General features: G+C 71.2%; 46 protein-coding genes (2 of these 46 cut by a window edge). 20 read left to right on the forward strand and 26 right to left on the reverse strand.

What is annotated here, in order from left to right:
• The 9 genes from cysD to ABXJ52_RS29315 all read right to left on the reverse strand — a co-directional run.
• A protein-coding gene (gene cysD / locus ABXJ52_RS29275; RefSeq protein WP_367045908.1) for a sulfate adenylyltransferase subunit CysD crosses the window boundary here: on the reverse strand, nt 1–178 show its 5' end (the start). 761 nt of this gene lie to the left of the window's left edge; only the first 178 of its 939 coding nucleotides appear in the window; the start codon lies at nt 176–178; the stop codon falls past the left edge of the window.
• A gap of 91 nt (nt 179–269) precedes the next feature.
• Nucleotides 270–851, reverse strand: coding sequence for an adenylyl-sulfate kinase (gene cysC, locus ABXJ52_RS29280; RefSeq protein WP_367045910.1), 582 nt, complete (start codon nt 849–851; stop codon nt 270–272).
• Nucleotides 851–1,564 carry a phosphoadenylyl-sulfate reductase gene (locus tag ABXJ52_RS29285; protein ID WP_367045912.1) on the reverse strand — a complete coding sequence of 238 codons (714 nt, stop codon included), beginning with the start codon at nt 1,562–1,564 and terminating at the stop codon, nt 851–853. Before ABXJ52_RS29285 ends, cysC begins: the two co-directional genes overlap by 1 nt.
• The gene (locus ABXJ52_RS29290) at nt 1,561–1,740 is read right to left on the reverse strand and encodes a hypothetical protein (protein WP_160507861.1); all 180 of its coding nucleotides are present in this window, start codon (nt 1,738–1,740) and stop codon (nt 1,561–1,563) included. The genes ABXJ52_RS29285 and ABXJ52_RS29290 overlap by 4 nt, the downstream gene beginning before the upstream one ends.
• Nucleotides 1,737–3,434 (reverse strand): nitrite/sulfite reductase, encoded by a 1,698-nt coding sequence (locus ABXJ52_RS29295; protein WP_367045914.1) that lies wholly within the window; start codon nt 3,432–3,434, stop codon nt 1,737–1,739. Before ABXJ52_RS29295 ends, ABXJ52_RS29290 begins: the two co-directional genes overlap by 4 nt.
• Before the next feature lie 118 nt (nt 3,435–3,552).
• Nucleotides 3,553–3,636, reverse strand: a complete 84-nt coding sequence (locus tag ABXJ52_RS29300; protein WP_323178717.1) for a putative leader peptide — start codon at nt 3,634–3,636, stop codon at nt 3,553–3,555.
• Between the two features lie 128 nt (nt 3,637–3,764).
• A complete protein-coding gene (locus ABXJ52_RS29305) occupies nt 3,765–4,328 on the reverse strand; it encodes a GNAT family N-acetyltransferase (protein WP_367045916.1) in 564 nt (187 codons plus the stop codon).
• A 52-nt stretch (nt 4,329–4,380) separates the two neighbouring features.
• Nucleotides 4,381–5,673, reverse strand: coding sequence for a GAF domain-containing protein (locus ABXJ52_RS29310; RefSeq protein WP_367045918.1), 1,293 nt, complete (start codon nt 5,671–5,673; stop codon nt 4,381–4,383).
• A 243-nt stretch (nt 5,674–5,916) separates the two neighbouring features.
• Entirely contained in the window at nt 5,917–7,575 is a 1,659-nt protein-coding gene (locus tag ABXJ52_RS29315; RefSeq protein WP_367045920.1) for an acyl-CoA dehydrogenase family protein, read from the reverse strand.
• Between the two features lie 17 nt (nt 7,576–7,592).
• On the opposite strand from ABXJ52_RS29315, the gene ABXJ52_RS29320 reads away from it, so the two are divergent.
• Complete coding sequence (locus ABXJ52_RS29320) at nt 7,593–8,732, forward strand: YihY/virulence factor BrkB family protein (RefSeq protein WP_367045922.1); 1,140 nt, start codon at nt 7,593–7,595, stop codon at nt 8,730–8,732.
• A gap of 183 nt (nt 8,733–8,915) precedes the next feature.
• Here the strand turns inward: ABXJ52_RS29320 and ABXJ52_RS29325 are convergent, their stop codons facing one another.
• A complete protein-coding gene (locus ABXJ52_RS29325) occupies nt 8,916–9,812 on the reverse strand; it encodes an NAD(P)H-binding protein (RefSeq protein ID WP_367045924.1) in 897 nt (298 codons plus the stop codon).
• Nucleotides 9,813–9,892: 80 nt separating this feature from the next.
• Here ABXJ52_RS29325 and ABXJ52_RS29330 point away from each other — a divergent pair, with 80 nt between their 5' ends.
• Nucleotides 9,893–10,828: an AraC family transcriptional regulator gene (locus tag ABXJ52_RS29330; protein ID WP_367045926.1), complete on the forward strand. Its 936-nt coding sequence runs from the start codon at nt 9,893–9,895 to the stop codon at nt 10,826–10,828.
• A gap of 26 nt (nt 10,829–10,854) precedes the next feature.
• The gene (locus ABXJ52_RS29335) at nt 10,855–11,661 is read left to right on the forward strand and encodes a DUF6597 domain-containing transcriptional factor (RefSeq protein ID WP_367045928.1); all 807 of its coding nucleotides are present in this window, start codon (nt 10,855–10,857) and stop codon (nt 11,659–11,661) included.
• Here ABXJ52_RS29335 and ABXJ52_RS29340 read toward each other — a convergent pair.
• Nucleotides 11,555–11,962 (reverse strand): VOC family protein, encoded by a 408-nt coding sequence (locus ABXJ52_RS29340; RefSeq protein ID WP_367049352.1) that lies wholly within the window; start codon nt 11,960–11,962, stop codon nt 11,555–11,557. The genes ABXJ52_RS29335 and ABXJ52_RS29340 overlap by 107 nt on opposite strands.
• A 111-nt stretch (nt 11,963–12,073) precedes the next feature.
• Between ABXJ52_RS29340 and ABXJ52_RS29345 the strand changes: the two genes are divergently transcribed.
• Nucleotides 12,074–12,502: an NUDIX hydrolase gene (locus tag ABXJ52_RS29345; protein WP_367045930.1), complete on the forward strand. Its 429-nt coding sequence runs from the start codon at nt 12,074–12,076 to the stop codon at nt 12,500–12,502.
• Between the two features lie 15 nt (nt 12,503–12,517).
• Here the strand turns inward: ABXJ52_RS29345 and ABXJ52_RS29350 are convergent, their stop codons facing one another.
• From ABXJ52_RS29350 to ABXJ52_RS29360, 3 genes are all read right to left on the reverse strand, one after another.
• Complete coding sequence (locus ABXJ52_RS29350; RefSeq protein ID WP_367045932.1) at nt 12,518–13,306, reverse strand: hypothetical protein; 789 nt, start codon at nt 13,304–13,306, stop codon at nt 12,518–12,520.
• A 39-nt stretch (nt 13,307–13,345) separates the two neighbouring features.
• Nucleotides 13,346–14,728, reverse strand: a complete 1,383-nt coding sequence (locus ABXJ52_RS29355) for a hypothetical protein (RefSeq protein WP_367045934.1) — start codon at nt 14,726–14,728, stop codon at nt 13,346–13,348.
• 79 nt (nt 14,729–14,807) lie between these two features.
• Nucleotides 14,808–17,735 carry a glycoside hydrolase family 2 TIM barrel-domain containing protein gene (locus ABXJ52_RS29360; RefSeq protein ID WP_367045936.1) on the reverse strand — a complete coding sequence of 976 codons (2,928 nt, stop codon included), beginning with the start codon at nt 17,733–17,735 and terminating at the stop codon, nt 14,808–14,810.
• Nucleotides 17,736–18,008: 273 nt separating this feature from the next.
• Here ABXJ52_RS29360 and ABXJ52_RS29365 point away from each other — a divergent pair, with 273 nt between their 5' ends.
• Together ABXJ52_RS29365 and ABXJ52_RS29370 are read left to right on the forward strand one after the other, a co-directional pair.
• Nucleotides 18,009–18,674 carry a pyridoxamine 5'-phosphate oxidase family protein gene (locus ABXJ52_RS29365; RefSeq protein WP_367049354.1) on the forward strand — a complete coding sequence of 222 codons (666 nt, stop codon included), beginning with the start codon at nt 18,009–18,011 and terminating at the stop codon, nt 18,672–18,674.
• A gap of 170 nt (nt 18,675–18,844) precedes the next feature.
• The gene (locus ABXJ52_RS29370; RefSeq protein ID WP_367045940.1) at nt 18,845–21,388 is read left to right on the forward strand and encodes a polysaccharide lyase family 8 super-sandwich domain-containing protein; all 2,544 of its coding nucleotides are present in this window, start codon (nt 18,845–18,847) and stop codon (nt 21,386–21,388) included.
• An 80-nt stretch (nt 21,389–21,468) separates the two neighbouring features.
• Here the strand turns inward: ABXJ52_RS29370 and ABXJ52_RS29375 are convergent, their stop codons facing one another.
• From ABXJ52_RS29375 to ABXJ52_RS29385, 3 genes are all read right to left on the reverse strand, one after another.
• Complete coding sequence (locus tag ABXJ52_RS29375) at nt 21,469–21,672, reverse strand: ferredoxin (RefSeq protein ID WP_367049356.1); 204 nt, start codon at nt 21,670–21,672, stop codon at nt 21,469–21,471.
• A gap of 26 nt (nt 21,673–21,698) precedes the next feature.
• Nucleotides 21,699–22,901: a cytochrome P450 gene (locus tag ABXJ52_RS29380; RefSeq protein WP_367045943.1), complete on the reverse strand. Its 1,203-nt coding sequence runs from the start codon at nt 22,899–22,901 to the stop codon at nt 21,699–21,701.
• 146 nt (nt 22,902–23,047) lie between these two features.
• Nucleotides 23,048–24,073 (reverse strand): AraC family transcriptional regulator, encoded by a 1,026-nt coding sequence (locus ABXJ52_RS29385; protein ID WP_367045945.1) that lies wholly within the window; start codon nt 24,071–24,073, stop codon nt 23,048–23,050.
• A 69-nt stretch (nt 24,074–24,142) separates the two neighbouring features.
• On the opposite strand from ABXJ52_RS29385, the gene ABXJ52_RS29390 reads away from it, so the two are divergent.
• Nucleotides 24,143–25,768, forward strand: coding sequence for an NAD(P)/FAD-dependent oxidoreductase (locus ABXJ52_RS29390; RefSeq protein ID WP_367045948.1), 1,626 nt, complete (start codon nt 24,143–24,145; stop codon nt 25,766–25,768).
• A gap of 224 nt (nt 25,769–25,992) precedes the next feature.
• Nucleotides 25,993–27,120 (forward strand): ribosome small subunit-dependent GTPase A, encoded by a 1,128-nt coding sequence (gene rsgA / locus ABXJ52_RS29395; RefSeq protein WP_367045951.1) that lies wholly within the window; start codon nt 25,993–25,995, stop codon nt 27,118–27,120.
• 37 nt (nt 27,121–27,157) lie between these two features.
• On the opposite strand, the gene ABXJ52_RS29400 is transcribed toward rsgA, so the two are convergent.
• A complete protein-coding gene (locus ABXJ52_RS29400; protein WP_367040134.1) occupies nt 27,158–28,360 on the reverse strand; it encodes an IS110 family transposase in 1,203 nt (400 codons plus the stop codon).
• Nucleotides 28,361–28,950: 590 nt separating this feature from the next.
• On the opposite strand from ABXJ52_RS29400, the gene ABXJ52_RS29405 reads away from it, so the two are divergent.
• Complete coding sequence (locus ABXJ52_RS29405) at nt 28,951–30,309, forward strand: AlkA N-terminal domain-containing protein (RefSeq protein ID WP_367049359.1); 1,359 nt, start codon at nt 28,951–28,953, stop codon at nt 30,307–30,309.
• Nucleotides 30,310–30,465: 156 nt separating this feature from the next.
• On the opposite strand, the gene ABXJ52_RS29410 is transcribed toward ABXJ52_RS29405, so the two are convergent.
• The 3 genes from ABXJ52_RS29410 to ABXJ52_RS29420 all read right to left on the reverse strand — a co-directional run bounded on the left by ABXJ52_RS29410 (nt 30,466) and on the right by ABXJ52_RS29420 (nt 32,457).
• Nucleotides 30,466–30,834, reverse strand: coding sequence for a PPOX class F420-dependent oxidoreductase (locus ABXJ52_RS29410; protein ID WP_367045955.1), 369 nt, complete (start codon nt 30,832–30,834; stop codon nt 30,466–30,468).
• 76 nt (nt 30,835–30,910) lie between these two features.
• Entirely contained in the window at nt 30,911–31,393 is a 483-nt protein-coding gene (locus tag ABXJ52_RS29415) for a DUF456 domain-containing protein (protein ID WP_367045958.1), read from the reverse strand.
• 80 nt (nt 31,394–31,473) lie between these two features.
• A complete protein-coding gene (locus ABXJ52_RS29420) occupies nt 31,474–32,457 on the reverse strand; it encodes a helix-turn-helix transcriptional regulator (RefSeq protein ID WP_367045959.1) in 984 nt (327 codons plus the stop codon).
• A gap of 235 nt (nt 32,458–32,692) precedes the next feature.
• Between ABXJ52_RS29420 and ABXJ52_RS29425 the strand changes: the two genes are divergently transcribed.
• The 3 genes from ABXJ52_RS29425 to ABXJ52_RS29435 all read left to right on the forward strand — a co-directional run bounded on the left by ABXJ52_RS29425 (nt 32,693) and on the right by ABXJ52_RS29435 (nt 40,067).
• Nucleotides 32,693–36,445 carry a S8 family serine peptidase gene (locus ABXJ52_RS29425; RefSeq protein WP_367045961.1) on the forward strand — a complete coding sequence of 1,251 codons (3,753 nt, stop codon included), beginning with the start codon at nt 32,693–32,695 and terminating at the stop codon, nt 36,443–36,445.
• Nucleotides 36,446–36,574: 129 nt separating this feature from the next.
• Complete coding sequence (locus tag ABXJ52_RS29430; RefSeq protein ID WP_367045964.1) at nt 36,575–38,239, forward strand: protein phosphatase 2C domain-containing protein; 1,665 nt, start codon at nt 36,575–36,577, stop codon at nt 38,237–38,239.
• A gap of 85 nt (nt 38,240–38,324) precedes the next feature.
• The gene (locus ABXJ52_RS29435; RefSeq protein WP_367045966.1) at nt 38,325–40,067 is read left to right on the forward strand and encodes a pyruvate dehydrogenase; all 1,743 of its coding nucleotides are present in this window, start codon (nt 38,325–38,327) and stop codon (nt 40,065–40,067) included.
• Between the two features lie 16 nt (nt 40,068–40,083).
• Here the strand turns inward: ABXJ52_RS29435 and ABXJ52_RS29440 are convergent, their stop codons facing one another.
• Nucleotides 40,084–43,140, reverse strand: coding sequence for a glycoside hydrolase family 38 C-terminal domain-containing protein (locus tag ABXJ52_RS29440; protein ID WP_367045969.1), 3,057 nt, complete (start codon nt 43,138–43,140; stop codon nt 40,084–40,086).
• A gap of 218 nt (nt 43,141–43,358) precedes the next feature.
• Between ABXJ52_RS29440 and ABXJ52_RS29445 the strand changes: the two genes are divergently transcribed.
• Nucleotides 43,359–43,841 carry an ATP-binding protein gene (locus ABXJ52_RS29445; RefSeq protein WP_367045971.1) on the forward strand — a complete coding sequence of 161 codons (483 nt, stop codon included), beginning with the start codon at nt 43,359–43,361 and terminating at the stop codon, nt 43,839–43,841.
• 39 nt (nt 43,842–43,880) lie between these two features.
• Here ABXJ52_RS29445 and ABXJ52_RS29450 read toward each other — a convergent pair whose 3' ends face one another.
• Both ABXJ52_RS29450 and ABXJ52_RS29455 read right to left on the reverse strand, forming a co-directional pair.
• Nucleotides 43,881–44,957: a DUF2637 domain-containing protein gene (locus tag ABXJ52_RS29450; RefSeq protein WP_367045973.1), complete on the reverse strand. Its 1,077-nt coding sequence runs from the start codon at nt 44,955–44,957 to the stop codon at nt 43,881–43,883.
• Between the two features lie 239 nt (nt 44,958–45,196).
• Nucleotides 45,197–46,048: a (2Fe-2S)-binding protein gene (locus tag ABXJ52_RS29455; protein WP_367045975.1), complete on the reverse strand. Its 852-nt coding sequence runs from the start codon at nt 46,046–46,048 to the stop codon at nt 45,197–45,199.
• Between the two features lie 135 nt (nt 46,049–46,183).
• Here ABXJ52_RS29455 and ABXJ52_RS29460 point away from each other — a divergent pair, with 135 nt between their 5' ends.
• Nucleotides 46,184–46,993 carry a GntR family transcriptional regulator gene (locus ABXJ52_RS29460; RefSeq protein ID WP_367045977.1) on the forward strand — a complete coding sequence of 270 codons (810 nt, stop codon included), beginning with the start codon at nt 46,184–46,186 and terminating at the stop codon, nt 46,991–46,993.
• A 259-nt stretch (nt 46,994–47,252) separates the two neighbouring features.
• Here ABXJ52_RS29460 and ABXJ52_RS29465 read toward each other — a convergent pair whose 3' ends face one another.
• Nucleotides 47,253–48,014, reverse strand: coding sequence for a hypothetical protein (locus tag ABXJ52_RS29465; RefSeq protein ID WP_367045979.1), 762 nt, complete (start codon nt 48,012–48,014; stop codon nt 47,253–47,255).
• Nucleotides 48,015–48,168: 154 nt separating this feature from the next.
• Complete coding sequence (locus ABXJ52_RS29470) at nt 48,169–49,878, reverse strand: PucR family transcriptional regulator ligand-binding domain-containing protein (RefSeq protein ID WP_367045980.1); 1,710 nt, start codon at nt 49,876–49,878, stop codon at nt 48,169–48,171.
• Between the two features lie 343 nt (nt 49,879–50,221).
• On the opposite strand from ABXJ52_RS29470, the gene ABXJ52_RS29475 reads away from it, so the two are divergent.
• The 6 genes from ABXJ52_RS29475 to ABXJ52_RS29500 form a co-directional block, all read left to right on the forward strand.
• The gene (locus ABXJ52_RS29475; protein WP_367045982.1) at nt 50,222–51,112 is read left to right on the forward strand and encodes an FAD binding domain-containing protein; all 891 of its coding nucleotides are present in this window, start codon (nt 50,222–50,224) and stop codon (nt 51,110–51,112) included.
• Nucleotides 51,112–51,705, forward strand: coding sequence for a (2Fe-2S)-binding protein (locus ABXJ52_RS29480; RefSeq protein ID WP_367045984.1), 594 nt, complete (start codon nt 51,112–51,114; stop codon nt 51,703–51,705). Before ABXJ52_RS29475 ends, ABXJ52_RS29480 begins: the two co-directional genes overlap by 1 nt.
• Before the next feature lie 2 nt (nt 51,706–51,707).
• A complete protein-coding gene (locus ABXJ52_RS29485) occupies nt 51,708–54,098 on the forward strand; it encodes a molybdopterin cofactor-binding domain-containing protein (RefSeq protein ID WP_367045986.1) in 2,391 nt (796 codons plus the stop codon).
• A 292-nt stretch (nt 54,099–54,390) separates the two neighbouring features.
• Nucleotides 54,391–55,869 (forward strand): NCS2 family permease, encoded by a 1,479-nt coding sequence (locus tag ABXJ52_RS29490; RefSeq protein ID WP_367045987.1) that lies wholly within the window; start codon nt 54,391–54,393, stop codon nt 55,867–55,869.
• 36 nt (nt 55,870–55,905) lie between these two features.
• Complete coding sequence (locus tag ABXJ52_RS29495) at nt 55,906–57,063, forward strand: XdhC/CoxI family protein (RefSeq protein WP_367045989.1); 1,158 nt, start codon at nt 55,906–55,908, stop codon at nt 57,061–57,063.
• A gap of 133 nt (nt 57,064–57,196) precedes the next feature.
• On the forward strand, nt 57,197–57,671 hold the start of the coding sequence (locus tag ABXJ52_RS29500; protein WP_367045991.1) for an FAD-dependent monooxygenase. It continues 782 nt past the right edge of the window; only the first 475 of its 1,257 coding nucleotides appear in the window; the start codon lies at nt 57,197–57,199; its stop codon lies beyond the right edge, outside the window.

The following is a 57,671-nucleotide window of genomic DNA, read 5'->3' on the forward strand; positions in this document are numbered from 1 at the left end:
GCGCCAGGTGCAGCATGACGATCGAGTCCTTGCCGCCGGAGAAGAGGATCACCGGCCGCTCGAACTCGCCCGCCACCTCGCGGAAGATGTGCACCGCCTCGGACTCAAGGGCGTCCAGGTGCGACAGCGCGTAGGGGCTGTCCGTCTCCTCGGTCACGGTGGCCACGGTGGTCGTCATGCTGCACCCCTTTCGTTCGCTTCTCCGCCTGCGCGGCGCAGAGGTGCGGGATTCGCGGTCGTCTGCGGCTGGGCGGCCACGCATGCGTCGCTCACAGGACACCCCTTTCGATGAGCAGCGCGCGCACGGCCGCCGCGGACTCCTGCACGGTCTGGTCCTGGGACTCGATGCGCAGATCGGGTGACTCGGGTGCCTCGTAGGGGTCGTCGACCCCGGTGAGCCCGGAGATCTCACCGGCCGCCTGCTTGGCGTACAGACCCTTCACGTCACGTACGGAGCAGACCTCCACCGGCGTGGCCACATGGACCTCCAGGTAGGGCGTGCCGCCCGTCTGGTGGCGCTTGCGTACCGCGTCGCGGCTGTCCGCGAACGGCGCGATCACCGGCACCAGGACCTTCACGCCGTTACGGGCGAGCAGTTCGGCGACGAAGCCGATGCGCTGCACATTGGTGTGCCGGTCCTCGCGGCTGAAGCCGAGGCCCGACGAGAGGAACTCGCGGATCTCGTCGCCGTCGAGTACCTCGACCCGGTGGCCCTCCTCGCCGAGCCTGTCCGCGAGTTCGTACGCGATGGTGGTCTTGCCCGCGCTGGGCAGGCCGGTGAGCCAGATGGTGGCTCCGGTGGTCACGTGCTTCTCCGATTCGTTCTGCGGCTCTGTCCGCGGCTCTGGCATCAGTGGATCCCGCACTCGGTCTTGGCGTTGCCCGACCAGCGTCCCGCGCGGGCGTCCTCGCCCTCCAGGAGGCGGCGGGTGCAGGGCGCGCAGCCCACGGAGCCGTAGCCGTCCATGAGGAGGGGGTTGGTGAGGACGCCGTGCTCGGTGACGTAGGCGTCCACGTCGTCCTGCGTCCAGCGGGCGATCGGCGAGATCTTGACCTTGCGGCGCTTCTCGTCCCAGCCGACGACCGGGGTGTTCGCCCGGGTGGGGGACTCGTCGCGGCGCAGGCCCGTGGCCCACGCGGCGTACGAAGTCAGGCCCTCCTCAAGGGGCTTGACCTTCCGCATGGCGCAACACAGGTCGGGGTCACGGTCGTGCAGCTTCGCGCCGAACTCGGCGTCCTGCTCGGCCACCGTCCGCTTCGGCGTGAGCGTGATGACGTTGACGTCCATCACGGCGGCCACGGCGTCACGGGTGCCGATGGTCTCGGGGAAGTGGTAGCCGGTGTCGAGGAACACGACGTCCACACCGGGGCGGGCGCGCGAGGCGAGGTGGGCGACCACCGCGTCCTCCATGGAGGAGGTCACGCAGAAGCGGTCGCCGAAGGTCTGCGAAGCCCACTGGAGGATCTCCAGGGCGGAGGCGTCCTCCAGGTCGCGCCCGGCCTGCTCGGCGAGCGCCTTCAACTCCTCGTCGGTGCGCTGCCCCTGTTGCTGAACGGTCGTCATATCTCTTCCCCTCCACCGCTGTTGCGCTGAACTCCCTGGGCGAGCAGCCCGAGGAACTTCAACTGGAAGGCTCGATTGCACGCGGCGCATTCCCATGCGCCGTGACCGGTTTCGTTGGGACGCAGGTCCTCGTCGCCGCAGTAGGGGCAGTAGAAGGGCGCGGCGCGCTCGCTCATGACAGCGCCTCCTCGCTGGCACGGGCCACCCAGGTGGCGAAGCGCTCGTCGTCCGCGCGCTCCTCCTCGAAGCGCCTGATGACCCGCTCGACGTAGTCGGGCAGCTCGTCCGAAGTGACCTTCAGACCTCGGACCTTGCGGCCGAACCCGGCCTCCAGGCCGAGTGCGCCGCCCAGGTGCACCTGGAAGCCCTCGACCTGGTTGCCCTCGCTGTCCAGGACGAGCTGTCCCTTGAGGCCGATGTCGGCGACCTGGATGCGGGCGCAGGCGTTCGGGCAGCCGTTGATGTTGATGGTGATCGGCTGGTCGAACTCCGGGATGCGGCGCTCCAGTTCGTCGATGAGCGAGGCGCCGCGCGCCTTGGTCTCGACGATCGCCAGCTTGCAGAACTCGATGCCGGTGCAGGCCATGGTGCCGCGCCGGAAGGGGGAGGGAGTGACCCGCAGGTCAAGGGCTTCGAGGCCGGCGACGAGGGACTCGACCTGGGCCTCCTCGACATCGAGCACGATCATCTTCTGTTCGGCGGTGGTGCGCAGTCGGGCAGAGCCGTGGGCGGCGGCGACATCGGCGATCTTCGTGAGCGTCGCGCCGTCCACGCGGCCCACGCGGGGTGCGAAGCCGACGTAGAAGCGGCCGTCCTTCTGCTTGTGCACGCCGAGGTGGTCGCGCCAGGTGCCCGCGGGCTGCTCGGGCGGGGGCCCGTCGAGGAGTTCGCGCTCGAGGTACTCGTCCTGAAGGATCTGCCGGAACTTCTCGGGCCCCCAGTCGGCGACGAGGAACTTCAACCGGGCGCGGTTGCGCAGCCGCCGGTAGCCGTAGTCGCGGAAGATGCCGATGACGCCGGTCCACACCTCCGGCACCTCGTCGAGCGGCACCCAGGTGCCGAGCCGCACGCCCAGCTTGGGGTTGGTGGAGAGCCCGCCGCCGACCCAGAGGTCGAAGCCGGGCCCGTGCTCGGGGTGGTCGACGCCGACGAAGGCGACGTCATTGATCTCGTGCGCGACGTCGAGCTGCGGCGAGCCCGAGATGGCGGTCTTGAACTTGCGCGGCAGGTTCGAGAACTCGGGGTTGCCGATGAAGCGGCGCTGGATCTCGTCGATGGCGGGGGAGCCGTCGATGATCTCGTTCTCGGCGACGCCGGCGACGGGCGAGCCGAGGATGACGCGGGGCGTGTCACCGCAGGCCTCGGTGGTGGAGAGCCCCACGGCCTCGAGCCGCTCCCAGATCGCGGGGACGTCCTCGATGCGGATCCAGTGGTACTGCACGTTCTGCCGGTCGGTGAGGTCGGCGGTGCCGCGCGCGAACTCCTGCGAGATCTCGCCGATGACGCGCAGCTGCTCGGTGGTCAGCCGCCCGCCGTCGATCCGCACCCGCAGCATGAAGTACTCGTCGTCCAGCTCCTCCGGCTCCAGTACGGCGGTCTTGCCGCCGTCGATGCCCTGCCGACGCTGGGTGTAGAGCCCCCACCAGCGCATACGGCCACGGAGGTCGTTCGGGTCGATGGAGTCGAAGCCGCGCTTCGAATAGATCGTCTCAATGCGTGTCCGCACATTGAGACCGTCGTCGTCCTTCTTGAACTGTTCGTTGCCGTTGAGCGGCGTGAAGTGGCCTACGGCCCACTGGCCCTCACCACGGTGACGGCTCGCCTTGCGCCTGGGCGCGGCAGTCGTGGGCTTTTCGGGGGTGGCAGCCATGGCTATTACGTCCTTCAAGGGCGGGCTGAGGGCGGCTCTGACCTGCACACTTCGCGCAGGAGGCGCGGCGGTGCGCAGAAAGGCGGTCAGGAGGAGAGAGGCGGCGGCGCTGGTGCTGTCAGCTCGCCGGACACATGGCGCTGGACATGCGGCAGAGATCGACGTGACGCCGACTCACCAAGGCAATTCCAGTGCGATCCATGACGGAAGCGTGTCATGGGACTTTCGGCCCAGTCCACCATTATCCAAAATGTGGACCGATGGGTCTCGTCATGCGAGACAGTGTGGTCTCGGTCACTTCGTGCGGAACCCCCGAGGGGGTCGGAGGGGCTACGCGCCGGGCCAGGGGCCGGGGGTGGGAACGTCCGGCTCCTGCTCGACCTTCGTGTCGAACAGCTTGAAGCCGCGTCGCAGATAGTTGTCCATGGCGTGCTCGCCGTCCTTGGAGCAGGTGTGCAGCCACACCCGCTTGGTCGGGGTGAGCTCGGGCCACCGCTCGGCGAGGTCCCAGGCCCGCCGCACCGCGTACGAGAGCAGGTGTCCGCCGATCCGCCGGCCCCGGAAGGCGGGGATGAGGCCGAAGTACACGATCTCCACGACACCCTCGTCCCGCGCTGCCAGTTCCACGTACCCGGCGGGCGTCCCCCTCTCGTACGCCACCCAGGTCTCCACGCCCGGCTGCCCGAGTTCTTGCTGCCACTGGGCGTAGGAGAGGGAGAGGCGGTCCGTCCAGCGGATGTCGCCGCCGACGGAGGCATAGAGGAAACGGCTGAACTCGGGCGATGGGATCTCGGCCCGGACGATCCGCACGTCGTCGCCTTCGGGGGCGGCGGCGGGCAGCAGATCCGTGGGAGCGGTCTGCTCCAGGGACCAGGTGGTGACAGTGAGGCTCATGCAGGTCAGAGAATCACGGCGCCGGGGCGGCGGCCAAGGCGGGCACCGGCACTCAAGGCTCCGGCGCCCTCCGCGCCGCGCGCACCGCGGGCGCCGTCGAGTGCGGCAGCAGATTCGCCGGGTGTTCCGGCAGGATCACCATCACGTCCACATCCTCGGGGAAGCGGTAGGGGCGGTGGGCCAGGAGTCCGCCCAGGTAGCGCCGGACCCGGGAGAGCTCGGCGCGGACCGTCACCGTGCGCGCCGGATCACCGAACATGTCATCGGCCAGGCCCGAAGCGCTGCGGCCCTTGCGGTGGGTGCTCAGGAGGAACAGCAACTCCGCGTGGCGCGGGCTGAGTTCGTGCGTCCAGCCGCCGGTGCCGTCGCCCTCGACGGTGACCGACCAGCGGCGCGGCCCGCTCACGTCCAGGATCACGCGGGTCGCGGTCAGCGGCCGCGGGTCGTCCTCGACGCGCAGCAGCCAGCCGCCGGGCAGCGGCTCCACCGCGCAGGTGCCGAGCGAGGGCAGCCACATGTGGCCCGCGGCCATGGCCTTGGGCAGCGCGAGCCGGTCCGTGGGCGGCATTCCCGTGACCGCCGCCGTCCACCCGTGGGTGTCCACAGCAAGGGCGCGCCCCGCGAGGCGCGCGAGGACCGGCGCCGCCACCGAGCGGAGCCGGTCGAGCGCCGTCACATGTGTCTCCCGCAGCCGGGCCTCGGCGAGCTTGGCCACCGAGTCGACCAGGGCGAGCGTCGCCGGATGCATCGTGTTCAGCGGACCGCTGATGTCGACCACGCCGAGGAGGCGGCCGTCGCGGGGATCGGTGATGGGAGCACCCGCGCATGTCCACGCGTGGTGCGTCTCCACGAAGTGCTCGGCGGAGAACACGTGCACGGGGCGGCGCACGACGAGCGGTGTCCCGATGCCGTTCGTGCCGACGACGTTCTCCGCCCAGTCCGCGCCGAGTTCGAAGCCGAGCGAGTCCGCCTTGCGCAGCACCGCCGAGTTGCCCTCGCGCCACAGCACCCGGCCTTCCGGGTCACAGACGACCATGATGTGGTGCGCCGCGTCCGCCACCGAGACGAGCGCGTCGCGCAGCACCGGCATGATCTCCGTCAACGGCGACGCGCGCCGGCGCTCCTCGAGCTCCTCGACGCCGAGCAGCCGGGAGCGGTAGTCGTGGTCGGGATCGACCCCGTCGAGCTTCATGCGCTCCCAGGACTCCTCGATCACGGGACGCGGCAGCACGCGCGGGTGCAGCCCGGCGAGCGCCGCGTGACGTACACCCGCGAGGAGCCGTGCGGCCTGCGCACTGTCCATGGCGGAGATCCTCGCGAGGCTGATCGTCGAAGTCGCGTTCATCACCGGGTCCTTCCCGAGCAGAGCCGGCGCGTCAGGGCACTCACTCATCGTGCCCCTTCGGCGACCGCAAGGGTATTGGTTCATTGATGAACAGCTGACTTGCAACCATCTGCAACTCTCGCGAACGGCCGTGCGGCGATCGAAGCTGATGCCGACGCCGTTCGCGCGGCGTGCACGCTCCTCAACGGGGCCAAAATGCGGGGGTGGTGCCGTGTCGGCGCAGCACCACCCCCGCGCTTGTCGTCATGACCCGCCGGACAGCGCCTGGTTGTCGCGCGGAGCCGCCCGCTCCACCACGGAGGCCAGATCGAGGCTGTGCGGCAGCGTCCCGAACGCCGAGCCCCAGTCACCGCCGAGCCGCGAGGCACAGAACGCGTCGGCCACCTCCGGGGGCGCGTACCGCACCAGCAGCGAGCCCTGGAGCACCAGAGCCATCCGCTCCACTAGGCGGCGCGCCCGCGCCTCGATGGCGTCCAGGTCGGCGAGTTCGGTGAGCAGCCCCTTGATCGCGCCGTCCAGGCGGTGATCGGCGCCGCGGGCGAGGCCCACCTCCTGGAGGAAGGCGTTCAGCGCCAGCGGCTCCCGCTGCAACGCACGCAGCACGTCCAGCGCCTGTACGTTCCCCGAGCCCTCCCAGATGGAGTTGAGCGGCGACTCGCGAAGGAGCCGCGGCATCCCCGACTCCTCGACGTAGCCGTTGCCGCCGAGCACCTCGAGGGCCTCCACCACGAGGGGCGTGCAGCGCTTGGTCACCCAGTACTTGGCGGTCGGCACCGCGATGCGCAGGAACGCGCGCTCCTGCTCGCTCCCGTCGTCGTACGCGGCGGCGAGACGCAGCGCGAGCGTCGTGGCCGCCTCCGACTCCAGCGCCAGATCCGCGAGGACGTTGCGCATGAGCGGCTTGTCGACGAGCTTGCCGCCGAACGCCTCGCGGTACGTGGCGTGGTGCACGGCCTGCGCGACGGCCTGCCGCATGAGCGCGGCCGAACCCACGACACAGTCGAGCCGCGTGGCGGCCACCATCTCGATGATGGTGCGCACCCCGCGCCCCTCCTCCCCGACGCGGCGCGCCCACGTCCCGTCGAACTCGACCTCGCTCGACGCGTTCGACCTGTTGCCCAGTTTGTCCTTGAGGCGCTGAATGGCGAAGGCGTTGCGGGTGCCGTCCTCAAGGACCCGCGGCACGAGGAAACACGTCAGTCCCGCACCGGTCTGCCCGAGCACGAGAAAGCCGTCGGACATGGGCGCGGAACAGAACCACTTGTGGCCCGTGAGCTCATAGGCGCCCTCTTCCGCGAGAGCACGCGCGCGTGTCGTGTTCGCGCGCACGTCGCTGCCGCCCTGCTTCTCCGTCATGCCCATCCCGAAGAGCGCTCCGGCCTTCTGGGAGGCGGGCCGCAGACCTTCGTCGTAGACGATGGAAGCGAGCCGCGGCTCCCACTCGGCGGCGAGCGCGGGATCCGTCCGCAGCGCCGGAACCGCCGCGTGCGTCATGGAGACCGGGCAGCCGTGCCCCGCCTCGACCTGCGACCAGACCAGGAACCCGGCCGCGCGCCGCAGATGGCCGCCGGGCTGCGACCAGGCGGTCGTCAGACCCGACGACACCGCCTTGCCGAGCAGCCGGTGCCACGCCGGATGGAAGGTGACTTCGTCGATGCGGTTGCCATAGCGGTCATGGGTGTGCAGAACGGGCGGATTCTCGTTGGCCAGGAACCCCCATTCCCGCGCCTGCGCCGAACCCGCGGTGCGCCCGAGCAGGGAGAGGTGCTCGCGGGCGCCGTCGAGGAGCGCGGGATCGAGATGCCGTTCGACCCCCTCCACGAGCGCGCGGTCAGACGTAAAAACGTCATATCCCACCAGGGGCGGAGCCTGGTTGGTCACTGTGTGGGTGGTGGCTGCCATGCCGCTACGGTAAGGAGGTGCACCAGGCAAAAGAAACACCCGGGAGGCCGTCCGGCCGCTGGCACCGGGCCCGCGCTCTCTACAGCAACGTCTCCAAGCGCAGGACCGCCTGGCTGCTGCTCAAGGACACGGTCAACTCGTGCGTGGAATACCGCATCCTGGGACTCGCCGCCGAGGCGGCGTTCTTCACGCTGCTTTCCGTGCCGCCGCTGCTCCTGAGCCTGATCGGCCTGCTCGCGTACGTGGACCGGTGGACCGGCGCGAACACGATCGCCAGCGTCGAGAACAACATCCTCGAGGCGTCCCGCACGGTCCTCTCCGACAAGGGAGTCCGGCAGATCGCGGAGCCGATACTGGAGGACGTGATGCGGGTCGGCCGGCCCGACGTCATCTCCATCGGTTTTCTGTTCGCCCTGTGGTCGGGCTCGCGCGCCGTGAACGTCTTCATCGACACGATCACGGTCATGTACGGCCTCGACGGCGCGCGCGGCATCGTCAAGACCCGCCTCCTCGCGTTCGGCCTGTTCATCGTGGCGCTGCTGATCGGTTCGGTGGCGCTTCCGCTGATGGTGGCGGGTCCTGACGCGGTGGTGAATCTGGTGCCCGGCTCCACGACGGTGGTGCAGATCCTGTACTGGCCGGTGGTGACACTTCTGTCGGTGGTCTTCCTGACGACGCTGTACCACGTGTCCGTGCCGGTGCGCTCGCCCTGGGTGGAGGACATGCCGGGCGCGTTGATCGCCCTGGGGATGTGGGTCCTCGGCAGCTTCCTGCTCCGGATCTACCTGACGAGCACGGTCGAAGGCCCCACGATCTACGGCTCGTTGGCGGCGCCGGTGGCCGTGCTCCTGTGGATCGGCGTATCGGCGTTCGCGGTGCTTGTGGGCGCGGCCGTGAACGCGGCCATCGACCGGGTGTGGCCCTCCGTCGCCACGGCTGCCGCCCGTGCGGCCAACGATCGGATACGGGAGGCGCGGGCGGTGGAGGTGGTTGCGCGGGCCGCGGCTGCGAGGGAGGCCTCGCAGGACCCGGACGACCCCGACATGCCGTCGGAGTTCCCCGAGCGGTGGTCCCGCTTTCTGCCCCCGGATGACGTCTCTTCGAGGCTGCGGCATGTGAAGAAGAACGGGGCGAACGGGGAGAAGCCGCCGGAGTAGGGCGGATTCATCCCCAACCCCGCCCCTTCCCGAAAACTCGCTCGGCGCGAGGGCCCTCCTCAAACGCCGGAGAGGCTGAAAGATTCAGCCCCTCCGGCGTTTGAGGAGCGGGGTCTGGGGCGGAGCCCCAGGTAGGTCCGGGGCGCAGGCACGGTTTTCGGGAAGGGGCGGGGTTGGGGAATTTCACCCCTTCCAGACGCCCGCCTCCGCCTGCTCCCGAGCGAAATCAGTGAAGTCACGAGGCGCCCGCCCCAGAATCTCCCGCACCCCCTCGGAGAGGTACGCGTTGTGGCCGTCCAGATTCGTCTCGAAGAGTTCGGTCAGGAACTCGACCTCCTCCGCCGGCACCCCGTACCCGGCGAGAGCACCCCCGTACTCCCTCGCCGAGACGGGGACATACCGGATCTCCCGCCCCGCGGCCGCCGACACCTCGCCCACCGCGTCCCGGAACGAGAGAAGCCGCGGCCCCGATATCTCCACCACCTGCCCCGCGTAACCCGAGTCGGGGCGCAGGACCGCCGTCACCACATCCGCGACATCCCGCGCGTCGATGAACGGTTCGAGCACCTCCCCGGCAGGGAACACCAGCTCCCCGGCCCGCATGCCGTCGAGCAGCGGGCCCTCGCTCAGGTTCTGGGCGAACCAACTAGCCCGTACGACGGTCCACTGCGCACCGGACTCCCGCACCGCCCGCTCGGCCGGCTCCGCCTGGTCCTCGCCCCGCGCCGACAGGAGGACGAGCCGCCGCACGCCGAGCTCCACCGCCCGCCGGGAAAGCGCGCCCACCGCGTCGCCCGCGCCGGGCGCGCCGACGTCCGGCACATAGGCGAGGTACGCGGCGTCCGCGCCCCGCAGCGCGTCCTCCCACGTCGACGGGTCGTACCAGTCGAACCGCACCGCCTCTGACCGCACCGCCCCTGACCGCACCGCCCCCGAGCGCGATGCCGCCCGCACCGTGCAGCCCGCCGCCTCGGCGGCCTCCGCGACCCGCCGACCGATCCTGCCGGTGGCGCCCGTGACCAACACCCTCATGTCCCGCATGCTCTTCGCGTTCCGCGTGTTCAGCGCGTTCTCTGTCATGACTTCAGTGAACTGGCCCGCGCCACAAGGAACCATCCGCCAAGGACTCACCCCCATACGCGTACGTCTACGCTCGTGACATGGACGTACTCGCAGGCTTGCTGGAAGGCCCCCGCGCCCGAGGAGCCTTCATGATCCGCGCGTGCTTCGACCCGCCCTGGTCCGTCCGCATCGCGGACGAGGCACCGCTCTCGGTCATGATCATGGTGCGGGGCACCGCCTGGATCGTGCCCGACGCCGGCGAACCCCAGCTGATCCGCCCCGGAGACGTCGCCATCGCCCGCGGCCCCGACCACTACACCGTCGCCGACGAGCAGGCGGCGCCGCCCCGCGTCGAGATCCGGCCCGGCGAACGCTGTGTGCCCCTCGGCGACACCCCGGCCGACCAGTACCGGGACCTGGGCCCGCGCACCTGGGGCCAATCGCTCGACGGCGCATCGGAGATGCTGATCGGCACCTATCAGGCGCGCGGCGAGATCACCGGACGGCTGCTCGACGCCCTGCCGCCGCTCCTCGTCCTGCCCACGGAGGTGTGGGACTGTCCGCTCACCCCGCTGCTCGCCGACGAGATCACCAAGGACGAGCCGGGGCAGGACGTCGTGCTCGACCGGCTGCTCGACCTGCTGATGATCGCCTCGCTGAGGGCGTGGTTCTCACGGCCGGAGGCGGAGGCCCCCGCCTGGTACCGCGCGATGGGGGACCCGGTCGTCGGACAGGCGATCCGGCTGCTCCAGGACGACCCCGCACACCCCTGGACGATCGCCGTGCTCGCCGCGAAGACGGGCGTCTCGCGGGCCGCGCTCGCCCGGCGGTTCACCGAACTCGTGGGCGAGCCGCCGATGGCGTACCTCACGGGCTGGCGGCTCGCGCTCGCCGCCGACCTGCTGCGGGACAGCGAGCAGACGATCGCCGCCATCGCCCGCCGTGTCGGATACGGCAGCGCGTTCGCGCTCTCCAGCGCCTTCAAGCGGGTGTACGGGGTCAGTCCGCAGGAGCACCGCTCACCGGCCGCGTGACCCATTGGCGGCGTAGCCTGGAGAACGTGTCGTACGAGACCGTCGAGTACGCGGAGCGGCCGTCCCGGCTGGCGGGCGCGGTCCTGTGGACCCGGGCCTCCCGCGGCGCGGCGGGCCCCGTGTACCCCGTCCTGCCCGACGGCTGCATGGACCTGCTGTGGACCGGCGGCACGCTCCTGGTCGCGGGCCCCGACACGCGCGCCCACCGCCCCGAGGCGAACGTCGCCGCCCGGTACGTGGGCATCCGTTTCTACCCGGGAACCGCCCCCGCCTTCCTCGGCGTACCCGCGCACGAACTGCGCGACCGGCGCGTCGACCTCGGCGACCTGTGGCCGTCCGCCGAGGCGCGCCGTCTGACCGAACGCATGGACGCGGCCCGCGATCCCGCGGCCGTCCTGGAGTCCGTCGCCCTGGCACGCGTGGGAGGGGCGGAGCCGCCCGACCCGCTGCTCGCGCACGTCGTCAGGGCCCTGGACGCGGGGCGCAGCGTCGCGGCGACCGCCGAGGAGGCGGGCGTCAACGCCCGGCTCCTGCACCGGCGTTCACTCGCCGCGTTCGGCTACGGCCCCAAGACCCTGGCCCGGATCCTGCGGTTGCAGCGCGCGCTGGCCCTGGCCAGGGGAGGACTGGCATACGCGCAGACCGCGGTCGTCGCGGGCTTCGCGGACCAGGCCCATCTGGCCCGTGACGTCAAGGAGTTGGCGGGCGTGCCGCTGAGCGAGCTGCTCAGTCCGCGGCAGGGGTATGCAGCGGCGCGAACAGGTCGACGCCGTTGCCGTCCGGGTCGAGGACCGAAGCGTACCGCTGGCCCCAGAAGGCTTCCCAAGGCTTGAGCTCACCGTGATAGCCGGCTCCGACCAGCTCCTCGTACGCCGCGTCGACGCCCGCCGGGGTCTCGCAGTGGAACGCGAGTCCTATGCGGCCCGAACCGCTCGGCGGCTCCCAGTTCTCGACGAAGGAGCGGATGGTCTCCTCGGTGTCGAACGCGATGCGCAGGCCGCCGGGGAGCGCGGCCTCGACGTGCGGCTGGTCCTCGGAACCCGCGGGGAACTCCAGGCCGAGGCGGCGGTAGAAGGCGAGGGTGACGGCCATGTCGGCGACGACGATGCCGACGAGGTCGAAGCGGGGGGTGATGTTCGTGGTCATGTCTCGCAGCGTAGACAGCCCTCCGCCACCCGTATTGAAGAAAACGGACGCCCATCGGCCGACTGTCCCGTGCCGCGAATCCTCGCTACGGTGGATGCCATGGACTTGCCGAGCGACAACCGACTGGCGGCTGCCGTCGTGGCGCATCGCGGGCGTGTGCTGCTCGTGCGGCGCAGTGAGACCGAGCGGTTCCTGCCCCGGGTGTGGGGCGTCCCCTGCGGCAAGCTGGAGCCCGGCGAGAGTCCCCTGGACGGCGTGCTGCGGGAGCTGAAGGAGGAGACCGGTCTCCTCGGTGAGGTGCTCGCAAAGGTCGGCGAGTCATCCTTCGTCAGTCAGTACCGCGGGCACGAGGTCAAGAACTGGCAGGACAACTTCCTGGTGCGGCCGCTGAGCCTCGAGGTGTCGCTGCCCCATCCCGACCAGGACCACCGCTGGCTCGCCCCGGCCGACCTCGGCACGGTCGAGATCGACGACTACAACCGGGACATCGTGCGGCAGGCGTACGCCTCGTCCGTGTTCGGCGGGTAGCCTCCCGGCGCTCGGTCACGGGGCGATCAGCTTCGCCAGCGACTCCAGCTCCGCCAGGTACTCCTCCACCTCCATCGGCCGCTTCACGACCGCTTCTGCGCGGCCACCCGCGTGCGAGTCGGACTTCTCGGCCGAGCCGGTGAACACGTCCGTGTACCGCCGCCGCCCCGCCCCCGTCTCCAGGAACAGGGTCACCGCCGTCCCCGCCGAAGCGCACCACGCGCGATGCAGGGCGTACGACGGCAGGCCGTATCCGCTGCCCGCGGCGTACTCCGCGGTCTGCGTGAGCCGCAGCCGCGCCAGGCCCGCGGGCTCCAGGAGCCAGTGGCCCTCCACGTCCGACAGGGACTCGCGGTACCAGGCCGCCGTCATGCCGCTGTCGCCGCGGTCCGCGGTGGCGCTCACCGGCTCGTACAGCTCCATGCCGAGCCTGCCCCGCACCACGTAAGAGGCGAGCGGGGAGCGGTGGTTGTGGATGTCCTCACGGCCCGCGGACCGGGCGCCGGGGTGCCAGACGTGGGCGCGCAGCATGTGCCGGGGTCCGCCGTCGATCAGGAGCAGCTTGTCGAAGCCGAGGACGTGGCGGTACGAGAGACGCGCGCACCCCGGGGCGGCGGATCCTGCGTCCGTGGCCAGTTCGCGCACCAGGCCGAAGAGCCGTTCGGGGGAGCCGAGTTCGGCGACGGCGGCGCGGGCGGCCCGCACGAGCCGGTCCTCCGGCAGCGCCGCGTCCAAAGCCTCTTCCAGGAGGCGCCGGGCCCTGAGCGCGTGCCGGCCGTGCCGACTGTCCCGACCACCACCCATGCGGTCACTCCCCCCTCGGTCGCGAGCGCGCCGCGGGGATCACCGCCCACCCGGCTGATACATCCATACGGCATGGGCCCGCAGCGCCGAAAGCCCCTGATAGGTCATCCACAACGGGCGGCCGAGATCGTACCCGTCCCAGTTCCAGATCCCGTCGTCCTGCTGGCGCCACACGGCGTCCACCGCGCCGTCGACCAGCGCGTGCCACGCGTCCTCGCGGCCCTCCTCCGTCGCGATCTCCCAGGCGCCGGGCGTGAGCAGCGCCCGCATCATCCAGGCGGCGGTGAAGTGCCGTACGGAGAGCACCTCTTGGCGCCAGGAGTCGACCGGATGCGGGCGGCGCACCTCCTCCTGGGTGTTGCGCAGGTCGGCGCAGTCCTCGTGCTCGGGAGCGGGGCAGGCGAGCAGCCAGCGGACGCCGTCCTCTCGGGCGGCGCGGGAGTTGCCGTCCTCGCCGAGCACCCGGGCGGCGCGGTCGAGCGCGACCACCGCCTGCGCGGTGTGCACCGCCGACGGGCGCGTGACCGGGGTGCGCAGGGCGGGGCCCCAGCAGCGCCGGTGCTCGCGCAGCGGGTCGGTGACCGTCCGGTCGACCAGCTCCGCGCGCAGCCGCGCCAGGTCGGGGGAGTCCGGCGCCGCGCGCAGCAGGCCGCGCAACATCGTGGTCACGACATGGGTCCTGCCGACCCCGGACGGTTCCAGCTCCTCGGTGAAGCACGCCGCGCACCGCGCCGCCTCCTCCGCGAGCCGCTGCGGATCCGCGCCCGCCCGCGCGAGCGCCCCGAGCACCAGCGCCGTCACTTCGGGGCGTGCGATCGACCCTTGCGAGCGTGCGGCCCAGCCGCCGTTCGCGAGGCGCAGCCGCCACAGGGTCTCCACCAGTTCCGAAGCGCGCAACCTGCCGTCGGGAACGCCGAGTTCGAGCACGATGTGCAGTCCGTAGGCGGTTCCGGTGGGGGTGGGGCGCACCGGCATCGTCTGCTCGTCGAGGGCATGTGCCCAGCCGGTGAGACGGCCGTTCTCCGGTGAGTCGACGGAGGCGAGTTCAGCGGCGAGCGTGCCATACGTGGCGGCGGCGAGCAGCGGGAAAGGGCCGGGCGCGGGAGCGGCCGGCGGGGCCACCGGGGCGGGCTGCCGGGTGGTGTCGTCCGCGTCCGACCTGGCCCGGATCAGCGCGGCGGCCAGCCAGGCGGCGACCCCCGTGCCGACGCCGCTGACCGCCGCGATGCCGTAGCGGGCGGTGTCGGCGGGGATCGTCGCCGGCAACACGCCCACCAGGGACTGGAACACCGCGTACCCGGCCGCTGCGCAGCCGAAGCCGCCGAGCCAGCCCACGAACCGCCCGGGGCGCGAGTCGCCGGGCGGGGGAGGAGGAGTGGACGGTGGTCTCAACGGGCTGCGGCCGAGCCGCGGTTGTGACAAGGGGTGCTCCCTCCCCCCAAGGCGGCACGTGGTTCGACGATGACCTCCAGTCTAGTGCTGAGTCACCGGAAAACGCCGGTCAGAGCGAGGTTCCCCCGTGTGGAGCCGGCACCGACGGCTCCTCCTCGGGCGCGGCGCCCCGATACGAGAAGGTGACCGCGAACTCGGCGGGTGCGGCATGGAGTTCGTAACGCGGCAGAACCCCGGGACCGCACGACTGCGAGCCGATGCCGTGCTGCCCGTGGTCGAGGTGGACCCACACCGTGTCGCCGGGGGTGAGATCCGTACGGTGCGTGGCCGCGTCGAGCTGCTCGGTGCTCCAGCGGCGCGCCGTGAACCAGAAGGCGGGCTCGCCGACCATCCGTACGCCCTCGCCGGTGAAGCCCGCACGCAGCTCGGCCCAACGGACGTCCGCACGGGCGCCGTTCTCCTGGGGACGGACGTAGGGCGTCTGCATCCGCTCGACCGGCGAGAAGTGCCGACTGATCATGGATGCTGCCGCCGTGTCCGGGTAGGCCTCGCCGATACCGCCGAACCAGTGCGCGTACCCGTACGCGGCAGGCAGCCCGAGCCGGATGCCGAGCCGGGGCAGCGGCGCCGTCCACTCGCCTTCGGGCGTGACCGAGACCGTGAGCGTCAGCCGGTCGCCGTCGGAGGTCCATCGGTAGACCGTGCGCAGGCCGATGTCACGCGCGGCGGGTGCCACGCGGGTGCGGACGGTGAGGCCGTGGTCCGTCAACTCCACCGCGTCGCGCCGGTGTTGCATCCGATGCAGGCCGAGCTCCCGCCAGACGAGGCCGTGACGCTGCCCGCCCTGCCAGGACGCACCGTTGTCGTTGTCGGTGGGGGCGCGCCAGATGTCCAGGCGGGGGCCGCTGGACAAGGTGATGCCGTTCAGAGTGAGCAGCTCGCCGGTACGGGCGTCGAAGGTGCCGGGGCCGAGCGTGATGAAGTGACCGCCGTGCACCGGGCGTTCACCGGTGGCGGCGGCGACGGCGGGCCGTTGCGTGACGGGGAACTCGGCCCGCGCGACGACGTGATCCAGCTTCGCCCAGTTCGTCTTGACGCCGACCATCGCCGTGAGGTGCAGGAGGGTCTCGGCCCGGCGGCTCGCGGGCGGCGCGTCGGGCAGCTTCAGGTCGACGGATTCACCGGGGCCCAGGTCCGGCGGCACGGCCAACTCTCCGGCCTCGTACACCGCGTCGGTGTCGCTGATGTACGACCACTCGAACGACAGGTGGGACAGGTCCGCGAAGTCGTGGAGGTTGGTGATCCGGGCCGTCCCCGCTGCCGCGTCGTACGCGAAACCCACGGGCTGGATGACCCGCTTGTACACGTCGAGCCCCGGCGACGGCAGCCGGTCGGGGAAGACCAGGCCGTCGCAGACGAAGTTCCCGTCGTGCAGCTCCTCGCCGAAGTCGCCGCCGTAGGCACAGCCGAACTCCGGGTGCCTGAGGCCGTGGTCGATCCACTCCCAGATGAAGCCGCCCTGATTGCGCTCATGCGCGTCGAACAGCTCCTGGTACTCGCTCAGGCCGCCGGGGCCGTTGCCCATCGCGTGGCCGTACTCGCAGAGGATGAAGGGGAGTTGACGCCGGGACTCCGGACCGTCCGTGTCCGCCCGGTGGCCGATGCGCTCGACCTCGGCATGGTCGGCGTACATGCGCGAGTACATGTCCGTGTCCGCGCAGGAGCGGTCGCCCTCGTAGTGGATGAGGCGTCCGGTGTCCCGTGCGCGGATCCAGTCGGCCATGGCGGTCAGGCCGCGGCCCGTGCCGCATTCGTTGCCGAGGGACCAGATGATCACCGACGCGTGGTTCTTGTCGCGCTCGACCATGCGGGCCGCGCGGTCGAGGAGGGCGGGCGTCCAGCGGTCGTCGTCGACGGGGTTGCCGCGCCAGCCCTGCGCGGTGAAGCCGTGGGTCTCCAGATCGCACTCGTCGATGACCCACAGACCGAGCTCGTCGCAGAGGTCGAGGAATGCGGGGTGCGGCGGATAGTGGCTGGTGCGGACCGCGTTGATGTTGTGCTTCTTCATCAGGAGCACGTCGGTGCGCATGGTGTCGAGGTCGAGGGCGCGGCCCGTCTCCGGGTGGAACTCATGCCGGTTCACGCCACGGAACAGGATCCGCCGGCCGTTGACCTTGATGACGCCGTCCTCGACGGCGACGGTGCGGAAGCCGATCCGGAGCGGGACGCGCTCGCCCGCCGTGGCGAGGACCCCGTCGTAGAGGCGTGGTGTCTCGGCGGTCCAGGGCTCGACGGCCACCGTCACAAACTCGCCCGTGGGGACGTCGATCCCCAGCTCGGGCACGCTGACCCGCCCCTCGACGTCCGATGCGACGCACAGGGTCCCCGTCCCCGCGCGATGGTCGTACGACGCGTGCGTGAAGAAGTCGAGCGCGCAGCCCTCGGGGCGGTGCAGCAGGGTCACGTCCCGGAAGATGCCCGGCAGCCACCACTGGTCCTGGTCCTCCAGATAGGAGCCGGACGACCACTGGTGGACGCGGACCGCCAGGACGTTGCCGGACGGTTTCAGAAGGTGGCCCACCGCGAACTCGTGGGGCAGCCGGGAGCCTTTGAACTCGCCGAGCTCGGTGCCGTTCAGCCAGACGCGCGCGCAGGACTCGACGCCGTCGAAGCGGAGCGTGCCGCCGCCGGTAGCGGGCCAGGCGTCCGGCAGGTCGAAGGTGCGCAGGTGGTCGCCGGTGGGGTTCTCGGTGGGCACGCGGGGCGGGTCGACCGGGAAGGGATAGAGCATGTTGGTGTAAATGGGCGCGCCGTGGCCCTGCAGTACCCAGTGACCCGGCACCGCCACGGTGTCCCAGCCCTCGGTGTCGAAGCCGCCCGAGGCGAAGGAGTCGTCGGTGGTGTCGGCGGCAGGGGAGAGCCTGAAGCGCCAACTGCCGTTCAGCGAAAGGGAGATGGCATCCGACCTCGCGTACCACGCGCGGGGCGGGAGGCTGCCGGTGCCGGGGGATACGTCCTCAAGGTAGGGGAGCTCCATGGCTTCCATCAGACAGGGGCGGGGCGGGACGTCACAACACTCACGCGGCGGGGGTTGTTGGATTCTCGGTGGCGTAGTTGGACGAATCGCGCATGAGGTGCGGATTTCGTCGTACGGCGTCGATCGGCCGGACGTAAATCGTTGAGGTATGGCATTAGGGTCGCGATATCGGTAGCTTGCGGTGGCGTGACCACCAGCGAACAAGAAAGCGGGCCGGAGAGCGCCCCGGAGAGCACCCAACCCGTGCCCCCACCCTCACCTCCACCCCCACCCCTGTCCGGCACGCTCCCGCAGACCGACCGCACACGCCACAGTCGGCTGCGCGAGCAGGGCAGCCAGGACCGCGCCGACCTCGAAGCGATCCTCGACGCGGGGTTCGTCTGCCACCTGGGCGTCGTCGTCGACGGGCACCCCATGGTGGTGCCGACCGTCTACGGCCGCGACGACAGCAGGCTGTATCTCCACGGCTCGGTCGCGAGCCGCAGCCTGGCCGCCGATCCCGACGCCACGGTCTGCGTCACCGTCACGCACGTGGACGGTCTGATCCTGGCCCGCTCGGTCTTCGAGCACGGCGTCAACTACCGCAGCGCGATGATCTACGGCGTCCCGCGCAAGGTCACCGACCCGGACGAGAAGCTGGCGGGCCTGCGCCTGCTCACCGAGCACGCGGCCCCCGGCCAGTGGGACTACGCCCGACGCCCGAGCCGCAAGGAACTCGCCGCCACGACCCTCCTCGCCCTCTCCCTGGCGGAGGCCTCGGTCAAAACGAGCGTGGGCCCTCCGGACGACGGCGAAGGCCCGGACGCGGAACTGGGACTCTGGGCCGGAAACCTCCCCCTGACGTCCAGTTGGGGCACCCCGACCGCCGACCCGCTGCTGCCGCCGGGCATCGCGGTCCCGCGGCACATCGCGGAGCGGGGCGGGAGGCGGCACGGCTGAGGGGGACGAGAGCCGGGCCGGCCGGGGCTGAGCCGCTGCTCCGATCGGTCCGTGCTGCGGGGCGGCGGGGCGCTCACCCTTGTCGTCGCCCTGGGCATCTGCTTGACTCCGCCCGCCAGAACGCGAGTACGCCAGAACGCCAGTACGCCATCTCACCGGCGGAGGTCGCCATGGACATCACCCGCAGACGTCTGTTGGCCGCCCTGTCGGCCGCCGGTCTCCTGGCGGTGGTCCCCGCACCGCCCGTCAGCGCCGCCGTGGCCGCGGCCGGCGGCGAACGCCTCCTGGCCAACACCGTCGGGATCTTCGCGGGGACCGCCGAGTCCAACGCACGCCCAGAGACGGCCGCCAAGCTCGCCGCGATCGACAGGACGGCCCGGACGAACCTGAAGGCGATGGACGACGCGGGCGAGGGCGAGCTCTTCGCCGGTCAGGCGCTCGGCACCGACGACGCCAACCTCAACACGGCCTTCAAGCGGCTGTACGAGATCGCCCTCGCCACCCGCACACCGGGCTCCCTCTCCGACCTCCACGGGAACACGGCCGTGCAGCGCCGCGTGATCGACGGCCTCGGATGGCTGCACGAGCGCTACTACGGCGACCAGTCCAAGGGCTACTACGGCAACTGGTTCAACTGGGAGATCGGCATCTCCCAGTCCGTCAGCAAGACCCTCGTACTCCTCGTCGACGAAGTGCGCGCCTACAAGCCCGACCTCGTCACCACGTACGTCGCCTCGATGGACGCCTACCTCCGCAACGGCACCGACGGTGACGTGAACCTGGACTCGCGTTTCCACACCGGCGCCAACCTCGCCGACATCACCACCAACCGGATCCTTCAGGGCGCGCTCCTCGGCTCCGGCGGCGAGGCCCGCATCCGCAAGGCCCTCACCGACCAGCTGACGGTCTTCGTCACGATCGACCCCTACCGCCTCAACCACGGTGTGACGGACGGCCATTACGCCGACGGCTCCTTCATCCAGCACGCCTCCGTCGCGTACACGGGCTCGTACGGCAAAGGTCTGCTCACCCGGGTCGTGCAGAGTCTCAAGATCCTCGACGGCACGGGCTTCGCGCACGGCGAGGAGCTCGTGCCGACCATCCAGAAATGGGTGCGCGACGGCTTCGCGCCGCTCATCTTCGAGGGCTGGATGATGGAGATCGTCAAGGGGCGCGCGGTGTCGCGGCCGGACGGCGGCTACGTCGACGTCGCGGTCGTGGTCGAGGCCGTGGTCGACCTCTCGTCCCTCTCCACCGGCGCCGACGCCACCGCCCTGAAGAGCTACGTGAAGCACATCCGCTCCACCTCGCGCGCCGCGCTCGACCCGACCGCGTTCGTATCGCCGGTCAGCGTCGCGCTCTACGCCGACATCATCGGGGACGCGTCGGTGCCGCCCGCCGACCTGAACCCCGCCTCGCGCAGCGTCGCCTTCAACGCCATGGACAAGACCGTCCACCGCAGACCGGGTTACGCCTTCGCGCTCGCGCGCAGCTCGGACCGGATCAGCAAGTACGAGTACATGAGCGGCGAGAACCTCATGCCGTGGTTCCAGGGCGACGGCGCGTACTACCTCTACCTCTCAGGTCAGGACCAGACGCAGGCGTACGGGGTCGACTACTACACCACGGTCTCGCCGTACGGCCTGGCGGGAGTCACCGCGCCCGTCGAGCAGCGCCGGACGGTCCCGGACCTCTACGGGAAGCCGTACTACGACAACCCCGGCCACCCCCTGAACTTCACCGCGTCGTCCGAGTCGCAGAACAAGTACGTCTACTTCCCGCGCGGCACCAACCAGTACTCGGGGGGCGCCGTCCTCGGGACGTACGGCGCGGCCGGGGCGGTGCAGTCCAGTGACGCAGCCTTCCACGACCGGGAGTTGCTGCCGGACGACTTCGTCGTCCACCGGGGCGCGACGGCGACGAAGTCGTGGTTCCTGCTCGACGAGGAGATCGTCGTGCTCGCGGCGGGGGTCGGCGACGGCGCGGGGCGGGCCGTGACGACGACGGTCGACGCGCGGACCGCGGCACCGGACGACCAGGTCTCCGTCACCGGGGAGCTGCGTGACGGCCGCCCCTGGACCGGCGCGGGCACGGGCGACCTCCGGTGGCTGCGCTACGCCAACGCCACGCAGCGCACCTCCGTCGGCTACGTCTTCCTGGACACCCCGAAGGTGCGGGTCGCCCTGGACAAGGTCACCCGAAGCCGCCGGGCCGTCCGCACCGCGAACCCGGACACCGCGGTGACGCGCACGGTCCTCGGCGTGAGCGTGGACCGGGCTGCCGGGGCCCGGCCCGTCCGCCTGGCGTACGCGCTCGTGCCGAACGCGGCCGACGCGGGGCTGCGGTCCTACCGGGGCGGACGGCCGCTGGAGGTCCTGGCGAACACGGTCCGGCTGCAGGCCGTCAGCCACGCCGGCCTGGGCCTGACCGCCGCGAACAGCTTCACGGCGGGCCGTCACGAGGTCGCGGGTCTGCGGATCGATGGGCCCGCCTCCGTACTCGTACGGCGCGAGCGGCGCGGCACCACCACCGTGGCGGTGTCCGACCCGACGATGGACCGCGCCGGGATCAGCGTGTGGCTGCGCGGCCGTCCGCTGCGGGAGGTGAGGGCGGACAAGGGGGTGCGCGTGATCCGGGCCCACGGCGGGACCCGGATAGACGTGAACACCCGCCAGGCGTACGGCAGAAGCTTCACGGTGACGCTGCGGGGCTGACAACTGCCGCGAGGGCGGAGGGGCTTGGTCCGATGCCGCTACTGCAGTGGGGTCACTGAGCCCACAGCCAGGCCGAACAGCTACTCACCCGGGGAATCGTCGACGGTGACGGCCCGCACCGGGCAGGCCCGCACGGCCTCGCGCACCAGCGGGTCACCGCCGCCGTCAGCGCGGCCGGGGAGCACCTCGCTGAAGCCGTCGTCGTCCTGGGTGAAGACGCTCGGCGCGGTGAGCGCGCACATCCCCGCGCCCACGCACCGCTCCTTGTCCACATGAACGTTCACGCTCATCGCCTCCGCTCCTCCATCTCCTACCAAGTGACGGGGAGTTCGAGCATCCCCTGGATCGTGTCGCCCGGCTTGAACGGAATCTCCCGTGCGGGCACCGCTAGGCGCAGCTCCGGCATCCGGTCGAAAAGCGTCCGCAGGGCGATCTCGATCTCGGTGCGGGCGAGGTTCTGACCGAGGCACTGGTGGATGCCGAAGCCGAAGGCGAGATGGTGGCGGTCGGCACGGTGGAAGTCGAGCTCCTCCGGCGTCTCGTAGGCCGCGCCGTCGCGGTTGATGAGGGAGGTGGAGAAGATGACGCCGTCGTCCGCGCGGATGGTGCTCTCAGCGATGTCGATGTCCTCCTTCGCCACTCGCAGCATGCCGTCCGCGATGGACAGGAAGCGCAGCAGCTCCTCGACGGCCGCCGGCATCAACTCCCGCTCGGCGCGCAGTTCGGCGAGCTGAGCGGGGTGTTGCAGGAGCGTGAACACCCCCAGGGAGATCATGTTCGCCGTGGTCTCGTGCCCCGCGACCAGCAGGATCGTCGCCAGGCTGACCAGTTCGTCGCGGTCGAGCGCACCCTCGACGAGCTGCCGCTGGATCAGCTCGTCGAGGAGCCCGTCTCCCGGCCTATGCCGCTTGCGGTCGATCAACGCGTGGAAATACGCGTCCAGTTCGTCCCGCGCCAGCTCCGTGTCCTCGGCGCGGGGGCCGCGAAGCAGCCGGCGCGACTGCTCCTCGAAGAACTCGTGATCGGCGTAGGGCACTCCGAGGAGGGCACAGATCACCATGGAAGGAACCGGCAGCGCGTACGCGCCGACCAGCTCGGCCGGTGACCCCTGCGCCTCCATGGCGTCGAGGAGCCGGTCGACCGTCTCCTGGATCCGGGGCCGCAGCGCGGCGATCCGCTTGACGGAGAAACTGGGGATCAGCATGCGGCGCTGCGCGTTGTGCACGGGGTCGTCGACGCCGAGCAGGGCGACCCGGCGGTTGCGTATCCGCGCGAAGCGTTCGGTCGGCGCGGGAAACGCCTCGTTCTCGCGGTCGGTGGACAGGCGCGGGTCGATGAGCAGATCACGGGCGGTGGCCTGCCCGGTGACCACCCAGACGGAACGCCCGTCGAACAACCGCACCCGCGAGAGCGGCCGGGCCTCGCGGAGCGGCTCGTACGACTCGGGCGGGTGGTAGGGGCAGGTGCGGTCCTGCGGGAAGGCGACTGACTCGGACGCGACTGACTCGGTCATGGACGTACCTCACAAGCGGAGGGGCTCCTTTTACCTGTCCCATTGGATGCCTGGGGCATCTAGTTGGTCCACGCCAAGACAAGCCAGATCGCACCCGATCCGCGGCGCGAGACTGGCCGGAACCAACGGGTCGACGGCAGGATGCTTCAGGAACCCGGAGGCTCCGCCCCGCCCTGCCCCTGCGTGCGTATCGCTCGCGGGGTCGTCCTCCACCAGCGGCGGCAGCAGCGGTTCAGGGCCGACTGTTCGGAGAGGCCCAGGAGCAGGGCGACCTGACCCAGGGGGAGGTCCGTTTCCGTGAGGTAGCGGTGCGCCGCCGTGCGTCGTTCGGCGTCGATGACCTCGGCGAACGTCGTGCCCGCGGCGCGCAACCGGCGCTGCAGGGTCCGCGGATGGACGTTCAGGAGGTGCGCGACGGTGCCGATCTCCGGTGGTGATGTGCCGAGCGAGCGGCCCACCACGGCTCGCACGCCGCTGACGATGTCCGTTCGCTCCGCGGGCAGTTGCTCGTCCAGATACGCGAGGGCGAGGCGGCGCAGATGGGCGTTGCCGCCGCCAAGCGACCGGTCGGCCAGGCTGAGCGGGACGCGCAGCAGCGCCGCGGGGCGGTCCGCCTTCACGGGTACGCCGAAGAAGTCCTCGTACGCCGACAGCGGGGCGAGGAGCGGATGCGGCAGTTCGACCGAGCCGAGGCCGTACGGGCCGACCAGGTAGACGATGGCCCGGTGCATGAACCCCAGGGAGAGGTCGATGCCCTGCGGTGGCGCCGCCACCCCCTCGCGCACGCCGTAGCGCAGGGCGGCCACCCCCGGCGTGCCGTACGGGTCCGGCTCCAGGCTCAGGCTCAGCGAGCGCGCGTGGACGAACAGATAGCGCGTGGTGCACTCCAGGGCGTCCCCGAGCGTGGCGGAGTTCTGGATGGCGAGGGCCAGGGCGCCGAGCATGCCCAGGTCCTGCCGGGCCGCGATGCGCAGGCCGAGGTCGGGGCAGGCGAGGTCCTCCGCGGCCAGCTCCAGTACCGTGGCCATCGCCTCCTCCGGCACCAGGAGGTCGTCCCCGTCGAGCGCCGCCGTGGGCACGCCCGCCTGCCGGGCGTACGCCTCGGCGTCGCCGCCTAGCTCCGCCACCGTGGCGCGGAAACCACGCAGCCCCGCCGATCTGATCACGGACATGTCGTCCAGGGTCAAAGATCTGTCGTCCCGGGTCAATTCCTGCCGGGTGTACTTCCGGACACTGAAGGAATGACGTACTCCGCAGACTCAAGGACCGAAGGCCCGGAAGGCGCCGCCGAACCCGGCACCCCCGTCGAGCACATCGACGTCGTGATCGTGGGCGCCGGGCTCTCCGGCGTCGGCGCCGCATACCGGCTGCAGACCGAGTGCCCCGAGCGCTCGTACGCGATCATCGAGGCGCGGCAGTCCATGGGCGGCACCTGGGACCTGTTCCGCTACCCGGGCGTCCGCTCGGACTCCGACATGTTCACCCTCGGCTACGCCTTCAAGCCCTGGCGCGACACGAAGGTGCTCGCCGACGGCCGGTCCATCCTGAGCTACATCAAGGAGACGGCGGCGGAGTTCGGCATCGACCGGCGTATCCGCTACGGCACCAAGGTCGTCGGCGCGGACTGGTCCACCGCGACGGCGCGCTGGACGGTGACCCTGGAGCGCAGCGACTCGGATGGCAGCCGCACCCTGACCACCATCACCTGCGACTTCCTGTACTCCTGCGCGGGCTACTACAACTACGACCAGGGCCACGCACCGGAGTTCGCGGGCGTCGACTCCTTCACCGGCACGGTCGTGCACCCGCAGTTCTGGCCCGAGGACCTGGACCACGCGGGCAAGCGCGTGATCGTCATCGGCAGCGGCGCCACCGCCGTCACCCTGGTACCCGCGATGGCACGGAGCGCCGCGCACGTCACCATGCTGCAGCGCAGCCCGACCTGGATCGGCTCGCTGCCCTCGCGGGACAGGCTCGCCGACGGCATCCGCGCCGTACTGCCCGCGAGCGCCGCGCACCGGGTCGTGCGGACGAAGAACATCCTCTTCGCCATCGGCCTCTACCAGTTCTGCCGCCGCAGCCCGAAGGCCGCGCGCAAACTGCTCACCGGCCTCAACAAGCGCATCGTCAAGGACGACCGCCTGGTCGCCGACCACCTCACGCCGTCCTACGACCCCCGGGACCAGCGGCTTTGCGCGGTGCCCGACGCCGACCTGTTCGAGTCGCTGAAGGCGGGTGACGCCGAGATCGTCACCGACCACATCGACCGCTTCGTCCCCGAAGGCGTCCGGCTGAAGTCCGGCCGTGTCCTGGAGGCCGACGTCGTCGTGACCGCCACCGGGCTCCAACTCCTCGCCTTCGGCGGCATCGAGCCCCGCGTCGACGGTCAACCGGTCGAGCTGAACCGGCAGTTCGTGTGGCGCGGCGCGATGATGACGGGCGTACCCAACTTCGCCGTGTGCATCGGCTACACCAACGCGTCGTGGACGCTGCGCGCCGACCTCACGTCCCGGCTCGTCTGCAAGGTGCTCAACCACATGCGCGCCAACGACTACGCGGCGGTGGAACCGAAGCCGGCCGGCACGCTCGACGAACGTCCGCTGCTCGACCTCGCCTCCGGATACGTCCAGCGCTCCATCGACGCCTTCCCCCGGCAGGGCGACCGCGGCCCCTGGAAGGTCCGGCAGAACTACCTGCTCGACGCCGCGTCGACGATGCGCACCAACCTGCGCCGGACGCTGGCGCCCACGCCGCTGTCCGCCGTGCGCCGGGCCCGCGCGGCGGCGGCCGCGTCACCCGTCCCGGCCGGGGGCGTCGCGGCCGGGCCCGTCGCGGCCGGGCGGGAAAAAGGTTGGCGCTCCGACTGAGGCCGGGGCTAGGGTTGGTTCCGTTCCACCGGCGGCCGTGAAGGCCGTCGGTCGTCGGCGGAGTGTGTGAATCCAGGAGGTGTGACCGATGGCTGTCGTTGAGATGGGCGCTGCCCGCATCGAGAAGTCCGTTCATTCCACCTCCGTGGCCACCGGCTGACCTTCCTCTTATGACGCGCGCCAGCGTGCGCGTGCGCCGGGGCCACCCCTGTGAAGGGTCCCCCTTGTCTTCCTCTTCTCCATCCCAGAGTCGATCCCACGCTTCATCCTCGGCCCCGCACCCTCTCGCGCCCTACGGCTGGGACGAGGACTGGGAAGCCGAGTTCACCCCGTACGCGGCGCAGGGCCTGCTGCCCGGCCGTGTCCTGCGCGTCGACCGAGGCCAGTGCGACGTCGTCACACCGAACGGCACGGTCCGTGCCGACACCGAGTTCGTCGTGCCCCGCGACCCGATGAAGGTGGTGTGCACGGGGGACTGGGCCGCCGTCGACCCCGACGGTGGCGATCCCCGGTACGTCCGTACGCTGCTGCCGCGCCGGACGGCCTTCGTGCGGTCCACGTCCTCGAAGCGGTCCGAGGGGCAGATCCTCGCTGCCAACGTCGACCACGCGATCATCGCGGTCTCGCTCGCCGTCGAGCTCGACCTCGGCCGGATCGAACGGTTCCTGGCCCTGGCCTGGGAGTCCGGGGCCCAGCCGCTGGTCGTCCTCACCAAGGCCGACCTGGTTCCGGACGCCACCGGCCTGTCCTATCTGGTCGAGGACGTCGAGACCTCGGCCCCCGGCGTCCAGGTGCTCCCGGTCAGCGCGACGACCGGGGAAGGCGTCGACATCCTGTGCGCCGTCGTCGCCGGCGGTACGTCCGTCCTGCTCGGCCAGTCCGGAGCGGGCAAGTCGACGCTGGCCAACGCGCTGGTGGGCGAGGACGTCATGGACGTCAACGCCGCCCGTGACGTGGACGGCAAGGGCCGCCACACCACGACCACCCGCAACCTCCTCGTGCTCCCCGCGGGCGGCGTACTCATCGATACGCCGGGACTGCGCGGCGTCGGCCTGTTCGACGCGGGGGCGGGCGTCGGCCAGGTCTTCGCCGAGATCGAGGAGCTGGCGGCCGACTGCCGCTTCCACGACTGCGCCCACGCGGCCGAGCCCGGCTGCGCGGTACTCGCCGCCGTGGCGGACGGCACACTCCCCGACCGCCGCCTCGACAGCTACCGCAAGCTGATCCGCGAGAACCAGCGCATCGTCGCCAAGACGGACGCGAAACTCCGCGCGGACATGCGCCGCCTGTGGAAGCTGCGGGGCGCGGAGGGCAAGGCGGCGATGGAGGCGAAGCGGGGGCGCGTCCGCTAGGGGGTGGGCTTGGGGGGGGGTGCCTCTATGTCTTTCGTCAAGCGAGGCGTGGGGTTCTGGGTTCGTAGAAGGTGCCGTCGCGGAGCATTGCAAACAGCACGTTGATCCGTTGTCGGGCGAGGCGGAGGAGCGCTTGGGTGTGGGTTTTTCCTCTGGCCCGGCATTTGTCGTAATAGGTGCGGGAGGCAGGATCGTGCAGGGCAGCGAACGCGGACAGGAACATCGCGCGTTTGAGCTGCCGGTTGCCGCCCCGTGGGGCGTGTTCGCCGTGGATCGAGGTCCCGGAGGACTTGGTGGTGGGGGCGAGGCCGGCGTAGGAGGCGAGGTGGGCGGCGGTGGGGAAGCTGGTGCCGTCGCCGACGGTGACCAGCAGTGCGGCGGCGGTCCTGACGCCGACGCCGGGCAGCGACGTCAGGACCTTGGAAAGAGGGTGGTCCTCCAGCAGGGCTGCGATCTGGGATTCTGCCGCCCGTCGTTGCTCGTGAACGGCGCCGAGCGAGCGGGCCAGCGAGGGGATCACGATGTCCAGGGTGCCGGTGCCCGGGACCACGACGGTCTGCTCGTCGAGTGCATCGAAGACGTCGTCGGTCAGCCGTTTTGCCATGCGCGGGGCTTTGGGCCGGACCACCTCAACCAGCCTGCGGCGTCCGGCTCTTCGCAGCGCGGCTGGGGATCCGTAGCGTTCCAGCAGCCAGGTGACCGCCGGGTGATCCAGACGCGGGCCCAGGACCCGTTCCAGGGACGGGTGGAACTGGGTGAGCAGGCCCCGGATCCGGTTGGATGTGCGGGTGGCCTCGGCCGCCAGGTCCTGGTCGAAGCCGACGAGGACGGTGAGCTCGGCGGTGATCTCGTCGGTCAGCTGAAGCGAGCGAAGGGTGTGCGGCATGGTGCGGGCGGCGTCCGCGATGACGGCCGCGTCGCGGGCATCGGTCTTTGCCTCGCCCGGGTAGAGGTCAGCGATCCGTCGCATCGAAAGGCCCGGCAGGTAGGCGACCTGGCAGCCCGTGTCGCGGGCCACTGTCAGCGGCAGAGCGCCGATCGAGGCCGGCTGGTCCACGACGACCAGGACGGTGCCGAACTTCTCGCGGAGCTTGTCGAAGACCTGCCGCAGCTTCGGTTCGGTGTTGGGCAGTTGCTTGTCGAAGACTTTCTTGCCGGCCGGGGTGAGTCCGTGTCCGTGGTGAGCGCTCTTCCCCACGTCCAGGCCCAGGAAGACACCTATCTCGTCGTACTCGTTCAAACCGTCCTCCCGAACGGACGTTGTGCGTGCTGGCCTGGGCGTTGGCGTCGTGCGCGCATCCACGTTATGCAGACCTGCCGCCTGCGAAGGACCGGGCATTGCGCTCGGCCGGGCGGTAGTCGGACCTCTCATCAGCGTCTCCAACGGCGCCTCTCGGGCCCGGTGGCACCACCCCCCAGGTCATCGCTTCGACAGGGGGGACCAGCCATGCCGGGCCCGGAGGCCAGCGGCCCTCTTGCAGGACCGCGGAAAACATAACGGGGGGCTTGGGGGGGGCTTGGGGCGGGGGCGACGCGCCCCGCGTCGTCCCCCACCCCCCGGCCGCACCCCCCACCAGTCCTCTCCGGCCCGCCCGTCCGTCCTGCCTGCGCCGCAGCTGCTCGGCTCGCCGGTGGGAGGCGCCGCCGCGCCAGTCGCTGCCAGCCCCAGCCAGCTGCCTGGGGCTGGGAAGGGGGCGGGGGCGGGGATCGCCCCCGCCCCCGTCGTCGTGTCGGTTCCTGGGTGGGCTTCGGGGCCCAGGGGTGGATCGCAACGTGGTGTCCGAAAGCCGCCAGCCGGTGTGGGCTCGGCGTCGCACACTGGGGAGTGTGATCGATGAAGAGAACAGGTACGAGGCCGTTCGCAGTCGGGACGCTCGCTTCGACGGGGAGTTCTTCTTCGCCGTCGAGACCACCGGCATCTACTGCCGGCCCAGCTGCCCCGCCGTCACCCCGAAGCGGCAGAACGTCCGCTACTACACCACCGCGGCCGCCGCCCAGGGCTCCGGGTTCCGGGCCTGCCGACGCTGCCGCCCGGACGCCGTGCCGGGGTCCGCGGAGTGGAACGTACGCGCGGACGTCGTAGGGCGCGCCATGCGCATGATCGGGGACGGCGTCGTCGACCGCGAGGGCGTCCCCGGACTCGCCGTCCGCCTCGGCTACAGCGCCCGGCAGGTCCAGCGGCAGCTCACCGCCGAGCTGGGGGCCGGCCCCGTCGCCCTCGCGCGGGCCCAACGGGCGCACACCGCCCGGGTGTTGCTGCAGACCACCGCCCTGCCGATCACGGAGATCGCGTTCGCCGCGGGGTTCGCCAGCGTGCGCCAGTTCAACGACACGATCCGGGCGGTCTACGCCCTGACTCCCACCGCCCTGCGCGCCGCCGCGCCACGTGGCCGGGGCGCGGGTGCGGGACGGGCCACCCCGGCCGCCGGGATTCCGCTGCGGCTCGCCTACCGAGGGGCCTACCAGGCAGACGCCGTCTTCGACCTGCTCTCCGAAGAGGCCGTGACGGGAATCGAGCAGGTCAGCGGTGAGCGGGGCGGGCGGACGTACCGGCGTACGCTGCGGCTGCCGTACGGCACCGGGATCGTGGCCGTCGAGGAGAGCGAGCACGGGGTCGGCGGGTGGCTGGACGCCAGGCTCCACCTGACCGACCTCCGTGACCTCACGACCGCCGTGCAGCGGCTGCGGCGGCTCTTCGACCTCGACGCGGATCCGTACGCCGTGGACGAGCGGCTCGGCGCGGACGCGGGGCTTGCTCCGCTGGTCGCGGCCCGGCCCGGCCTCCGGTCGCCCGGGGCCGCGGATCCGGAGGAGTTCGCGGTGCGGGCCCTCGTGGGGCGTGCGGAGGCTTCGCTCTTGGTGGAGCGGTACGGGAAGGCGCTGGACGCGCCGTGTGGATCCCTCACCCATGTCTTCCCCGAGCCCGGCGCGCTCGCCGGGGAGCCGGGGCCCTTGGGGGAGCTGGCTGCCGCGCTGGCCGACGGGCGCGTTCGGCTCGACGCGGGGGCGGATCGGGAGGACGCGGAGGCCGGCCTCGCGGCCTTGGAAGGGGTGGACATGGGGGTCGTGGCGGCTGTTCGGATGCGGGCGCTGGGGGATCCGGATGTGGGTTTGCCCGGGGTGGCGGTGTCCGAGGGGTGGCGGCCGTGGCGGTCCTATGGCGTGCGGCATCTGCTGGTGGCGGGGTGAGGAATTTGGCCCCCACCCCGCCCCTTTCCGGAAACCGTGCCGGATGGATTCCAGCCTGTCCGGCGTTTGAGGACGAACTCGGCGGAGCCGGTGACAGACGGCAGCCAGGGCTCCCGCGCCAGCGGGTTTTCGGGAAGGGGCGGGGTGGGGGACCAGTTACTGCTCAAGCCCCCAGCTATGGATCCTCCGAGGATGGATCCGGATCAGCTCCTCGCTGAAGTGAGGGCCCAACTCATGCGGGCCCGCGAGGAGTTCCGCGTCCCCCCGGATGTCGACGCCCCGCACCTTCCACGGCCGCTCACTCACGATGTCGTCGACGACCAGTGACACCTTGGGATTCTGCTGGAGGTTCCGCCACTTCTTGGTGGTGCCCAGCGCATACCCGCCGATCAGGATCGTCCCGTCGTCCTGCGGGAAGAACCCGACGGGATTCGCCTGCGGCTGCCCCGTCGCGTCGACGCTGGCCATCCGGCCCAGACGTTGGGACTTGAGGTATGCCCGCTCGGCCTCGCTGAATTCCGTCATGGAGCGAGCCTAGGCCGCAGGCGGGCCCGAGTGAGGCGCCTCCTTGCTCGGGACGAGCGGGACAGGGACCGGAGGCTCACCCCCAGATCACAGCCCCCAGCCACGCCCCCGCGATGAGCAGGCACGCGAACAGCTCGGTCAGCACGCTCCAGCCGCCCGCCCGCATGGCCGTCCGCGTGGCGGTCACCGCCTCCCCGTGGCCTCCGAGCCGCAGCCGTTCCCCCAGGTAGATCCCCCCGATGAAACCCGGCAGCGACCCGATCACCGGCACCACACAGAAGCCGACAAGGGCCCCGGCCCCCGCATACACAGCCGTCCGGCGCGTGGCGCCGCTCTGCCGGAAGCGCCGTGGCGGCAGCAGCCACCGGATGCCCTGCGCCACGAGGAGCACCACGGAAGCGCCGACGAGGACCCACCAGGCGACCGGGTCCGGGTCCTTCAGGGCCCACCACAGAACCGCGGCCCACACCAGCCACGGCCCCGGCACGCCGGGTACGAGCACCCCGCCGATCCCGAGCAGCAGCACCACTCCGACCAGCAGGAGTTCCCAGGCTCCCATCTGTCAAGCGTGCCGGAAACGGGGCAAAACCGCAGGTCGCACGAGTTCCCGCAAGCCTCCTGAGCAGGCTCGGCGGGGCCTCAGCGCGCCACCCAGCCCCGCTCGTACGCATGCCAGCCCAGCTGCAGCCGTGTTGTCACGCCCGTCAGCTCCATCAGGCGCTTGACCCTGCGCTGCACCGTCCGAAGGCCGAGGTCCAGCTGTTTGGCCACGCTCGCGTCCGTCAGGCCCGCGAGCAGCAGCGACAGGATCTCCAGGTCAGCGCCGTCGGGACCGTCGGGGGCGTCCTCGGTCACCGCGTGGCCGCCCTCGCCGAGCCGCAGCGGCAGCGCGTCCCGCCACACCGCCTCGAAGAGCCCCGTCAGGGATTCGAGCAGGCCGCTCGCGTGTACGACGAGCGCGGCCGGCTCCGCCCTGCGCGAGGTCAGCGGCACCATCGCGAGCGAGCCGTCGGCGATCACCAGCTTCGTCGGGACGCGGTCCACGACCCGCACCTGTTCGTCGCGGCCGATCGCCGCCGACAGCTCCAGAAGACCGGTGGGGAGCGCGAGGACGGACCGCTCGACCACCACGCGGTAGGTGACGCCGCGGCCCGCCGCCTGCTCCTCCGCGTCGTTCTCCACGCCGGTCACCGCCACCGGGTTGCCGGTCACCAGCGCGCACACCTCGTGGCTCGCGCCCAGCTGCAGCTGCAGGAAGCGCTGTGAGACCGCGCCCGCGCCGGTGACCACCTCGACCAGGTCGTGCACCGCGGGCTCGGCGGCCTGCGCGCGGTACTCCTCGGCCAGGAGCTTCGCCGCGAGTTCCGCCTTCTCCAGCTCGTGCCGCTGCTGGGTCAGGAGCGCGCCGAGCGCCACACCGGGCGGGGCCGCCACCCACCGGCCCGCCTTGCCGGAGGCCTGGGCGGCCAGGCCGTGCAGTTCGAGGCGGCGCAGGGCGCTCACCGTGTCCGGCTCGCCCAGCGAGAGCCGCCGCGCGAGATCGGGCACGTCGGCGGCGCCCACCGCCACCAGCGCGCGATACGCCGATTCGTGCAGCTCGTCCAGACCTATCGCAGCCAGCATGCGGCGACGCCCCTCCCCACGGATCCGTTACGACGGCGCCCTGGCGGAAAACAGCCACGGCGTAAACCCGCCCCGGGACATCATCCCCGTACCCCCCGGCTCTCTGCCAAGGTGACGCCACCGCAGCACCAACGGCAGCCGCGGTAAAAGCCTTTGGTCCGATTTCGGCTGTGATTCCGCATGCCCCGCACCGGCATGTCCGTCAACCGCGTGCCCATCAACCCTGGGGAGAGCGATGCGCCCGATATCGCGCACGGCCTTGGGAGCGGCGTCCGCCGTCGTCCTCGCCGTCACCGCGACCGTCCCGTCCGTGGCAGAGCCGCGTACGGCGGCGGACACGCGCCCGCTGGTCGGCGGCGCCCCGCAGGGGGAGGGGAGCTCCGTCGTCACCCTCGTCACCGGCGACCGTATCCTCGTATCGACCGACGGCAAGAAGCGGGCGGGCGCGAGCGCGCTGCCCGGCGCCGACGGCGCGGTGCCCCTCGTCCAGACCAGACAGTCGGGCAAGGACCTGTACGTCTACCCCGAGGGCGCCGTCCACGCGATCGCCGCCGGCAAGGTCGACGAGGAACTCTTCAACGTCACCGGCCTCGTCCGGCAGGGTTACGACGACGCGCACGCCAAGAACCTCCCGCTGATCGCCGTGTACGACGACTCCGTCGACGTCACGCGCTCGGTGCCCGCCACTCCGCGCGGCGCCGAGCGCGACCTCGTCCTCGAACCTGTCGACGGTGTCGCGCTGAAGGCCGACAAGAAGAAGGCCGCGGACTTCTGGGCGGATATCACCTCACCCAAGTCCCGTGCCGCATCCAACCTGAAGAAGCTCTGGCTCGACTCCAAGGTCCAGGCCACCCTCGACCGGTCGACGAAGCAGGTGCACGCCCCCGAGGCCTGGGCCGCGGGCTACGACGGCAAGGGCACCAAGGTCGCCGTGCTCGACACCGGCGCCGACGCCGAGCACCCCGACCTCAAGGGCCGGATCGGCGCCGCCAAGAACTTCACCGACTCCCCGGACGGCGAGGACCGCCAGGGCCACGGCACCCACACCACCTCCACCGTCGGCGGCACCGGCGCGGCGAGCGGCGGCAAGAAGAAGGGCGTCGCACCCGGCACCGAGCTGCTGCACGGCAAGGTGCTCAACGACAGTGGCTCCGGGGCCACTTCGTGGATCATCGCGGGCATGCAGTGGGCCGTCGACGAGAAGGCCGATGTCGTCTCCATGAGCCTCGGCAACCCGGCGCGGACCGACTGCACCGACCCGATGAGCACGGCCACGGAGGAGCTCGCGCAGTCGAGCGAGGACACCCTCTTCGTCCTGGCCGCGGGCAACACTGGACCGAGCCTCAACTCCGTGTCCTCGCCCGGCTGCGCGCCGAGCGTCCTGACCGTCGGCGCCGTGGACCGCGACGACTCGACGGCCTCGTTCTCCAGCCGTGGACCCGCCTACGGCTCGCACACCCTCAAGCCGGAGATCGCCGCACCCGGCGTCGACATCTCCGCCGCCGCGGCGGGCGGCAGAGGCGTCTACGCCTACCAGTCCATGAGCGGTACGTCGATGGCGACCCCGCACGTCGCGGGCGCCGCCGCCCTGGTCAGGCAGCGCCACCCGGACTGGAACGCCCAGCAGATCAAGTCGGCCCTCGTCTCGTCGGCGGACAGCGCCATCCCCGGTGACGTGACCGAGACGGGTGGTGGCCGCCTCGACGTGAAGGCCGCCATCGACCAGAAGGTGCTCGGCTCGCCCGCCGTGCAGGGCGGCAGCTTCGGATGGCCCCAGGACAACTCGGACCGGACGACGGTCGACGTCCCGTACACCAACACCACGGGCAAGTCAGTGGAGTTGAAGCTGGCCGTGCAGGGTGTCACCGGCAACGACGGCTCGGCCGTGCGGTCGGACATCGCCGGGCTCGGCGCGCGCTCCGTCAAGGTCCCCGCCGGGGCCACGGTCAAGGTCCCGCTGAAGCTGGACCCCGACGCGCACCTCAAGAAGGCCCAGTACGGGGACGTGACCGGACGCGTCCTGGCGAAGGCAGGCGGGGGCGTCGCGGTCTCCACGCCCTTCTCCCTGTACGTGCAACCGCAGACGGTCAGCCTCCGCGTGAAGCTGGTCGACCGCGCCGGCAAGCCCGCCGACGGGCCGTCGTCCGTCGACCTCATCGGCACGGACGACGCCACCGGTGAGCGCCGCTTCAACGAGGGCGCCAACGACCAGACGTACCAAGTCCGCCCGGGCACCTACTTCCTGACCGGATTCATCGCTACGCCGGCTTCCGACGGCGGCACCTTGACCGACTCGCTCACGCACATCGCCCGGCCCCAGGTCGAGGTGAAGAAGGACATGACCCTCACCCTCGACGCCCGCCAGGCACATCGCCTCACGATCAAGACGGACAAGAAGTCCGAGGTGCGCGGCGCCACCCTCGGGTTCGCCCGCAGCTGGGGCACCGACAACTGGCTGCACGCGGGCACCGCGGCAGGACCGCGTTCCATCCGCGGCTTCTACCAGTCCGTCGAGGGCAAGGCGACCGACGGCACCTTCGAGTCGAGCACCTACTGGCGTGCGGCGGCGCCCCTGCTCTCCGAACTCGCCGTGGTGGGCGGCACATCGCTGCACCCCACGCCCGCGTCCACCGGATCGGCCAACCTCGACGGCACGGGCAAGGCGGCTCTCGTGGACGCCGGGTCCGGCACTCCCGCGGAGCTGGAAGCCGCAGGGGTGAAGGGCAGGATCGCCCTGGTCAAGGTCCCGGACGGCGGCGGCGCGAACGCCGTGGCGACGAACGCGAAGGCGGCAGGCGCGCTCGCGGTCGTCGCCCACCGCACGGCACCAGGCCGCTGGTACCCCTCGGTCGGCCTGAGCGGATCCCCGCTGCCGGTACTCGGCATCCCGACGACCGAGGCGACCGCGCTGCTCACCGAACTGGCGCAGGGCAGCGTCGAGTTGAAGTGGAAGGCAACGGCGAAGAGCCCCTACGTCTACAACCTCGCCTTCCCCGAGACCGGCCAGGTCCGCGACGACCGCACCTACCGGGTGCGGGACAAGGACCTCGCGGCGAACGAGGCGACGTACCGCGCGATGGGCACGGCCACGGACTATGTGGACCTCCCGTCCGCCGTCCGTCCCTCGGGTCTCGAGGTGTACTTCGCCGACATCGAGTCGGTCCCGGCCCCCGGCAAGCGCACCGAGTACTACTCCGCCGGCACGACCGGCTGGGGCCACCAGGTCTCCAGCAGCTTCCCGTTCGGGGAGTTCATGATCGACCCGGTGCGCACGTACGAGAAGGGGGAGCGGCGCAGCGAGAAGTGGTACGAGGGTGTGCTCACCCCCGTCGCGCCACGGGACGCCGACGGCGGCCTCGGTCTCGCCGGAGAGCGGCAGGACAACCTGATCGGTGTCGCGCCCGGATTCTGGGGCGACGGCGAACACGCCGGAATCCAGGGCGGGTTCGGCGACATCGGCGGCCTGGAGCTGAAGCGGGACGGTGAGGTCGTGGGTGAATCGGGCTGGCCGTACGGCGTGTTCCCGGTCCCGGCCGACGACTCGGCGTACGAACTCAGCCTCCACACGCACAAGATCGGCTCGAAGGTCTGGAAGCGGTCCCTGAACACGCGGACCACGTGGGCGTTCCGTTCGCACCTCGACGAGGAGGCGTACTCGCAGGGCATCCCGATGCTGTTCCCGCGCTACGAGCTGCCGGAGGACGGCATGAAGACGCTGGCCGCGGAGGACGGCCAGAAGATCGGGATCGCAGCGACAGGACACGCGGGCTACAAGCCCGGCGCGCTCAAGTCGGCGGCCCTGTCCTACTCCTACGACGAGGGCAGGACCTGGACCGAGGCGAAGACGTCGGTCTCCGGCGGCAGGTGGACCGCCACCGTGGATCACGCGGGAGCCTCGGGCAAGGAGGTCTGGCTCAAGACCGAACTGACGGATACGAACGGAAGTTCCGTCACTCAGACGGTGGCCCGCGCCTACGACGTGCGATAAACACACAGACACCGCCGGGCGGTCCTCCCGTGGGGGGTGGGCCCGCCCGGCGGCCCTCATCACTCTTCCGGTGGCCGGAATTTCCGGATGCACCGTTTTCGTACGGCCTTTGCGGTGGACAATAGGGGCATGAGCCAGCAGGGGGAGAGGCACGACGGAGCCTCCGGCCAGGAGGACGACTGGTGGGGTCAGCTCTACGACGACTCCGCTCATGACACGGGTCCGGCCGAGGCGGCCGACACTCTCGACGACAGGTTCGCGTCGGCGGTTTCCGCGTCGGCGGGCGAGGGCGTGGTCGTCGCCGCCCCCGAGGACGAGGGCGAGGGCGAGGGTGCGCACGGAGCACCGCCCCGCCCCGGCCGCTTCCCCGCCCCGGAGCCGCCGCCCCCGGGTTTCCAGGACCGGCGAAGCGCCTTCGACTCCGCCCCGGGCCTCGCTCCCCGGCCGCCGGACTCCGCGCCGCCGCGGGAGCCATCGCCCCCGCCCTCTCCCGCAGCGCCCCCGCCCTCTCCCGCAGCGCCCCCGCCTCCCTCGTACGACCCGCCCCCACCCGCCGCCCCCGTCCGCCAGGACGTCGCCCCCTGGGAGTCCACCGCCGCGCCCACGGGACCGGTGACCTTCCCGGCGCGCCCGTCGAAGCAGCCCGGCGACCCGAGCCGCACCACCGCCGTCCCCGGGCCACGCGCGCCCGAGGAGTCCGCGGTTCCGGAACCGCAGGCACTCGCGCCGGTGGAACCGCAGGCATCCGCCCCGCCGGAATCGCGGGCTCCCGCTCCAGCGGACGCGGGACCCGCCGTGGTGGCGGCAGCGCCCGTGGACGCAGTCTCGTACGTCGGTGACGGGCCGCCCACCTATGACGCCGAGCCCACCGTCCTGCCCACCGCCGACCCCGACGACCTCGGTGATCTGGTCGCCGACACCGTGCTCGACGGCGCCCGTTACGGCAACTCCACCCTGCGGGCCGTCTCCGTGCGCGGGGACTCCGCGCGCTATCGGGGCGAGCCGCGCCGCGACTCGCTGCTCACCGCGCGGTTCGGGACCGGGGAGAGAGCCCTGGTCCTGGTGGCCATGGCCACCGGCGCACGGGCCACTCCGGGCGCCCATCGCGCCGCCGCCGAGGCCTGCGCGTGGATCGGGCGGGCCGTGGGCCGCAGCCATCAGCGCCTCTCCGAGGACATCCGGGCCGCCCGGCGCGGGGACCTCAAGAGCGGCCTTCACCGGCTCACGGACCGCAGCCTCGGCAAGCTCCGCGCGCACGCCGCCGACCTCGGCATCGAGCCCGAGGAGTACGCGGCGTCGCTGCGCTGCCTCCTCCTGCCGGCCGACCCCGAATGCCGTACCCGCGTCTTCTTCGGTGTCGGCGGCGGCGGACTCTTCCGGCTCAGGGACGGCGCGTGGCAGGACATCGAACCGCACGTCAGCGACTCCGCCGGTGACGCCGGGCCGCCCGTGGTCGGGTTCGGTTCCATGCCGCCGCAGACCCCCGACGGCGATCGGCTCACCATGGACATGGGGATCATCACGCCCCCGAGTCCCTACGAGCCCGCACCCGAGCCGCCGCCCCGCGAACCGTTCCGCTTCCGGGCCTCCGTAGCCCGCCCGGGTGACGCCCTGATGCTCTGCAGCGGCGGCCTCGCCGAGCCCCTGCGCGGCGAGCCCGAGCTGGCCGCCCATCTCACGCAGCGGTGGGCGAAGAGCGGTCCACCGGGCCTCGCGACGTTCCTCGCGGACATCCAGGTCAGGGTCAAGGGCTATGCGGACGACCGGACGGCGGCCGCGGTCTGGGAGGCGTGAGCGCCGGTCTTTGGGAGGCGTGAGCGTCCGCCCTGTGAATTCATGGACCCCAAGAGAACAAGGGGACTGAAGGGTTCGTGAAGCCATGGCCAAGCAGAACGTCGCCGAACAGTTCGTCGACATCCTCCACCGCGCCGGTGTGCGCCGGATGTACGGAGTCGTGGGCGACAGCCTCAACCCGGTCGTGGACGCGATCAGGCGCACCAAGGGCATCGAGTGGGTGCAGGTCAGGCACGAGGAGACGGCGGCCTTCGCGGCCGGTGCCGAGGCCCAGATCACCGGCAGCCTCGCCGTCTGCGCGGGCTCCTGCGGCCCCGGCAACCTCCACCTGATCAACGGCCTCTACGACGCCCACCGCTCCATGGCGCCCGTCCTCGCCCTCGCGTCCCACATCCCGTCGAGCGAGATCGGGCTCAGCTTCTTCCAGGAGACCCACCCCGACCGGCTCTTCCAGGAATGCAGTCACTACTGCGAGATGATCTCCAGCCCGCAGCAGATGCCGCGGCTGCTCCAGACCGCCATCCAGCACGCGATCGGGCAGTCCGGCGTCAGCGTCGTCACCCTGCCCGGAGACATCGCCGACCAGCCCGCCCCCGACAAGTCAGCCGAGAGCGCCCTGGTCACCTCGCGCCCCACCGTGCGCCCCGGGGACACGGAGATCGACAAGCTCGCCGAGATGATCGACAAGGCCGGCAAGGTCACCCTCTTCTGCGGCAGCGGCACGGCCGGCGCACACGCCGAGGTGATGGCGTTCGCCGAGAAGATCAAGTCCCCGGTGGGCCACGCACTGCGCGGCAAGGAATGGATTCAGTACGACAACCCGTACGACGTCGGCATGAGCGGACTCCTCGGCTACGGCGCCGCGTACGAGGCCACCCACGAGTGCGACCTCCTGATCCTGCTCGGCACCGACTTCCCGTACAACGCCTTCCTGCCCGACGACGTCAGGATCGCCCAGGTCGACGTGCGGCCCGAACACCTCGGCCGCCGCACGAAGCTGGACCTCGCCGTCTGGGGCGACGTACGCGAGACGTTGCGCTGCCTCACCCCGCGCGTCGCGCCGAAGAGCAACCGCAAGTTCCTCGACAAGATGCTGAAGAAGCACGCGGACGCCCTCGAAGGCGTCATCAAGGCCTACACCCGCAAGGTCGACAAGCACGTCCCGATCCACCCCGAGTACGTCGCCTCCGTGGTGGACGAACTCGCCTCCGACGACGCGGTGTTCACGGTTGACACGGGCATGTGCAACGTCTGGGCCGCCCGCTATCTCTCCCCGAACGGCAAGCGCCGCATCATCGGATCCTTCAGCCACGGCTCGATGGCCAACGCCCTGCCGCAGGCGATCGGCGCCCAGTTCACCGACCGTAAGCGCCAGGTCATCTCCATGTCGGGCGACGGCGGATTCTCCATGCTGATGGGCGACTTCCTCACCCTCGTCCAGCACGACCTGCCGGTGAAGGTCGTCCTCTTCAACAACTCGGCGCTCGGCATGGTCGAGTTGGAGATGCTCGTGGCCGGGCTCCCTTCGTTCGGCACGGACAACCACAACCCCGACTTCGCCGCCGTGGCCCGCGCCGCCGGTGCCTACGGCGTACGCGTGGAGAAGCCCAAGCAGCTCGCGGGCGCTCTGAAGGACGCCTTCTCGCACAAGGGGCCCGCGCTCGTCGACATCGTCACGGACCCCAACGCCCTCTCCATCCCGCCCAGGATCAGCTCCGAGATGGTGACCGGCTTCGCGCTCTCCGCCAGCAAGATCGTCCTGGACGGCGGCGTCGGCCGCATGGTCCAGATGGCACGCTCGAACCTGCGGAACGTGCCACGGCCTTGACGTTTCATGCGACGGATCAGGCGGGCCGCAGCCGCAGCGTCACGATCTGGAACGGCCGCAGCGCGAGGACGAGCCCCGCGTCGTCGGTGTGCGCCGTTTCGAGCGGACGCTCCAGGAGGTCGGTCACCTCGGCGGCGCTGACCGCGAACGACGTGGTGAGCGTGGCGGCGGCGCGTCCGCCCCGCGACTCGTAGAGACGCACCACGACGTCACCGCTCCCGTGGTCCGCGAGCTTCACCGACTCAACGGTCACGGCCGGATTGTCCACGCTGACCAGCGAGGGCAGCACGGGACCTTCGGCGACCCGCAGCGGCAGGTTCAGCGCGAGGCCCTCCGCGACCGCGTCGCCCGTCGTCGCCCCGGGCAGCAGGGCGTACGTGAACCGGTGCACGCCCAGATCCGTCTCCGGGTCGGGGCTGTGCGGGGCGCGCAGGAGCGTGAGCCGCACGGTGGTGCCGAGCCCCTCGCCGTGCGGCGCGCGCGTCACGTCATGGCCGTACGTCGAGTCGTTCAGGACCGCGACGCCGTACGATTCCTCGGCGACCCGCAGCCACCGGTGCGCGCAGATCTCGAAACGGGCCGCGTCCCAGCCGGTGTTGGCGTGCGTGGAGCGGTGGACGTGACCGAACTGGATCTCGGCGGCGGACCGTTCGGCGTGCACGTCCAGCGGGAAGGCGGCCTTGAGCACCTTCTCCGACTCCCGCCAGTCGACCTCCGTGACGACGTCGATCCGGCGGCTGCCCGCGGCGAGCCGGATCTCCTGGGTGATGCGCGAATCCCCGAAGGCCCGCACCACACGGACGGCGACCCGCAGCGGCCCGTCCTCGACCAGCTCCACCGACTCGGCGTCCGTGAGGTCGGTGTGCGTGTTGCGGTAGTGCTTGTCCAGGTCCCACGCGTCGTAGTGCGTGGGGTGATCGGGGTGCAGCTGGAGGAGGTTGCCGCGCGATCCGGGGGAGAGGACCTCGCGGTGCGCGTCGATGTCGTGCACGGAGGTCAGCAGCCCGTCCGCGTCGACGGCGACGCGCAGATGCTCGTTCAGGAGCTGGATCTCGCCGTCGGCGAGCAGGGCGGTCGCACCGGTCTCCCGCGTGTACGAGGCCGCCTCTTCGAGACTCTTGCTCCCCAGGGCCGGGACGTTGACGTGGACGAGGGCGCCGTCTTCGGCCGTGACGACCTCGCTGCGGGGGTACGGCGACGCGTTGAGCGCGACGGGCCCTCCCGGGCCCAGGGAGCGCACCGCCGACGCGGTGATCTCGTCGAGCTCGGCCAGCACGCGCGCGTACGTGTCGCGCGCTTCCCGGTGCACCCACGCGATCGACGAGCCGGGCAGGATGTCGTGGAACTGGTGCAGGAGCACCGTCTTCCAGAGCCGGTCGAGGGTGGCGTAGGGGTAGACGTACGCGGGGTCGCGGACCGCTGCGGCCGTGCACCACAACTCCGCCTCGCGCAGGGCGTGTTCGGTGCGGCGGTTGCCACGCTTGGTGGCCGCCTGCGTCGTGTACGTCGCGCGGTGCAGCTCCAGATAGAGCTCGCCGGACCACACCGGCGCCTTGGCGCCGTACTCCTCCTCGGCGGCGGCGAAGAACGCCGACGGCCGCTCGATCTCGACCCGCGGTGACCCCTCCAGGGACCGCAACCGCCGTGCCTTCTCCAGCATCTCGCGCGTCGGGCCTCCGCCGCCGTCGCCCCAGCCGAACGGCACGAGGGAGTGGGTCGCGCGTCCCTTCTCGGTGAAGTTGCGTTCCGCGTGGGCGAGTTCGGCGCCGTGGATCTGGGAGTTGTAGGTGTCGACGGGAGGGAAGTGCGTGAAGACCCGGGTGCCGTCGATGCCCTCCCACCAGAAGGTGTGGTGCGGCATCTTGTTGGACTGGTTCCAGCTCAGCTTCTGGGTGAGGAACCAGCGGATGCCCGCGAGCTTCGCCAGTTGCGGGAAGGCCGCCGTGTAGCCGAAGGAGTCCGGCAGCCAGATCTCCTCGGTCTCCACCCCCAGCTCGTCGCGGAAGAACCGCATGCCGTGCGTGATCTGCCGGGCGAGTGCCTCGCCGCCCGGCATGTTGGCGTCCGACTCGACCCACATCGAGCCCACGGGCGCCCAGTTGCCGTCCGCGACGGCCTTCTTGATTCGCTCCCAGATGTGCGGCTGGTGCTCCTTGACCCAGGCGTACTGCTGGGCCTGTGAACAGGCGAAGACCAGCTCGGGATAGTCCTTCGCGAGCGCCGTCACATTGGCAAAGGTGCGCGATGCCTTGCGTACCGTCTCGCGCAGCGGCCACAGCCAGGCCGAGTCGATGTGGGCGTGTCCGGTCGCCGACACCCGGTGCGCGCTGGCGTGGGCGGGGCTCGCGAGGACCTCCGTCAGCTCGGCCCGTGCCGCCGCGGCCGTGCCCGACACGTCGTGCAGATCGAGGGCGTCGAGCGCTCGCTCCAGGGCGCGCAGGATCTCGTGACGCCGCGGACGGGCGGCGTCCAGTTCGTACATCAGCTCGGACAGGACTTCCATGTCCAGGGTCAACTGCCAGACGTCCTCGTCCAGTACGGCGAGATCGGCAGACGCGAATCGGTAGATGAGGCCATCACCCGCGGTCAGTACGTCGCCCAGGGGGGTCGGTTCGAAGTCGTGCAGGACGGCGGGGTTGGCCGCGGCCTCCAGGAGGAGGTGCACCGGCTCGCCGCCCTTCGCGGAGGCGGCCACGGGGATGTGCCGGTTGCGGGGGTGAATGCCCTTGAGGGGGACGCCCGAGGCGTCGTACACGAGCCCCTCCGCCTGGAAGCCGGGGCCCTCGCCGGTGAAGCCGGGGTCGATGACCACCTCGACGTGGCGCCCGCGCCAGTCATCCGGCACCTGGCCCCGCAGCCGGAACCAGCTGGTCGACCAGGGCTTTCCCCAGGCGGTGCCCGTCTCGAAGGGCTCGTACGCGGCGTCGATGGCCTCGGCTACGGGGACCGGTTCGCCCGGCGCGTGCCAGACGGAGAGGGCGAGCGGCACACGGTCCGCGTACTGGGCGGGGCGGATGAACTGCCGCAGGGCGCGCTCGAGGCGGCCCTCCACCAGCAGTCGGTCGTCGTGCACGGCGGCTCCTCTGAATGCTCGGGCGGGCCCGGAGGCGGTGCGTCCGGGCCCGGTCAGGATCATGCGGAAACGGTCCACCGCTTCACTTCCCCGCCGGGCTCGGGTGCACCCACCGAAATGGTTGACGAATGGACATGAGTGCCGCCAACCGAGTGGGGCATGCATTCCGTGAGGGTGTTCGAGCAGGGAGGAATGGACTCAGATCGTGGGCGGGGGTCATGACCAGGCAGTTAAGAGGGGGCGGTCCCATTCATCTCGGGACCTCTTCGCCGAAGGCAAGGGACGAGGCGATCGACGACAAGCCGGTGGAGCTCCAGCGGGCTCAACTCCGGCGCAGATTGGGGCGATCCGACCTGCGAGCGGTCCCTGAGGTCAGGGGCGCGCTGCGTGAACTGCTCCGGACCTGGGGGAGGCCCGGACGATCCGAGACAGCCGAGCTGCTGACCAGCGAACTGGTCACGAACGCACTGGTGCACACCGACCGCGATGCCATCGTGACGGTGACCGTGCGGCCCGGCAGGCTGCGCGTGGAGGTCAGGGACTTCGTGGGGCGCCGCCCGAAGCTCTGCGCGGCGGACGCCGACGACAGCACGCACGGCAGGGGCCTGATGCTCGTGCAGTCCCTCGCCGACGCGTGGGGCGTGCGGGCGCACGGGGTCGGGAAAGTGGTGTGGTTCGAGCTGGACGGCGGCCCGGCCTGAACCGGACCGCCGGCCAACTCCCGTCCTGCGCTGCTGACATCAGCCGAACTGCTGCTCCAGATCCTTGAGCTTCTGCTCCAGGGAGTCGAGCCGTGGCAGCGTCTGGGTGTCGTCCTCGGCGGTGAGGTCGACGGTGACGGGTTCAGTGCCGTTCTTCACGGCCTGGAGCGAGGGACGGGAGCGCAGCGGCAGCTGGTCCTGTTCCTGCGGCGCCGGGCCGGGTGCTATCGCGGGGTCCGCGCCGACCTGCCCGGACCCGGCGGCCGGAGCGACGGCTGGCAGATCGACCTGCCGCCCGCCGCCGCGGCCCGGGAGGCTGCGATGGCCTCTGCTGATCGCCTTGAGCTGCGCACGCTCCAACTTCTCGCGGCCCCGCCTGGTGATCCGGGTGCGCTCCTTCTCGCGCCGGTCCTCGCGGACCTCCTCGACCGCCTCGTCCAGGGTGCGTACGCCTTCGAGGAGCATCAGCGACCACGCGCCGAAGGTCTCCCGGGGCGCGCGCAGCCACCGTACGATCCGGATCTGCGGCAACGGCCGTGGCACCAGGCCCTGTTCGCGCAGAGCCGCCCGGCGGGTCTGCTTCAGCGCGCGGTCGAAGAGCACCGCCGCCGACAGCGACATCCCGGCGAAGAACTGCGGCGCGCCCGCGTGGCCGAGCCCTCTGGGCGCGTGCACCCAGTTGAACCAGGCGGCGGCGCCCGCGAACGTCCACACCAGGAGCCGCGAGCCGAGGGCCGCGTCACCATGGCTCGCCTCGCGCACGGCGAGCACGGAGCAGAACATCGCCGCGCCGTCGAGCCCGAACGGGACCAGGTACTCCCAGCCGCCGGTCAGGTTGAGGTTCTGCCGGCCGAAGCCGACCAGGCCGTGGAAGGAGAGTGCGGCGGCGACCGCCGCACAGCAGAACAGCAGAACGTACGAGGCCGTTCCGTAGATGGCCTCCTTGCGCCTGCGGCGCTCCTCGCTGCGTTCCCAGGAGTCGTCACCGGAGATACCGGCGGTCGCCTTCTGCCCGGCGCGCTTGCCGCGTGCGAGTACCGCCACCGCCACCAGCATGCCCAGGAGCAGGACGCCACCCGGAAGCAGCCAGTCCAGCGATATGTCGGTCAGTCTCATCTGGGGTCCCTTGCGTCGCGGTAGGGCGTTCGGGCGCCATAGTGGCCCAATCCCGATGGCCCCCAGTGGGCTTTTGGAGCAAGAGAACGCCAAGGGGGGTGCAAAGGGGTGCGACGCGCGCCGTTTTGCTCGAACTCAGGCCTCAGTAAGGAGAGTTGAGTTCGATTAAACGAACACGAAAGGGTGGTTCAGGAGGGAGGGGTTCGCGGTTTCGGCTAGGGACGGGACGGGGCTGCGGGTCAGGCCGCCGCTGCGGCGCTGAGGCGCGCGACGCGCTCCGCGTCGCAGGTGCGCGGGCAGGTCACACAGGTGTCCTCGGGGCGCAGTGTGTAGAACATGCAGCAGCTCGCGCGGTCCCGCGTCGGCAGGGACTCGCCGTTCGGGCCCCTCAGCTCACGGAACCCCGCCGTCCCCACGTACGGCTTGGTGGCACCCGGTAGCAGCCGTTCGAGCTCGGTCGTGGCGCGCTGCTCCTCGCCGAGGAGATGGGCGATGTACCAGAGCCCCTCGACGATCTCGTCCGTGGCGACGCTCCACAGGGCGCGCGAGCGGCGCCGCATCCGTGGCCCGAAGGCGTCCAGAAGCGGTCCCAGGTGCTCGGCGACGGAGGCCCGCACCTCCGCGCGCAGCGCCTCCTCGTCCGGCACGACGTGGGCTCCGGGGAGTGAGGCGGCCGGATCACCGGGCAGACAGGCGAAGCCCGCGCTGCGGACGGCCAGGCGGCCGAGGGTGCGCTGGAAGGACACGTTCTGTACGGGGAAGCGGGGCACCCTGCGGTGCAGGAACCACGGCAGAGTGATCAGCAGGGTGGCCGGCCAGGCGTAGCGGTGCAGCGCGAAGCTGGCGATGACGTCCGGACGCCCTGCCTGGCCGTAGTCCTTGCGTACCTGCGCCTCGTCCCACGCCATGAAAGCGTCGAGGTCGGCCCCGCCCTCCGCGAGCCGGGAAGCGGTGACCCAACCGCCGCCCTGGGGGGCCTGCTCCTCGTCGACGAGCTCGGTCACGCGCAGTCCGGGAAACACCTCGGTGAGGCGGGCGTAGGCGTCCGCGAGGGCGCTCGGGGCGCTCTTGGTCAAGGTGGGTACGGACATGCGGGGACCACCGAATCACGATCGATTGCAGGTAAGCCTAACCTTACCCAGAATGATCGAGGTTTCAACTGCGGGGCTGTCCGCCTATGGTGCCTCTCGTACCTTTCGGACCGAGCGGACTTTGGGGTGGACCTCGTGGAGCAGGCCAGAGCGCATGACGCGTACCGCCTCGCCGTCCGCGTCCCGGAGCAGGTGCGGGCCGCGGCGGCCCGGGACGCGACGGCCCGGGATGCGAGCCCGGCGGCGCCTGCGACTGCCGTCCGGGGTGAGCACACGCACGGGGAGGCGGCGCTGCCCGGGCCCCGCGCGCCCCGTAAGACGGTCCAGCGGAACTCGGTACGCGGGCAGATCCTGGACGCCCTGCGGGACGCGCTCGTCGGGGGCGACCTCGCGCCCGGCGAGGTGTACTCGGCGCCGGTGCTCGGCGAGCGCTTCGGGGTCTCGGCGACTCCGGTGCGCGAGGCGATGCAGCAGCTGGCGATCGAGGGCGCCGTGGAGGTCGTGCCGAACCGCGGCTTCCGGGTCACCGAGCGGAGCGCGCGCGAGCTGGGGGAGCTGGCGGAGGTACGGGCGCTGATCGAGGTGCCGGTGATGCTGCGGCTCGCCCGTACGGTGCCCGCGGCGCGGTGGTGCGAGCTGCGGCCCCTCGCGGAGGCGAGTGCGGTGGCGGCGGCGGGCGGTGATCTTGCCCGGTACGCGGAGGCGGACCGGGCCTTTCACGGGGCGGTGCTCGGTCTCTCCGGGAACCAGCAGCTGGTGCAGGTGGCGGACGACCTGCACCGGCGGTCGCAGTGGCCCCTCGTGAGCGGGCCCGTCCACGCCCGCCGTGCGGACCTTGTCGCTGACGCGGCGGAGCATATGGCTCTGCTGGAGGCGTTGATGGCGCAGGACCTGGGGGTCGTCCAGTCCCTGGTGCGGGAGCATTTTGCGGGGGCGGGGGGCTGAGGTCCGGGCGGTCCCTGCGGGGCATTCCCCAATCCCGCCCCTTCCCGAAACTGGGGCTCCGCCCCAGACCCCGTACAAGATGGCCTCAAACGCCGGCCGGGCTGGAAGTATCCAGCCCGGCCGGATACTTCCAGCCCGTCCGGCGTTTGAGGACGAACCCGGCGAAGCCGGTGATGACGCCCACCAAGGCCCCCGCGCCAGAGCGGGTTTTCGGGAAGGGGCGGGGTTGGGGAAAGGAAACGCCCCTGCCCTAAGCCGCCTACGCCGCCGGCGCCGGAGGACTCAAATGCTGCGCCAGCCAAGACGGCACCCCGCCCATCAGGCGGAAAAGGCGGGCCGCCTCGGCCCGGAGGCGTCCCGCCTCAGGCTCCGGCTCCGTATCAGCCAGCGCAGCCAGCGCGGGAGCCGTACCCACCAGATACCCCAGCTCCTCCCGAATCCGCAGCGACTCCGCGAACCCATGCCGCGCCTCGGCCGACTCGCCCTCCCGCAGGGCGAGTCCGGCCAGGTGGCGCCAGGTGAAGGAGAGCAGCAGAGGGTCGGAATGCGCCGTCGCCCCCGCGTGCGCCCGCCGGTAGGCGGCCCGCGCCGCCTGGGGCGAGTCCGAGATGTGCTCGGCGATCAGGCCCCGGCGGAAGTCGAGCAGCGGGCGCCCCGAAGCATTCGGGGCAAGGAGCGCCGCCGCTCGCCCCAGCGCCGTACGCGCCTCGTCCGCCCGGTCCCGCACGGCAAGGACCGTGGATGCGTACGCCAGTTGGCCGCGCTCGCACGCCGCAGCCCCACGGTCCTCGTCCGCCACGGCCAGCGCCTCGGCCGTCCGCAGCCCGTCCTCCGCCTCGGCCCAGCCCTCGCCCGTGAACAGGCACCGCTCCACCAGGAGTGAGGTTCTCTGCAGTGCGGGCCCTGGGCCCTCCCGTGAGGCCAGCAGCGCTGCCGCGTCGGTCCAACAGCCGCGCGAGCGCAGCCGCCATACCGCGGTCTGGAGTGGATCGTCCCCTGCAGTCGTTCCGGAACCAGACATGGCGGTATGCGCCACGTTGCCCTCCCCGAGCACGCCATTGAGCTGTTGAGTCGTGGGCGCATCTCAGCACGGATCGGCGCACCCGGCCAAGAGGCTGGGTGAAAGAATTCACAAAGGGCGGGTCATGAAAGGTGTTCGGCGCAGGTCGTCCGAGTCAGCTCATGCGCAGTGCCAGGAAGAAATCGAGCTTGTCCTCGAGGCGCGAAAGGTCACGACCCGTCAACTGCTCGATACGGCCCACTCGGTAGCGCAGCGTGTTGACGTGCAGGTGCAGCCGCGCCGCGCAGCGCGTCCAGGAACCGTCGCAGTCCAGGAACGCCTCCAGGGTCGGGATGAGCTCGGCCCGGTGGCGCCGGTCGTAGTCCCGCAGCGGGTCCAGGAGGCGGGCCGTGAACGCGCGGCGCACGTCGTCCGGGACGAAGGGCAGCAGCAGGACGTGCGAGGCCAGCTCCTGGTGGCCCGCCGCGCAGACCCGGCCCGGCCGCGCCGCCGCGACCCGGCGGGCGTGCCGGGCCTCCTCCAGGGCGCCGCGCAGGCCCTCCGCCGAGTGCACGGAGGCGCTGACGCCGAGCGTGAGGCGGCCGTCGCCGTCGAGGCCCGCGGAGAGCGGCTCGCGGACGGACTCCAGGAGGGAATCGGCCAGCAGGCCCGTCTCCGAGTCGTGCTCCCCGGAGACCGCGGGCAGCGGCACGAGTGCGATCGCCTCGTCACCCGTATGGGCCACCGCGATGCGGTCGGACGGTTCGGGCCCCGCCGACAGCGGGTCGACGAGGATCTCCTCCAGGAGGGACTGGGCCACCGGGCCGCCCTCGATGTCGCCCCCGTCCCACTCCACGCGGGCCACCACGACCTGCCAGTGCGGTGCCGCGCCGAGGCCGGGCAGCAGCACGGGGGCGGCGACCCGCAGGCGCGCCGCGATCTCCGCGGGGGCCGCGCCCGTCTGGACCAGCTCAAGGACCTCCTGGGCCAGCCTGCGACGCACCGTGCGGGCGGCGTCGCGCCGGTCGCGCTCCACCGCGATCAGCTGCGTGACGCCCTGCAGCAGGTCGAGCCGCTCCTCGGGCCAGTCGCCCGCGTCGGCCTCGACCGCCAGGAACCAGTCGGAGAGAACCGTCTCGCGCACGTCGCGCAGGGCGGCCGTGCTCGCCGCGGCGGCCGCCGACGCCGAAGCCGCGGCCGGACCGCGCCCACTGCTCCGAATGGGGAACAGGGAGTACGTCGTGCCGTCCAACTGGACGCGGTGCGGGCCCCTGCGCCCCGTACGGACGGCGGCCAGGTGCTCGCCCCCCAGGCGTGCGCAAACGGCCGCCGGGAGGGCGGGGCCCGCGGCGCTCGACCCCGCGATGGCACGGCCCGCGGGCGACAGGACCCAGGCCCGCAGGTCCAGGTCGGAGCCGAGCAGGTCGAGGACGACGTCGGGGCCGCCGCCGGTGGGGCCCGACGTCATCAGGCGGCGGTGGCGGTCCACGACGGCCGCCAGGTCACCTGCCCGCTCGCCGGAGACCTGGCGCACGACATGCTCGGTGATCGTCGCGAAGGCGACCGACTCGTTCACGGCGAACAGCGGCAGGCGGTGCCGCGCGCAGGCGTCGACGAGGTCGGCAGGGACGTCCCCCAGCTCGGCCTCACCAGCGGCCAGGGCCGCCACTCCGGCGCTCGCGAGGATGCGTACGAAGGGTTCGGTGTCCGAGGCGTCGCGGCGCCAGGCGAGGCCGGTGAGGACCAGCTCGCCGCCGGCGAGATACCGGCTCGGGTCACGCAGGTCCGTGGTCATCACACCGCGCACGGTGCGGTCGAGCTCGTCCTCGCCGCCGAGCAGCCGCAGGCCCAGCGCGTCGGTGTCAAGGAGTGCGCGCAGCCGCATGGTGGTCGCCGCCGATCTTGTCTCGAATGGGATGTACAGGCAGTTCGCGTCTGTCGACTCTGTGTGGTCGACGGCCGCCCCAGGCCCCTGTGTCCTGGGGTCCCTGCGGTTTCCGGGGGGAAGCCGCGAGGTTACTGAGGCCCGTTCTTCATACGAATCTACAAGACGCGCGCCTTGGCCAGCCAACTCCTTCATGGTTTCGGTGACTGACCCCATCGGACGGCGGAGCGGTGTACTTGGCCCAATCCGCGTTAACAGCACATGAACAAGCAGTCGAGAGGCCTCCGGCCCGACTTGGCTGGATCCTCTCGAACGAACGACCCAATACGAAGAAGAGAGCCTCATGGACTTCCTTCGCCCTGCCAGCTGGGAGGAGGCGCTCGCCGCCAAGGCCGAGCACCCGACAGCTGTGCCGATTGCGGGTGGCACCGACGTGATGGTCGAGATCAACTTCGACCACCGTCGTCCCGAGTACCTGCTTGACCTCAACCGCATCGCCGAGCTGCGCGAGTGGGCGGTGGGCGAGGAGACGGTCCAGCTGGGCGCCTCGGTTCCCTACACCACGATCATGGAGGAGCTGCGCACCGAGCTCCCCGGTCTCGCGCTCGCCTCGCACACGGTCGCATCCCCCCAGATCCGCAACCGCGGCGGTGTCGGCGGCAACCTCGGCACGGCGTCGCCTGCCGGTGACGCCCACCCGGCGCTGCTCGCCGCCGACTGCGAGGTCGAGGTGGAGTCCGTACGCGGCTCGCGCCTCATCCCGATCGACGACTTCTACACCGGCGTGAAGCGCAACGCCCTCGCCCAGGACGAGCTCATCAAGTCCGTCCACATCAAGAAGGCGGACGGCCCGCAGCAGTACTCGAAGGTCGGCACCCGCAACGCGATGGTCATCGCCGTGTGCGCCTTCGGTATCGCCCTGCACCCCGAGACCCGGACCGTACGGACCGGCATCGGTTCCGCGGCCCCGACCCCCATCCGGGCGAAGGCGGCCGAGGAGTTCCTGAACGCGGCGCTCGACGAGGGCGGCTTCTGGGACAGCAAGAAGATCATCACCCCCTCGATCGCCAAGCAGTTCGCGGAGCTCGCCTCCGGTGCAGCCAACCCGATCGACGACGTCCGCGGCACGGCGAACTACCGCCGTCACGCCGTCGGCATCATGGCCCGCCGCACGCTCGGCTGGACCTGGGAGTCGTACCGCGGCAACGGCCGCAGCACTGAGGGAGTCGCATAATGCGCGTGAACTTCACGGTCAACGGCCGTCAGCAGGAAGCCGACGACGTGTGGGAGGGCGAGTCCCTTCTCTACGTCCTGCGTGAGCGCATGGGGCTTCCGGGCTCCAAGAACGCCTGTGAGCAGGGCGAGTGCGGATCCTGCACCGTCCGTCTCGACGGCGTGCCGGTGTGTTCGTGTCTGGTCGCCGCCGGACAGGTCCAGGACCGCGAGGTCGTCACCGTCGAGGGCCTCGCGGACTACGCGAAACACCGCGACGACGCCCACCCGGGCGGCGCCTGCGGCTCCGTCTGCGGCGGCACCAGCCTCCAGGAAGCCCGCCAGTGGCAGGCCAAGGGAACGGACGGCCAGACCGGCGAGGGCGGCGAACTCTCCTCCATCCAGCAGGCGTTCATCGACGCCGGCGCCGTCCAGTGCGGCTTCTGTACCCCCGGTCTCCTCGTCGCCGCCGACGAGCTGCTCGAGCGCAACGCCTCGCCGTCGGACGCCGACATCCGCGAGGCGCTCTCCGGCAACCTCTGCCGCTGCACCGGTTACGAGAAGATCCTGGACGCGGTCCGCCTGGCGGCCGCCCGTCAGGAAGAGACGGTCTGATCATGGCTGGAACCAAGACCACCACGGGCGCGCCCACCGAAGTCACCCAGAAGCACAACAAGGGCGGCATCGGAGAGTCCACGCTCCGCCCCGACGGCACCCTCAAGGTCACCGGCGAGTTCGCCTACTCCTCGGACATGTGGCACGAGGACATGCTCTGGGGCCAGACGCTCCGCAGCACCGTCGCGCACGCCGAGATCGTCTCGATCGACACCGTCGAGGCGCTCAAGACTCCGGGCGTGTACGCCGTCCTGACGTACGACGACCTGCCCGCCGAGATGAAGAACTACGGCCTGGAGATCCAGGACACCCCGGTGCTCGCGCACGGCAAGGTCCGGCACCACGGTGAGCCGGTCGCCCTGGTGGCGGCCGACCACCCGGAGACCGCCCGCCGTGCCGCCGCGAAGATCGTGGTCGAGTACAAGGAACTGCCCCTCATCACCGACGAGGCCTCGGCGACCGCTCCGGACGCCGTGCTCGTGCACGAGGGCCGCGACGACCACCACATCGGTCACGTCCCGCACCCCAACATCGTGCACCGCCAGCCGATCGTCCGCGGCAACGCCGAAGAGGCCGCCAAGAAGGCCGACTTCATCGTCAAGGGCGAGTACACCTTCGGCATGCAGGACCAGGCCTTCCTCGGCCCGGAGTCCGGCCTCGCCGTACCGTCCGAGGACGGCGGCGTCGAGCTGTACGTCGCCACCCAGTGGCTGCACTCCGACCTCGACCAGATCGCCCCCGTCCTCGGCCTGCCCAAGGACAAGGTGCGCATGACGCTCTCCGGCGTCGGCGGCGCGTTCGGCGGCCGTGAAGACATCTCGATGCAGATCCACGCCTGCCTCCTGGCGCTGCGCACCGGCAAGCCGGTCAAGATCGTCTACAACCGGTTCGAGTCCTTCTTCGGCCACGTGCACCGCCACCCGGCGAAGCTGTACTACGAGCACGGCGCCACCAAGGACGGCAAGCTCACGCACATGAAGTGCAAGATCGTCCTGGACGGCGGCGCCTACGCGTCGGCCTCCCCGGCGGTCGTGGGCAACGCCTCGTCCCTGTCGGTCGGTCCGTACGTGATCGAGGACGTCGACATCGAGGCGATCGCCCTCTACTCCAACAACCCGCCGTGCGGCGCGATGCGCGGATTCGGCGCCGTCCAGGCCTGCTTCGCCTACGAGGCCCAGATGGACAAGCTCGCCGACAAGGTGGGCATGGACCGGGTCGAGTTCCGCCAGCTCAACGCCATGTCGCAGGGCACGCTCCTGCCGACGGGCCAGTCGGTCGACTCGCCGGCCCCGGTCGCCGAGATCCTGCGCCGCGTCAAGGCCCGCCCGATGCCGCCCGAGCGCCAGTGGGAGTCCAGCGAGGGCGCCGACGTCCGCGCGTTGCCCGGCGGACTCTCCAACACCACGCACGGCGAAGGCGTCGTCCGCGGTGTCGGCTACGCGGTCGGCATCAAGAACGTCGGCTTCTCCGAGGGCTTCGACGACTACTCCACCGCCAAGGTGCGCATGGAGGTCATCAACGGCGAGCCGGTCGCCACCGTGCACACCGCGATGGCGGAGGTCGGCCAGGGCGGCATCACCGTCCACGCGCAGATCGCCCGCACCGAGCTCGGCGTCCAGCAGGTGACCATCCACCCCGCCGACACCCAGGTGGGCTCCGCAGGGTCGACGTCCGCGTCCCGTCAGACGTACGTCACCGGTGGCGCGGTCAAGAACTCCTGCGAGCTCGTCCGCGAGAAGGTCCTGGAGATCGGCCGCCGCAAGTTCGGCTCGTACCACCCCGCGTGGGCCACCGCCGAGCTGGTCCTCGAAGGCGGCAAGGTCCTCACCGACGGCGGCGAGGCCCTCGCGGACCTGGCCGAGCTGCTCGACGGCGAGAGCGTCGAGGTCGAGGCCGAGTGGCGGCACCGTCCGACCGTGGCCTTCGACCTGAAGACCGGTCAGGGCAACGGCCACGTCCAGTACTCGTTCGCCGCGCACCGCGCGGTCGTCGAGGTGGACACCGAGCTCGGCCTGGTCAAGGTCATCGAGCTGGCCACCGCGCAGGACGTCGGCAAGGCGCTCAACCCGCTCTCCGTGGTCGGTCAGATCCAGGGTGGTACCACCCAGGGCCTGGGCGTCGCGGTGATGGAGGAGATCATCGTCGACCCGAAGACCGCGAAGGTGCGCAACCCCTCCTTCACGGACTACCTCATCCCGACCATCCTCGACACGCCGACCATCCCCGTCGACGTACTCGAACTGGCGGACCCGAACGCGCCCTACGGCCTGCGCGGCATGGGCGAGGCCCCGACCCTCTCGTCGACCCCGGCCGTCCTCGCGGCGATCCGGAACGCGACGGGTCTGGAGCTGAACAGGACGCCGGTACGTCCCGAACACCTCACCGGTACCTGATCCCAAGATCTCTCCGGGCGGCGCGTGCCTCCCACGGAACGTCACACTTCCCCTCGCCCGTGCCGCCCGGAGAACCCCAGTACCGCACCGCTCGCGGTCATCGCAGTACCTGAGCAGCACCCACGCACCACCCACGCAGCACCCACGCTCTTCGGAGCCCCAGTTCGTCTCGGGCCGTCCCCCGGGTCGTGCAGCCAAACGCACCATCCCAAATCCCGCAGTCTCCACAGGCCCAACCCTTGTTCGATCAGCCTGTTGCGGGTGCCCCTATGAACCTTGGGAGTTAGGCACCATGACCCAGCAGTCAACGGAGCCGAAGACCACGGCAGCGGACGCCGGCAACGGCACGCGCGTCCCCGCCGGCAGGTCCTGGCTCGACCGGTATTTCCACATAACCCAGAGAGGGTCGACGGTCGGTCGGGAGGTGCGTGGCGGCATCACCACCTTCATGGCGATGGCCTACATCATCCTTCTGAACCCCGTGATCCTCTCGGTCCCCGACGCCACGGGACACCGGCTCGACGGTGATCAGCTGACCACCGCCACCGTCTTCGCGGCGGCCGCCACCACCATCGTCATGGGCATCCTGGGCAACGTGCCGCTCGCCCTCGCGGCGGGACTCAGCGTCTCCGCCGTCATGGCCTTCCAGGTCGCCCCGGAGATGACCTGGGGCAACGCGATGGCGATGTGCCTCATCTACGGCGCCATCATCATCCTGCTGGTCCTCACCGGCCTGCGGTCCCTGATCATGGACGCGATTCCCCTGGCACTGAAGCACGCCATCACCATGGGCATCGGCATGTTCGTCACGCTGATCGGCCTGGTCCAGGCGGGCTTCGTCACCTCGATGCCGTCCGAGCACGGCGACATGGGGTCGAAGCCGATCCAGTTGGGCATCGACGACAAGCTCATGGGCTGGCCCGTCCTGTGCTTCGCCGTCACCGTCCTGCTGATCTTCCTGCTCCAGGTCCGCAAGGTCCCGGGCGCGATCCTCATCGGCATCGTCGGCGGCACCGTCTTCGCCGCGATCGTGAACCAGCTCGCGGGCATGAACGCCAAGGACTGGGGCCTGAACGCCCCGGAGCTCAGCGGCTCCATCGTCTCGAGCCCCGACTTCGGCCTCTTCGGCGAGGTGTCCTTCAGCGGCATCGGTGACATCGGCGGCATCACCGTGGGTGTCATCGTCTTCACCCTGGTCCTCGCCGGCTTCTTCGACGCCATGGGAACCATCATCGGCATCGGCCAGCAGGCCAACCTCGCCGACAAGGACGGCAAGATGCCGGGTCTGAACAAGGCCCTGGCGATCGACGGTGCCGGTGGCGTCGTCGGTGGTTTCGCCGGTGCCTCCGGCCAGACCGTCTTCGTCGAGTCCACCGCGGGTGTCGGCGACGGCGCGCGCACCGGCTTCGCGAGCGTCGTCACCGGTCTCGCGTTCGCGCTCTGCCTCTTCTTCACCCCGCTCGCCCAGCTCATCCCGACCCAGGTCGCGTCCGCCGCCCTCGTCGTCATCGGCGCGATGATGCTGAGCAACGCCCGGCACATCGACTGGACCGACCAGGCCACCGCCATTCCGGTGTTCCTGACCACGGTCCTGATGCCGTTCACGTACTCGATCACGGTGGGTATCGCGGCCGGTGTCATCGCCCACGTCCTGATCAAGGCCGTCCAGGGCAGGGCCCGCGAGATCGGCTGGCTGATGTGGGTGCTCGCGCTCGTGTTCCTCGCCTTCTTCGCGCTCCATCCGATCGAGAACTGGATGGGCGTCAAGTAGCCCATCCTGGAATCACACACCCGTTAGGAGACGGACATGCTGGACATCGCCGCGGAGCTGAACCGGTGGGTCGAGCAGGGACGCGACTTCGCCGTCGCCACCGTGGTGGCGGTCGGCGGCAGCGCGCCCCGGCAGCCCGGCGCGGCCCTGGCCGTCGACTCCGACGGCACGGCGATCGGCTCCGTCTCCGGCGGGTGTGTGGAAGGCGCCGTCTACGACCTGTGTCAACAGGCGCTCGAAGACGGCGAGAGCGTCCTCGAACGCTTCGGATACAGCGACGAGGACGCCTTCGCCGTGGGCCTGACCTGCGGCGGAATCATCGACATCCTCGTCACCCCGGTCCGCGCGGACTCCTCCGTGCGGCCGGTCGTCGCGTCCGCCCTCGCGGCGGCCGCGTCGGGCGAGGCCTCGGCCGTCGCCCGCATCACCTCCGGGCCCGCGGACCTCGTGGGCCGGGCTCTTCTCGTACGTTCCGACGCCGACGCCCCTCATGAGGGCGGCCTCGGCGGACACCCCGAACTGGACCGCACCGCGGCGGGCGAGGCCCGCGCGATGCTGGACGCGGGGCGCACCGGCACAGTGGAGATCGGTGAGGACGGATCGCGCTGCGGGCAGCCGCTCACGCTCCTCGTCGAGTCGAGCGTCCCGCCGCCCCGCATGATCGTGTTCGGCGCGATCGACTTCGCGTCGGCGCTCGTCAGGATCGGCAAGTTCCTCGGCTACCGCGTGAGCGTCTGCGACGCGCGGCCCGTCTTCGCCACGGCGGCCCGCTTCCCGGACGCGGACGAGATCGTCGTCGAGTGGCCCCACAAGTACCTGGAGCGGACGGAGGTCGACGGCCGCACCGTCCTGTGCGTCCTGACGCACGACGCCAAGTTCGACGTGCCCCTGCTCGAACTCGCCCTGCGCCTCCCGGTCGCCTACGTCGGCGCCATGGGATCGCGCCGCACACACGAGGACCGCAACAAGCGGCTGCGCGAAGTGGGCGTCAGCGAGCTGGAGTTGACCCGGCTCCGCTCGCCCATCGGCCTCGACCTGGGGGCGCGTACCCCGGAGGAGACGGCCCTCTCCATCGCCGCGGAGATCGTCGCGAACCGGCGGGGCGGCAGCGGGGTCTCGCTGACGGGCGCGCACACGCCGATCCACCACGAGGGCGCGCGGCGTCCGGCCGGGCGCATCGGATCGGTGGCCTGACGCCAGGGGCCGGTGGGTCGAGCGTCCGGGGTCGGTGGCCTGACGTCTCCGGTCGGACAGATCCACGGGTTCATGACATGCGCCTGCTACGTTGCGTCACATAATGCCCATTATGTGACGTACGGGAGCGTTTGTGAAAGTCGCCTGCGTCGGTGGCGGGCCCGCCGCCCTCTACCTCTCGATCCTGCTCAAGCGGCAGGACCCGTCCCACGACATCACCGTCCACGAGCGCAACCCGGCCGGGTCCACCTACGGCTGGGGCGTCACCTACTGGGGCGGCCTGCGCGACAAGCTCCGCGCCGGTGACCCCGAGTCCGCGCGCGCCATCAGCGAGCACTCGGTCCGCTGGAGCGACGGCGTCGCGCACGTCGGCGACCGCAGAACCGTCCACCACGGGGACGAGGGCTTCGGCATCGGCCGCCACCGGCTCCTCGACATCCTCACGAACCGGGCCCGGGACCTCGGCGTACGCGTCGAGTTCGAGCGGGAGATCACCGACGCGGCCCAGCTGCCCGACGCCGATCTGATCGTCGCCGCCGACGGCGTCAGGAGCGCGCTGCGCGAGCGCCACACCGGTCACTTCGGAGCCGAGGTCGCACTCGGCCGCA

The organism is Streptomyces sp. Je 1-332, from assembly GCF_040730185.1.
Lineage (GTDB): Bacteria > Actinomycetota > Actinomycetes > Streptomycetales > Streptomycetaceae > Streptomyces.

Coding starts and splice junctions, on each gene's coding strand:
- ABXJ52_RS29370 (WP_367045940.1), top strand. CDS start 18,845: ATGGACATCACCCGCAGACGTCTGTTGGCCGCCCTGTCGGCCGCCGGT.
- ABXJ52_RS29295 (WP_367045914.1), bottom strand. CDS start 3,434: ATGGCTGCCACCCCCGAAAAGCCCACGACTGCCGCGCCCAGGCGCAAG.
- ABXJ52_RS29415 (WP_367045958.1), bottom strand. CDS start 31,393: ATGGGAGCCTGGGAACTCCTGCTGGTCGGAGTGGTGCTGCTGCTCGGG.
- ABXJ52_RS29285 (WP_367045912.1), bottom strand. CDS start 1,564: ATGACGACCGTTCAGCAACAGGGGCAGCGCACCGACGAGGAGTTGAAG.
- ABXJ52_RS29385 (WP_367045945.1), bottom strand. CDS start 24,073: ATGTCCGTGATCAGATCGGCGGGGCTGCGTGGTTTCCGCGCCACGGTG.
- ABXJ52_RS29450 (WP_367045973.1), bottom strand. CDS start 44,957: ATGAGACTGACCGACATATCGCTGGACTGGCTGCTTCCGGGTGGCGTC.
- ABXJ52_RS29330 (WP_367045926.1), top strand. CDS start 9,893: ATGGACGTACTCGCAGGCTTGCTGGAAGGCCCCCGCGCCCGAGGAGCC.
- ABXJ52_RS29475 (WP_367045982.1), top strand. CDS start 50,222: ATGGACTTCCTTCGCCCTGCCAGCTGGGAGGAGGCGCTCGCCGCCAAG.
- ABXJ52_RS29455 (WP_367045975.1), bottom strand. CDS start 46,048: ATGTCCGTACCCACCTTGACCAAGAGCGCCCCGAGCGCCCTCGCGGAC.
- ABXJ52_RS29485 (WP_367045986.1), top strand. CDS start 51,708: ATGGCTGGAACCAAGACCACCACGGGCGCGCCCACCGAAGTCACCCAG.
- ABXJ52_RS29325 (WP_367045924.1), bottom strand. CDS start 9,812: ATGACAGAGAACGCGCTGAACACGCGGAACGCGAAGAGCATGCGGGAC.
- ABXJ52_RS29425 (WP_367045961.1), top strand. CDS start 32,693: ATGCGCCCGATATCGCGCACGGCCTTGGGAGCGGCGTCCGCCGTCGTC.
- ABXJ52_RS29480 (WP_367045984.1), top strand. CDS start 51,112: ATGCGCGTGAACTTCACGGTCAACGGCCGTCAGCAGGAAGCCGACGAC.
- ABXJ52_RS29300 (WP_323178717.1), bottom strand. CDS start 3,636: ATGGATCGCACTGGAATTGCCTTGGTGAGTCGGCGTCACGTCGATCTC.
- ABXJ52_RS29345 (WP_367045930.1), top strand. CDS start 12,074: ATGGACTTGCCGAGCGACAACCGACTGGCGGCTGCCGTCGTGGCGCAT.
- ABXJ52_RS29350 (WP_367045932.1), bottom strand. CDS start 13,306: ATGGGTGGTGGTCGGGACAGTCGGCACGGCCGGCACGCGCTCAGGGCC.
- ABXJ52_RS29390 (WP_367045948.1), top strand. CDS start 24,143: ATGACGTACTCCGCAGACTCAAGGACCGAAGGCCCGGAAGGCGCCGCC.
- ABXJ52_RS29430 (WP_367045964.1), top strand. CDS start 36,575: ATGAGCCAGCAGGGGGAGAGGCACGACGGAGCCTCCGGCCAGGAGGAC.
- ABXJ52_RS29465 (WP_367045979.1), bottom strand. CDS start 48,014: ATGTCTGGTTCCGGAACGACTGCAGGGGACGATCCACTCCAGACCGCG.
- ABXJ52_RS29380 (WP_367045943.1), bottom strand. CDS start 22,901: ATGACCGAGTCAGTCGCGTCCGAGTCAGTCGCCTTCCCGCAGGACCGC.
- ABXJ52_RS29495 (WP_367045989.1), top strand. CDS start 55,906: ATGCTGGACATCGCCGCGGAGCTGAACCGGTGGGTCGAGCAGGGACGC.
- ABXJ52_RS29360 (WP_367045936.1), bottom strand. CDS start 17,735: ATGGAGCTCCCCTACCTTGAGGACGTATCCCCCGGCACCGGCAGCCTC.
- ABXJ52_RS29420 (WP_367045959.1), bottom strand. CDS start 32,457: ATGCTGGCTGCGATAGGTCTGGACGAGCTGCACGAATCGGCGTATCGC.
- ABXJ52_RS29305 (WP_367045916.1), bottom strand. CDS start 4,328: ATGAGCCTCACTGTCACCACCTGGTCCCTGGAGCAGACCGCTCCCACG.
- ABXJ52_RS29435 (WP_367045966.1), top strand. CDS start 38,325: ATGGCCAAGCAGAACGTCGCCGAACAGTTCGTCGACATCCTCCACCGC.
- ABXJ52_RS29445 (WP_367045971.1), top strand. CDS start 43,359: ATGACCAGGCAGTTAAGAGGGGGCGGTCCCATTCATCTCGGGACCTCT.
- ABXJ52_RS29290 (WP_160507861.1), bottom strand. CDS start 1,740: ATGAGCGAGCGCGCCGCGCCCTTCTACTGCCCCTACTGCGGCGACGAG.
- ABXJ52_RS29410 (WP_367045955.1), bottom strand. CDS start 30,834: ATGACGGAATTCAGCGAGGCCGAGCGGGCATACCTCAAGTCCCAACGT.
- ABXJ52_RS29470 (WP_367045980.1), bottom strand. CDS start 49,878: ATGCGGCTGCGCGCACTCCTTGACACCGACGCGCTGGGCCTGCGGCTG.
- ABXJ52_RS29310 (WP_367045918.1), bottom strand. CDS start 5,673: ATGAACGCGACTTCGACGATCAGCCTCGCGAGGATCTCCGCCATGGAC.
- cysC (WP_367045910.1), bottom strand. CDS start 851: ATGCCAGAGCCGCGGACAGAGCCGCAGAACGAATCGGAGAAGCACGTG.
- ABXJ52_RS29490 (WP_367045987.1), top strand. CDS start 54,391: ATGACCCAGCAGTCAACGGAGCCGAAGACCACGGCAGCGGACGCCGGC.
- ABXJ52_RS29315 (WP_367045920.1), bottom strand. CDS start 7,575: ATGGCAGCCACCACCCACACAGTGACCAACCAGGCTCCGCCCCTGGTG.